A 57,671-nucleotide genomic window follows, 5' to 3' on the forward strand; every position below is an offset into this window, starting at 1 on the left:
TTAGTGAGGAACCTTCTCGTTCAAATGCTGCTCCTAAGGTAACTCCTTCAATTTGCGAAACAGCTTGGATAAGTTGCCGTCCCATTTTGCCACCTGCGCCGGCAATTGCGATACGAATCATATTTGTTGACATATAACTTTCCTTAATTTTTTATTAATATAAATAAATATTATAGCGGAAAATACATAACTTATACACGTTTGTTACAGGTAATATTTAGGACATTCTTGTTAGCCTGGAAGTAGCGCATTAAAAATAAAGAAAGAAACAAAATAAAAAAGTAACAAATTTTAATCAATACCATGATTCAATTTATTAACTATCCAAACCCTCAGTTTTTTCCCCTTTGATCTAGATGAAAAAACCCAATATCCTTTGTATTCTATGGGAACAGTGACTGATATAAAATATCGTTGAGATGGGGGAATATCGTTATGTAACAATACATCCTGATTGCAATCGAATTCAATATCTGAGTTTAATTTGTTAATAATCCAATTCGCTAATGTTAAGTTGTTTTTTTCTGCTTCTTTGCTCCACTTCGCCTTTGTTTTAAAAGTAACAGTAAATTTAACGATAGTAGTTTTCATAAAAATCTTCCTTATATTAAAAAAAATAACTATTTATAAATAATTCAGATTGATGACAACCCCCGAATTATATCGAGGTTTGGCATCAATCTGGCGTATATATACATTATGTATACGTTAGTTATTATAATGATTTTTTTTAAAGAGAGAATGAAAAGAGGAAAGCAATGTAATACTACAGATTTATAGTATTATCATGTTATAAAACTAAATATTTCGGATTGTACCACATCTTTTGGAATCACGTTAAACCATAGATCTATCCATAAGAAAAGGCTATATAAATTATATCATTAAGAAACAATTAAAATGGACACCAATTGCGTCCATTATGATTTATGATCTTTTAATCACTCTATAGCACTTTTAATAATTCAACATCAAAAATCAGTGCGCTATAAGGCGGAATTGATGCGCCAGCACCTTGAGCACCATAGGCTAATTCTTGAGGAATATATAAACGCCATTTTGAACCTTCAGGCATAAGTTGTAACGCTTCAACCCAGCCTTGAATTACGCCATTGACTGGAAATTCAGCAGGTTGCCCACGTTCAACAGAACTATCAAATACGGTACCATTAATTAGTTGCCCTGTATAATGAACTTGCACATGATCGGTTGCTTTTGGTAAAGCGCCATCACCTTGTTTGATGATTTCGTATTGTAAACCTGATTCAGTCGATTTAATGCTATCTTTTTTGATGTTTTCTGCTAGAAAATCTTTACCTGCTTGAGCAATTTTTTCTGCTTGTTTGGCCTTTTCTTTGGTCGCTTGTTCATGCACATGGCGCAATGCTTCATGTAATTCTTGCAAAGGTAGAGCCGGTTGATTACCAGCTAAAACATCTTCCATTGCTAGTTTTAATGCGTTGAGTTCTAAATTATTTAAGCCAGATTCTTTTAGTTGTTGTCCTATTTGCAAACCGATAGCATAACTTGCTTTTTGATCTATTGTTTCTAGTTTCATTTTGTACCTTTGATGTTTAAAAATAGCGTCTATTATGACAGTATTAAGTTGGTTGATACAAGAATAAAAGTCAAGTGATAATTCATATTAGGACTTGCTGATAACATAACTGTGGAAGAATTTATTAATTTGGCTAGCACTTATGAAAAATATCAGCGATAATATATATATCTTATTTTTTTGGATAAAGTTAAATGCTGTTTCGTAAATCTATCGCCTTTGCAATTATAACGAGTGTTTTATTAACAGGTTGTTCGGTTATTGAACGTTGGGTATATCGACCCGATATTAACCAAGGTAATTATGTGACGCAAGATGCTATTGATCTATTACAAGTTGGTCAAAATAAAGAACAGGTCGTATTTATTATGGGATCACCAATGCTAACTTCCATTTTTGGTGATAGCGTTTGGTATTATGTTTTCCGTCAACAACCTCAGCATGGCACTGTAAGCCAAAGGACGTATGCTGTTTATTTCGATGAAATGGGCATTGTAAAGGATATCAAAACCTCAGAGCTAGCTGGTTCTAAATCATTAGCAGAGATGAATAAACAAGGTATATCAGACCCAATTGATACTGAATCTGATGATGATAATTCTGAATCTTAACCAAAATATAACTAAGAAACTCGTAAAGAGATGAGTTTTTAGTTATATTTGCCCATTTATACGAAAAAATATTAAAATGATAATTGTTATTGGTAGCCATTACCACTGTAAGAGGCAAAAATTGAAATAATAATTGCAATGTATAAAATAACAAATACAATTAGAAAATATTTTCAATCGCCATGTAGATTTTCAATAGCAGCAACAATATATTCTTCTTTATGAAGATTTGCTGCTCAACTAAATGCACTTACCGATTTAAAAATCTTGACACCAGCAATAATTTGTGGAATGCCAATAATAGCAGTGATTATCCCCAGACATGTAAAAGCGCCTGCAATTATAAAAATAACATCAAAAATTTGTTGCATAGTAGCAATAAAATGCATATGTTTCTTTAATAATTCAGTTGTTTGAAAAGAAATGGTATTTGTCTTATTTTTATCCGTTTTTATTCCTTATGTTATTCCATTTGAAAGTGTCAAATAGAATAACATTTTTAATTAATGCCGAGGTGATTTTTTGCATAATAGTTCAAGTTTAAATCGTTTTTCTATTGCCCCCATGTTAGATTGGACAGATAAACATTGCCGTTATTTTCATCGAATTTTAACAAAAAAAGCATTGCTATATACCGAAATGGTGACTACAGGCGCAATTTTATTTGGGAAAGGTGATTATTTAGCTTTCAACAATGAAGAACATCCACTTAGCCTGCAACTAGGCGGTAGCGATCCTAACGCATTAGCACAATGTGCAAAATTAGCGCAAGAACGTGGTTATGACGAAATCAACTTAAATGTGGGATGTCCATCGGATCGCGTACAAAATGGTATGTTTGGTGCTTGTTTAATGGGAAATCCAAATTTGGTTGCCGATTGTATCGCTCAGATGCAAGATCAAGTTGATATTCCCGTCACGGTAAAAACAAGAATTGGTATTGATGATTGCGATAGCTATACTTTTTTGTGTCAATTTATTGAAAAGGTAATGCCTTACACCAAAACATTTATTGTACATGCGCGCAAAGCATGGTTATCAGGGTTAAGCCCAAAGGAAAATCGTGAAGTTCCGCCACTTGACTATGAACGTGTTTATAAATTGAAACAAGATTATCCTAATTTAACTATAGCCATCAATGGTGGCATAAAAACAATTGATGAAATAAAATGCCATTTACAGCATGTTGATGGTGTGATGGTTGGGCGAGAGGCATATCAAAATCCACTGTTACTTACTGAAATTGATACGCAAATTTTTGGCACAAATACCCCCATCATTGATCCCCTATCTGCTATTCAAGCACTTTACCCTTATATCGAACAACAGCTAATGCAAGGTGCGCAACTTAACCATATTATGCGGCATACTTTAGGTATATTTAATGGACGTAAAGGAGCAAGGCAATGGCGGCGCTATCTTAGCGAAAATGCGCATAAAAAAGGGGCAGGGGTCGAGGTTGTTGAACAGGCTTTAACATTCATCAAATAATATTTAACAAAATAGCAATTTTATTTGCTCAATAATGACGCTAATTGCGCGCTGCTAGTATATCGTTATATACTAGCTCACATTTTTCCTAATGGTTTTATTCTGTGCGTTTAAATTCAAGTCAACAAAAAACCGTTGAATATGTTTCAGGACCGTGCCTTGTTTTAGCTGGGGCAGGTTCTGGCAAAACTCGGGTTATCATTAACAAAATTTCCTATTTAATTCGTGTTAAAGAATATTTACCACGCCATATTGTTGCGGTTACCTTTACGAATAAAGCCGCACGCGAAATGAAAGAACGTATAGCCCAAGCTCTTAGTAAACAAGAAGTAAGAGGGCTTAAAATATCAACATTCCATACGCTAGGATTGGATATTATTCGCCGAGAGTATACTCATCTGGGAATTAAATCTAACTTCTCACTATTTGATGATCATGATCAAACAGCGCTACTTAAGGAACTAACTCATCAATGGTTAGAAGATGATAAGGATCTGATTAATCAATTACGCTCAACAATCTCAAATTGGAAAAATGATCTTGTTGATTCAACTATTGCGATGGCAAGAGCGCAGACGAATAAAGAGAAATTATTTGCTCACTGCTATCAATTGTATGAAAAACAATTAAAAGCTTGCAGTATATTAGATTTTGATGATCTTATATTATTGCCCACACTCTTATTAAAAACCAACGAAGAAGTTCGCGAAAAATGGCAAAACAAAGTTCGTTATTTGTTGGTTGATGAATATCAAGACACAAACACAAGTCAGTACGAATTTATCAAATTACTGGTTGGTAACCGAGCTAAATTTACTGTTGTTGGTGATGATGATCAGTCTATTTACTCTTGGCGTGGTGCACGACCACAAAATTTAGTATTACTTAAACAAGATTTTCCTAATTTAGAAGTGATAAAATTAGAACAAAATTACCGATCATCGGGTCGAATTTTAAAAGTGGCGAATATCTTAATCGAAAATAATCCACATATCTTTGAAAAAAAACTTTTCTCAGAACTGGGTTATGGTGAAACATTAAAAGTTATTTCAGCCGATAGCGAAGAGCATGAAGCCGAAAAAGTTATTAATCACCTTATTGGCCATCGCTTTGCGCATAACAGTCAATATGGTCAATACGCTATCTTATATCGTGGCAATCATCAGGCACGACTAATTGAAAAGATACTCATGCAATATCGGATACCGTATCGAATCTCTGGCGGTACATCATTTTTTGCTCGAATTGAAATTAAAGATTTAATGGCATATTTGCGATTATTAACTAATCCAGATGATGATAATGCGTTTATTCGTATTATCAACACACCAAAACGAGAAATTGGTCCAGCAACTATTCAAAAACTTGGCGAATGGGCTAATCATCGAGGTGTTAGTTTATATCAAGCAAGCCATGATATGGGGTTGACCCAATTGCTTTCAGGTAAACGTATGGAGTCATTACAAGAATTCATACAATGGTTTGATGCCCTTATTCAAAAATCTCATACTGAACCCATGGAAGCTATTTATGAACTTCTACACGGGATTCATTATGAGAGCTGGATTTATGAAACCTCATCATCTCCAACATCTGGGCAAATGCGCATGCGCAATGTAGAACAATTGGTCAGTTGGTTAAATGATATGTTGCAAGGTGATGATATTGATGAAGCAATGACACTTGAACAAGCTGTCGCGAGATTTACTTTGCGTGATATGTTAGAACGTAACGAGTCCGAAGAAGAACTCGACCAAGTACAACTTATGACACTACATGCATCTAAAGGATTAGAGTTTCCTTATGTCTACTTGATTGGCATGTCCGAAAGTTTATTACCTCATCAAACCAGCATTGATGAAGATAACATTGAAGAAGAGCGCCGTTTAGCTTATGTTGGTATTACTCGGGCGCAACGAGAACTGACTTTTTCTTTTAGCCGGCAACGTAAACAATTTGGCGAAACCCTTCAAGTTGAACCGAGTCGATTTTTATTAGAACTGCCACAAGACGACTTGGAGTGGCAAGATCAGCGTAACGAATTATCACCTGAAAAAAAAATGCAACAAGGGCAAAGTAGGCTAGCCATGCTAAAAGCGCAAATTGCCAAGGCTAAGTATTCAAATTTTGACTAGTATAAAATAAGGAATAACAAACGATGAAGTTAATAGGGGCTGTTGATCTTTGCTGTACATAAATTACTCAACAATACATTGGCAGCCACATTAACATAAATGCCAGTGATACCATACTGGCATAATTCCTTTCCAACTTATCGTATCTAGTTGATATTGAACGATATTACTTGATTCTAGCAAAGGCATTCTCGACTAAATGACGATAGCGATAAAGGCACCTATCCATACTGCTTTTATCTATATCCTTACCATAATTACGTTTAGTAATCACCGTTCGTCCGCCTTTTTGACGAACAAAGCACCGAAAAAGCTCGCTGTCATAACCTTTATCGGCTATTACTGTATTGACTTCATCGAGCTTTTCAACTAGGTTTTCTGCATAAGTGATATCATGTCGTTGTCCTTCAGAAAGCTCAAAACAAATAGGCAAACCACCACTATCAACCGCAAGATGAATTTTAGTTGAATTACCACCACAGCTCTGACCTATTTGCTCACAATGCTCCGTTGCAGCGCCTGTACTATGTTGATGAGCCCTGATAATCGAGCCATTTAGGAACACCCATTCAAAATCCGCTAGTTGTGATAAATATTTGAAAATATCAACTAATATTCCTTTTTTAGACCACAAATTAAATCGTCTATAGACGGTGCTCCATTCACCAAACTCTTCTGGCAAATCTCGCCAAGGAATACCGGTTCTCATTCGGAAAAGGATCCCTTCAAACGTCATCCGATGCTCAGATTTATTATAAACTCGGCCGGTATTTTTCATTATTTGTAGTAGCTTTTCCCACCGTTTATCTGTTAGCATTGTTCTTGGCATGATGAATCTAGTTATGGTTGTTTTTGCAGAATTATTATAACTCACATCATGCCGTCTAAAAAATAATCACGAAAGATCAACACGCCCCTAATAGATAATAGAATAAAAGTAATTAAAAAAATATCTGCATTGTAATGCAAATTAAATTAAGGATAAGATATACATTTATAACCAAAATTAAACTAATAAGAAATTAAATTGATGATATTTTATCAATCCAATGTGATAAACCATTAAAAATCATTGACGGATCGAAATAGCTTTATATAATACACAGTGGCTAAACAAAAAATCCTATCTAAGTCTCCTTAGCTCAGCTGGATAGAGCAACGGCCTTCTAAGCCGTAGGTCACAGGTTCGAATCCTGTAGGGGACGCCATTAAAGTCTAAAATAATCAATCAGTTATAGTGGGAAAATTCAGAGCTTGATGATATTTATTTCTATTTTGTGACCGCATTTGAAAAATGACTTAAATGTTCATCGTTCATATGAGCGTATTTTTTACCATTTCCAAGGTTTCCCAACCACCCAATTCTTGCTGTGTAAAAATTTGGATATTCCTGCTTGCTCGTGTGTACCCTTAAATTATGAAAATGGGAATTATCAGTTTTACAAATTTTCTTGGTGCAATTAAAGACTCCTCGATCAATATCTTTTAAAGGGTTATTATTCGCACTTACAAAAACATAGTTGCTGTTTTATGAACCTTTGTTTTTTATAGCTTAACAGCTTTATCATTTAATAATAAAGTTACTCATTGAACAAATCACATGGTATAACAAGTTGATTATATCCAACTGGCGAAAGGTTATATCGAACGATTTAATCGTACCTATCACATTGAAGTCTTCTTAACAAATAGATACTATTAATTCTTAATTAGCCACTAAACGGTATAGGATGCTGAATATTTTTTACAGAAAATTTAATTTAACAAGTTCTCAGTTTTGTAAATACCCATGGTGAGTTATGTACTTACTATGGGTATTTATACCATTATCTTAATAGTTACCTTTGTGGTCAATACTTTGTTTTAATTCATAAGCTGTAGGCCTATCCGGATGAAATGCTACACGTTCATACCAAGCGTTTACCTTTACTTAAAAATTAAACAAAACAACAAACCAGAGAATATTTATTTTGTCGACATTGATGATTTTTCACGTGAGCTCTATGCAGGTATTTACCCTGATAAATCCCAATTTAGCGTAGCACAGTTTCTGCAAAATGATATATTAGCCCAATGTCCGTATATCACTACATGTATTTATTCCGATAACGGACGTGAATATCAAAGTACAAGTGAACATCTATTTGTTAAAATGTTTAATAATTATCGTATCAATTAAAAATTCTTATTGTAAATACCTCACAGTTAGTACACAACTCACGTAACGAATTACACTACTTAGTATTTTATTTTCAATAGGCGTCATATTATTTAATGACTAATGGAGTTTTTTTGTGTTATGAGGTGTTATAAATAGAATGTTTCAGATAAAAGACTAAACTTTAAAAGTTTAAGCTAAAAAGGGTTACAATAACTTAAATTAATTGCTATTTAAGTTTGATTAAATAGCAATTAAAGGTAGGTAAACTACAAAAGGTAGAATCTTAATTATAAAACAGCTTAACCGCCATTAAAAACAGTGGTAAAGTGTGATAAAAATGAACGTTGCTCTTCTTTAGGCATGTTTTCAAGATTCGCTTGAATCAGCTGATCAACTTTTTGGGCTTCATCAACTAAGCCTAATTCATTATAAGCATTATGCATCAAAAGTAACGCTTCTTTAGTTGAATCGGTATCTGGGAACATAACCAGCATTTGCGTCACACGATTAATGACTGCTATATAAGCACCGCGTTTTGTATAGAACTGCGCAACTTTTAACTGGTAGCGAGCTAATCTATTTTTCAAAAATACAAGGCGTCTTTGCGCATCGGCTGCATATTGACTATTTGGGAAGCTTGACAGTAAATAAGTAAAGTCCTTAAACGCAGCAGAAGCGTAATCCGGATCGCGATCTGAACGATCAACATTAAACCAGCCTTGGAGCATATTGTCGTCTTGCGCCATATTTGAAATACCTCGCATATAAATAACCCAATCAATATTAGGATGCGTTGGATTTAATTTCAAAAAGCGGTCAATTGACGCAATTGCTAACGGTAAATCGGCTGATTTATAGTAAGCATAAATCAAATCAAGTTGGACTTGTTGGGAATACGGACCAAATGGATAATTCTTGTCCAAAGCCTCTAATATAGTAATACTGGATTTAATATTACCATTTTCAAGCTCTGACTTCGCTTTGTTATGAAGTTCAATTTCAGGTAAACGCTCAACATCGGGCTTGGAAGAAGTACAACCAATTAGCATGCCACTTAGAGCAATAGCTAACAAAGAGTGTAAACGCAATTTCATTCAGTTTTTGATCCAAATATAATTAAACATTAAAGGCGATGATTGGTATATAATACTCTAAAACATAACAGCTTAAAATAGATAAATTACATATGAATGAGTTAATATTATCAACCGAAATCGAACAAAGTCAACTAGGAATGCGTTTAGATCAAGCATTATCTGAGCTTTTTCCTGATTATTCACGCTCAAGGATAAAAGATTGGATTACTAATAATAAAGTTGCTGTCAACAATGTCATCGTTAATAAACCTAAAGAAAAAGTACTCGGTGGTGAAATAATAACTATTAATGCCGAAATTGAACAAGAAATTTATCATCAACCCGAAGATATAAAGCTTGATATTGTTTACGAGGATAGTGATATTTTAGTGATCAATAAACCTCGTGATTTAGTTGTGCATCCAGGAGCAGGTAATCCTGATGGTACGGTATTAAATGCATTATTGCATTATTATCCCGATATAGCACGCGTGCCACGCGCAGGTATTGTGCATCGCCTAGATAAAGATACAACAGGGCTAATGGTTGTAGCTAAAACCATTATGGCGCAAACACACTTGGTCGAATCACTTCAACTACGCGAAATTACACGCGAATATGAAGCTGTAGTTATGGGGATTATTACCGCAGGAGGGACAGTTGATCAGCCTATCACCCGTCATCCAACCAAACGTACTCATATGGCTGTATTCCCAACGGGTAAACCAGCGGTTACGCATTACAGAGTGATGGAAAAATATCGCTTACATACTCGTTTGCGGTTACGTTTAGAAACAGGGCGAACACATCAAATCCGTGTGCACATGGCACACATTGCTCACCCACTAATTGGTGACCCACTCTATGGTGGAAGACCAAGACCACCTAAGGGAGCTAGTGAATCTTTTATTCAAACCTTACGCGATTTTAATCGCCAAGCATTACACGCTACCATGTTGCGCTTATATCATCCTATAACAGGTGAACAAATGGAATGGCATGCGCCTATTCCTGAAGATATGCAAAAATTAATTAAATCTTTACAAGAAGATACCGAGTGGCACAGAGACGAACTAGATTGGTGACAAATATGATTAAATCGATTTACCCATATTGGACAGCCCCAAAAAAAATTCATGCCTTTACTACAACACGTACTGGTGGCGTCAGTTTAGCGCCATTTGCAAGTTTAAATATGGGAAATCGAACCGGTGATAATTCCGAGCATATTGCTGAAAACCTACGAAGAATTATTCAAGCCGAAAAAATACCAAGCGAACCGTATTGGTTAACGCAAACTCACAGTACAACAGTGCTTGATATATCACAAATTGCTTTACAACCCCCAACAGGTAACATCGATCCTTATCAAACTTTTGAAGCTGATGCATCATATACCAATCAACCTAAGCAAGTTAGCGTGGTACTAACCGCAGATTGCATGCCGGTGCTTTTTTGCACAACAAAAGGCGACGAAGTTGCAGCTGCCCATGCCGGTTGGCGGGGATTATGTAATGGTATATTAGAAGAAACGATCAAAAAATTCTCAAGCTCGCCATCAAAAATCATCGCGTGGATGGGACCAGCCATTAGTGTCAAAAAATTTGAGGTAGGTATTGAAGTCAAACAACAATTTGAAAAAGTTGATCCAAAAGCACAAGAAGCATTTAAATTGATCAACCCGACTGAACAAAAATACCTAGCCGACTTATATCTAATTGCCAAACAACGCTTACAAGCAGTAGGAGTAACGCAAATTTTTGGTGGTGATTATTGTACTTATATTGAACAGGATAAATTTTTTTCTTATAGGCGTGAAAATAAAACTGGCAGAATGGCATCAATGATCTGGTTCGAGTGATTTATTTTTTAAAATTAATAAGATGAATAAGAAATTAAAAGCACTTTATAGGGAAAGTAAGATGTCTATATTAGGCTAATATTTATAGCATATTTGCTTATAAGCCAATACTGTATTGTGGTAAATTTCATAAAATAACAAAAAATCATGTTAATCATCTAATTTTATTGAAAAAAATTAAAAATGAAACTTAAATGAAATTATGTCCTACCTGAGATTTTTTATAAAAAAACACCATATTTTATGACGTTCGAGGGTTATTATTGTCATTTATTTGATGCTCAAATATTCCTGTAACTGAGTATTGAAATTAATTTATAGATGGATTTGGTGGTGTTTATATTGACTTATTTTTGAGCATTTAGAATGGTGAAATAATTTTTGGTTGCAAGAATAAAATAAAAATAATTTAAAATCAACTTGATAAATTAATGTGTTTTTTGAGTCTTATTAAATTTATATCACTTTTGTTGTTTACAAGCCTCATGCTTACCTCTACACTAATCTATGTTCTCAACGGGGTGCCTGAAGAGCTGAGAATGTTAAATAGAATAACATAACCCGCCGAACCTGAACTGGATCATACCAGCGGAGGGATTTGAGTTATTTCACTTGCTCAAACCTTTTGTCTTTTATTTGCTATTTTGGAGGCAAAATGTTTTGTAAAAAATTGTTATTATCTTTGGTATTATTGGTACCTTTTATGGCAAATGCTGCCAACGTAAAACCAAGCCTAACTGTTTATAGCTATAATTCCTTTGTTTCAGAATGGGGGCCGGGAAAAGAAATTGAAAAGGGATTTGAAGCACTGTGTAACTGTGAAATTGAGATTGTTGCATTAGGTGATGGGGTGGCGATATTAAATCGAATGCGCCTTGAAGGTAATAGAAGTAATGCCGATGTGATCTTAGGATTAGACAATAATCTTTTGGAACAGGCCAAACAAGCCAAAATAGTTATACCTCATCAAATCACTAAACCAGATAATTTAAATACCGACTGGTGGGATAGTGATTTTATGCCTTATAATTTTGGTTATTTCGCTTTTATTTATGATCAACAAAAAATCAGTAATCCACCACGTAGCATGCATGAGCTAGTTGATAATAAAGCTAACTGGAAAATTATCTATCAAGACCCACGAACCAGTACCCCCGGGTTAGGTTTATTATTTTGGATGAAAAATATATATGGCAATGATGCCGCATCTGCATGGCAAAAAATAGCGAATAATACTGTGACAGTGACTAAAGGTTGGAGCGAAGCTTATGGTCTATTTTTAAAAAACGAAGCTGATTTTGTGCTTAGTTATAGCACTTCGCCAGTTGCACATATTATGAATGATAATGATCATCGTTATGCTGCTGCTATTTTTGACGAAGGGCATTATCGTCAAGTCGAAGTTGCGGGTATTACTAAGTATAGTCAGCATCCCGAATTGGCACGTGCTTTTTTACAATATTTATTAACGCCTGATGTACAACGTCAATTTGCTGAAAAAAATTTCATGTATCCGATTATTAATATAACGTTGCCTGAAGCTTTTCAGCAAATTAAACCAGTCAATAAAGCACTCGAGTTTGATGCTAAGCAAGTTAAAAATAATCAAAAGAGCTGGGTGCGTGAATGGAAATCCACCATTAGTAAATAGTTTTATTCAGTATAATGTTGAAATTAAGAACGTTAATCCCTGGCATTAGTGCTGCAAGCTTGATTTTAGTTGTATTAGGTTCAGCACTATTTGCGCTTTGTTTAGTTGCTTTTGAGTCTAATAATTTAACTGTCTATTTTGATAGTTATTTATTACATGTTATTTGGATAACAATATTTCAAGCAACGTTATCAACATTGCTATCTGTGTTATTGGCAATATTGATGGCTAAAGCCCTATCGATAGTCAATTTTTGGGGTAAAAATCTATTGCTACGCATTATGCCTATCACCTTTATATTTCCTACGTTGGTTGTGGTAACGGGGTTATTATCTGTTTATGGGCAACATGGTTTATTAGCGTCGTTTTGTCATTATTTAGGTTTGCCTTTTGTGATATCCATTTATGGTTTAAAAGGTATTTTATTGGCACATATATTTCTTAATTTCCCTTATGCTTGTTGCTTGTTTTATCAAACCTTAAATAGTGTACCAGTCGAACACAAACAATTAGCTGCTCAATTGAATTTTTCGAGTTTTACTTATTTTAAAGTGGTGGAATGGCCACTGTTGCGTCGACAGTTGCTACCTATGGCATCGCTAATCTTTATGCTTTGTTTTTCTAGTTTTGCTATTGTATTGGCTCTAGGTGGTGGACCTAAATATACCACACTTGAAGTTGCCATTTATCAATCCATCCGTGAATTTGATTTGATACAAGCCGTGCTTTTAGCATGTTTGCAGTTGGTTTGTTGTGCTTTTTTTATGGGGTTGATGCAAAAGTTTAATTATAGCTATAAATTTAACACTCAATATGTTAAGCAAAGTTATCGTTTACCTGTTTCGTTTAACTTAATTTTGTCGAGTTTTGTTATTATTGTTATTGGTGCATTATTTATTTTGCTACCCATCATAACTATATTAATAAAAGGTATTTATTTTTTTCAGTGGTCATTTTTTTCAGTGGCCTTTCAACGTGCAGTTATGTTTTCTTTACTAATTGCTTTTGGGTCAGCTAGTATTGCTATGCTACTAGCTTTATTATTACTCTATACAAACAGCCGATTATTGATTAATCAGCAAATAAAATGGAGTAATCGGTTAATGTTAATTGGATCGCTGATTTTAATTATTCCAAGCATGGTGCTGGCGTCAGGTCTGTTTTTATTGTTATTTCCATACGCTTATAGTTCTGTCTTTGTTTGTGTTTTGACGATGCTTTGTAACAGTTTAATGGCACTGCCATTTATATTAAAAAACCTCGCTGCACCAATGTATGATGTTACATCACGCTATTGGCACTTAAGCCAGTCACTTAATATTACTGGTTTTTGGCATTTTTATTTAATTGAATATAAAGCACTAAAAAAGTTAATTATCCAAAGTTTTGCCTTTTCAGCAATATTATCATTGGGTGATTTTGGTATTATTGCGTTATTTGGTGGACAGTCAGTCACAACATTACCTTATTATTTATATGAGCAAATATCGTATTATCATTATCATGAAAGTGCTGTAACTGCTGCATTATTGCTAATATTATCTTTTAGTTTACTGGTTGTGATAGATTATGATCGAACTGAATCAAATTAATTATCAATATGATAATTTTAAAATGCATTTTGATATCAAAATTACTGCAAAAGAAAAGGTGGTTATTGTTGGGCCAAGTGGTGCAGGTAAAAGCTCATTGTTAAGCTTGATTGCTGGGTTTATTTCACCAAACTATGGGCAAATTTTACTTAATCATCACAATATGACTCACACTCAACCAGGAAAGCGGCCTGTTTCGATTTTATTTCAACATAATAATTTATTTGATCATTTAAATGTTGAACAAAATATTGGCTTAGGTATAAAGCCTTGTTTAAAACTAAATACATCGGAACGCCAAACAATAGATGATATGTTAGCTAAAGTTGGTTTAACTGGTTTTAATAATCGTTATCCCGAACAACTTTCAGGTGGTCAGAGTCAACGTGTTGCGTTAGCTCGTTGTTTAATTCAACGCCGACCTATTTTATTGTTAGATGAGCCATTTTCAGCTCTCGATCAAGCATTACGCTTTGAGATGTTAGCATTAGTTGATCAAATTTGCGATGAGCTCGATTTGACATTAATGATGGTCTCACACAATCTTAATGATTCGCTTAGTTATTTTTCTCGTTGTTTGGTGGTGGATAATGGGCAGATCGTTTTTTATGGTTTACCAAACCAACTTATGCAACCTAAAAATAGTGTTTTTGCAAAATTAATTGGATTAAAGAATGATAAAAATAAATAAAGTAAATAAAATTCTGGTTGCTATTCTTTCTTAACAATTTAGTTATTAAAACATTTTTACAATGTTTTTTATTGGAAACTTAAATCAAGGTACATAGCAGTATATTGTAAATACCCTATCAATTATAAAAATAACTCGAGGAATACAAAAACACGTAGTATTATATTTTCCTTTAGCCTTTATATTCATCGAAAGAGGTATTTACATTTTTTATTAAAAATAAATCTAATCAAACATAATAATAAATTAATGCGATCGATAAATTTTTATAATTTTAAAAGTTCTAGATTGTTTCCCTACAAGATGGAGAACTTTTTCATCATTAACTCCTGCCCCAAGTAGCGTTTGTGCTAATGGGCGACTTTCATTGATAATCCCATTAGAAAAATCATCTTTTCCTTTAGTTATCTGTACGGTAATAATATCATTGGGTTTTGAAACATCAATATAATGAACTAAATCTCCAATTTCCACAATATCTGTTGCCTTTGGCTCTTTTGGGCTACATTTTTTTATTTGATCTGTGTTTATTGTTACATCGGTAACCTTACTGTTTTTCTTTTGAGTAGATAATGTGGTCACCTCCCTATATTCAGTATAAACGTTGCTAATTGGGGCACTAGTACTGTATGGATAAATATTATATTCAGTAAGCGTATTAATTAAATCCTTAATAACATCTTCTTTATAACGATTAAATGTTGATGCAAAACATCTCCAAAATTTCCAACCTGCTCGTTCCAAAATTCTTTGTCGATGCATATCTCTAGGCCATTGTTCTGGAGTGTGGTATTTATCACCATCGCACTCAATTGCAAGGCGGCTATCTGATTCACCTTCTACAACCATATCAATTCTATATGAACCAACACGAACTTGTGGAATTACACGGTAACCATGCGAAACCAAAATGTCAAACATTTCTCTCTCAAACTGGGATTCGCAAAGTTCACGGGAAATTTCTAATTTCTCTTCATTTTGGATGAACGGAGTTTGGAAATGTTGTATTAGTTTAGAGCGCAATAGATCCGCTTTGCTTAATTCATCAATCTTAATACTACGTACTAAATACATACGGTCTCGAGCTCGAGAAGCAGCCACGTTAAAACGTTGCGCAAACATATCTCTTGTTTGTGCTTGAACATGACCAGGCACAACAACCATTGATAAAAACATAATATCCCTTTCTTTTCCCTGAAAAGTACGCGCATCACCGCAAGTGATTTTGTATTGCATAATCACTTCTTCTTCTAATCTTTCATTAAGCATTTGCATGATTTTCAATGCTTGATCATTACCTAAAAGTGATACAACACCGATAGTTCGTCCTCTGAAATTAGGTGTTTCTACAATTTTTTGAATTTCATCAACTATAAATTGAGCCTCAGATAGGTTGACATTATTCTTACGATAACCGTCAGTCACATATACATCAATAAGTGGTGGGTCAATACGCTCTAAAGCTTTAGCAACACGTAAAGGTTTCAATTCATTATTGTAAAATTCACGTTTTGAGTATTCTATGATTGGTGCTACGCAACGAAAATGTTCTCTTAGCATTACAGAACTTTGAGCAAAGACCACCTTAAATAAATCGTATATGGATCGATCTGGTGTCATCATAGGACGGTAGGTTTCCACTTGTTTTGAGAGAAAGCGAGTTTTCAAATTTTTGATTTTCTCTTCTTCTAAACCAATACCTTCAGGAGAAACTTGTTTATCATCTCCAACTACTAATATTTTTTTTGCTCTTAAAATTGCAGGCAGAGCTATTAAGTCTGATTGAGAGGCTTCATCAATGATAACCAAATCAAATTCCTCAAAATTAGAAGGCAATGATTCACAAATGCGATAGTGTGGCATAATCCAACAAGGAATAGCATTATTGGCTTTTTCAGCAGCTGAACGTGCATCTTGACGATATCGAGCTGCACGAACACCAGTACCTTTTCCTATTTTATTGATTGCTGCTCTATATGCTTCTAATGCAGAGCGAACCTCTGGTGTGGCATTTTCTGCAATCTGCAGCCATGTACGTTTATTGATAGCATCTTTGTAAAAATTTACTAAATCAATTTCAAGCTCCGTTCGTAACTTTGATAGTCTTTTCAAATCTTTGCGGGCATCAATTTTATCGACGAAATTAGCTAAACGGCATAGACGCCATACTTTATGCCAATTGTTTGGAAGTAATTGATCATGAGTACCAATATGGGGTTCATTGCGTAACCTTTTCGCCCACTTTTTAGCCCCTGAAGCTTCAATCATCTGAGTTATGTTGGAAATTGTTTTGTAATGCTCTGAGAAAGAATGGATTTTGCGAAGTTTCTCCATCAATTGAGACCATTTGGCTTGAATGTCATTATTATTATATTTCGAATTACCTAGATACTTGCTTAGGAATTCTCTAATATGTTCGGTAATTTCACCTTCACAATCTATAATCGCGTTTAACAAAGATTCTTTTATCATCAAAGTTTCTGCTAGACGGTATTTTTGTAAATGATGTTGAAATACAATTTCAAAATAATTAATCATCTCGTAGGTATAAGGTATTTGAGATGCTTTAGTCCAAGAAGAAAAAAGATGATTCAATAATTTTTTTATTTGTGATTCATGATCAATAATCAAAGCAACTTTATCGTATAGTTTGATAATTTTTTCCGCTTCAATTAAATGTTCTGGGTTGAGAGGTAATCTTGGTATAGAAAGTTCATCGGCTAAAGCATTCCATCGAATAAGTAGGTTCTTACACGATTGTCTATATCTTAAAAATTTAAATATATATTTCCAGTCTTCAGTAGAAGAAGGCTTTGAACCAACAAGCATAATGTTGTTCAATATACGTTTTTGTTCTGTTTTTTTGAATATACCAATCAATCCAAATGGCTTCTTACCTTGGGATAAGTTGTTAACTGCTTCTACTAATTCAGTATTGGATTCAAAGTCTTCTGTTAATATTACTGGTCTATGTAAAAATTGCGTACGTACAACTAATACTGTAGAAATTTCATTTTTAAGCTCTAGAAACAAATCTAAAATTTTATTGTTAGAATTACAACGTAAATATTGTTGCAAATCGCTAGTCCATGTTTGCTGAGCATTATCAATTTCTTGAAGTAACTGCCTGAGACTTGATATCTTTTCAATTGCATCTGCTAATTTCATGTCTTCAGGAGTAGAGTGATCTATACTTGGCACAGCTCCACCAGATTCTTTAGCTTTTAATTCATTTAGGCGTAATAAATCTTGATGAACATGCAGTAAATTTTCTGATGTGGGAAAATTGTCAATTTTTGGAATATGTTTTCCTAGGTAAACTAAGTCGTCATTTACAGTTTGTCTCGCTTCACGTAATTTGGATATTTCGGTATTTCCAAATCGGGGTTTGTAAATAGGCTCAATGGTTATAATATCTGTGAACCATTTTATTGTATCTTGATTATCTGCAACTTCTTTGGCAATATCATTAGGTGTAATAGTTTCTTCATCTATTTGTACTTTATCGAGATTTAGACTTGCCCAATTTGCAATTTCTTTATCAATTTTGGAAATGCGAGCGTGTAGAGAATCAATTTGGTTGTCAATATCCTCAATTTTCTTTCGATAATCTCTTGGATCAATTAAAGATATTTCTGTGGAAATTTTATTTATCGCAAAATCAAATTGTTTCAAACCATCTGTTTCACTGGTCAGCAAGCTGATTGTCAGAGGTCGAATGGTTTCTGGTATTTTTTCTTGCAAAACGGCAAGTGCCGGATCTTTCATTGAAGTAACTAATACCCGTTTACCAGATGCAAGATAGTGACAAATTACGTTTGCAATAGTGTGTGTTTTTCCTGTTCCGGGGGGGCCTTGTACAACCACTCCGTTATAAACTTCTAACATTTGAATAATTTTAACTTGTTCATCATTATAGGGCATTGGAAAATATAGCTCTGATGTATGAACAATGTTTTGTTTATTGTAATCAATGCTACCGCTAACCATAGATAAACCACGAAATGATGGGAGATTTACCTCTTTTTTCTCTGAAGAAGGTTCTGTTACTAAAGATAATATAACATTTGATAGAGGCTCAGAATGATTTATACTCAATTTGTTTTCAAAACGTCCCAGATCATGAATCAGCATATTATTTGTGCGCGGGCGAGCCAGTAGAACCCAAGTATCAGTAATTATTAAATTATCTGTTAATTTTGGTAGTGAGCGATCATCTGAGCCGGTTCGTGATGGCCAATAGGTACCAGATGAATCTAAATGCATGGAGGCATACGTTAGTAATGGCTCAAAGGTATTTGAATCAAAAGGATTGAGAATACTACCTGTTGACTCAAAAAATTTTTTGCTTTCTTCTACAAGCTTAGTTATAGAGGGGTTATACAGTGATTCATATATATCAACTTCTAATTGTGGTTTTGATGAACTAGGTCTTATTTCTAAAGCCATTGTTTTTTTATTGAGTGAAATTTCGACTAATTGGGTCAATAGGGGATATGAAATATCTCCTGTAGGTAACTTCCACAAAGCAATACCTATTCCTAAAACCAATTCTAGTTGTGCATCAGCTAAATTACCTTGTATTTTTTGAGATAACATAAATAGTTCTGAGTACAGTTTTATGCTTTTTCTATTTTCTTTCTCTTTTGTCGCCCATGGTTTCCATTCTTCTTCAATGTACAACTCAAGTTGTTCTTTAACTAATTGTTTATCATGAAAGTCTTTAAATTTTATCAGAAGAGATTCATCAGTTTCTTCAACTATTTCACCATTTGTAATAGAATTAGTTGATGTAATGGTTAGTGCCCCTATATCTATAAGTGATTGGCGTATAATGTGAACTTTGATAGATGGTTCTTTGTTGGGATCTTCGGACAGATCGATCCATAGTTTAAGAAGTTCTTTTTCGGGAATTGGTGGAGTGGTTTCCCGTAATCTATCTATGCAGATCCAAATTTCATCAAATTCGACTTTATGGCAATTAAAAGTTATTCCTGGAAGCCCCCTAATTTCTTCTTCAAGACGACAGAATTCCTTTTTGTGCTTAGAAATACTCTTTACAGGTGATTTATTTAATAAGGCTGTTTGTTTGGTAAACTCAATCAGAGAAGAAATGCGTTCATATTGAATATTCATTGTTTTCATATTAGGTTTTTCCGCGTTGTTTACTTTTTCAAATAAATTTTAAATGGTTCATAAAATGTTATCGAATTACAAAATAAAATCTTAATCTAACTTTATGTTAAGTGTTTTATCCAAATTAAAATAAGAAATCTGTATAGATATAATAAATTCTCAAATCACTTATAATACATTAATAGTATTTTTTATAAGTGGAAAACAGTTGATAAATGCTCGGTATGGAATTTTATTTAATTTATTTTATCTTAGTAACTATTGTTAATAAACTTTGTTTTTTAATCTGTTTAGGTTCAAATTTAAACAAACTTAATTGTAGTGAATGATTTTATGATATTGTTGAATTTGAATACAATATCTGAAATATAATTAATAAATTTTAAAAACTTAATTTAATAGAACTTTATATATTGAACTTCATGAAAATATTAAACAGTCGTTACCTCTATAAATACGTTTTACACTTAAGGTTTTATTAATCTACCAAGCATATATTGCAATTTATGATCAATAACAAAGCAAATTAAATATCTATGCTAAACATAAAAGCAACCAACAAATTTAGCTGGTCAGCACTTATCTTTAATATTTTATTTTTTACTTATTTTTCTAGTGCATTACAGTTATATATTTTTCTTTCGGGGCATTCCAATGCAATTGGACTTCGCGATTCAATTATCTATAGTTTGATTTGGCTTATTCCTGTTTTGATTTTTCCTAATTATACAAGAAAGATTGCGACTATATTTGGTCTTATTATCGGCTTTTTGTCTTTGGTTTCAGTCGGTTATTTTGTGATTTATCGACAAGAATTTTCGCAAAGTGTATTTTTTGTTATGGCAGAATCAAATTATAGTGAATCGAGCGAATTTGTTCAGCAGTATTTTAGTATTAAATTAGTTGTGGTATTGATTATTTATAGTTTAGTGGGTGTTTATCTTTGGAGCAAAGTCAGACCTGTTTATATTAAAACTTCTACTAAATGGATTGTATCACTATTAATAGCTATTTATGCCATAATGCCTGTGTTTATTAGTGTGATAATAAAAAAATCATCTATTGAAAAAGCCGGAACTCATTTACTAACGCGTATGGAAACAACTGTGCCATGGCAACTTATTAATAGCTATTTAGCTTATCGATCTCAACTTAAAAATATGGAAGATATTTTAAATCATTTAGACACTTTACCTCCTGTTGAAAATTTAAAAGATGCTAACGGTAATACGCCTAGGACGTTGGTGTTAGTCATTGGTGAATCAACAACACGTAATAGGATGAGTATTTATGGTTATGGGCGAAATACCACACCTCAAATTGAGCAGTTTAAAAAAGATAATGCTGATTTTGTTGTATTTAACGATGTGGTTTCATCAAGACCTTATACTATCGAAATTTTGCAACAAGCGTTAACTTTTGCTGATGAGAAGCATCCCGATTTATACCTTAAAACTCCTTCATTAATAAATCTTATGAAGCAAGCAGGGTATAAAACATTTTGGATCACTAACCAGCAGACCATGACCAAGCGTAATACTATGTTGACTATGTTTTCTAAACAAGCCGATGAACAGTTTTATATGAATAACGATCGTAATCAAAGTTCAAGACAATATGATGAATCGGTATTTGATCCTTTCAAAAAAGTGCTAGCTGACAACGCTGAAAAGAAATTTATTGTTATCCATCTGCTTGGTACGCATATGAAATACGAGTTCCGCTATCCAAAAGACGGTAAGTATGACCTTTTTAAAGATAAGGAAAGTATTCCATATCTTCTCGATGACGATAAAGTAAATGTATATAATAGTTATGATAATGCAATAAGTTATAACGATTATGTCACAACAACACTGTTTAATATCTTCAAAAACAGTAAAGAAAATGGTTTTATGTTATATTTTTCAGATCATGGTGAAGATGTTTATCAAACGCCACCGCATAATGTGTTAGGGCGAAACGAGAAGGCACCAACTAAAACTATGTATACTGTGCCATTTATGCTTTGGCAATCGCCAACATGGGTGGCAACGCATCCTAATAACTATCAAGCTTATGTAGATCGAAAATTTAGTACTCAAGATTTGATTCATACTTGGTCTGATTTAGCAGGGTTAAGTTATAACTTATATGTTCCTGAAAAAAGTATTGTTAATCCTAATTTTCATGAATCGATTCGTTGGATTGGCGATCCTTATGACAAGAATGGTCTAATTGATTTTGATAAATTAACTAAGTAATTCCCTTAGGTTGTTTACACAAATATTTAAGGTATAATATTGTATATTTATACAGTTATATTTGAGTATTGTGAAACCCTCTATGCGAAAAATTATTCATGTCGATATGGATTGTTTTTATGCCGCCGTCGAAATGAGAGACAATCCCCGTTATCGCAATATGCCTATTGCGGTAGGGGGGGATCCTCGTAAGCGTGGCGTGGTTGCGACTGCCAATTATTTAGCTCGTCAGTATGGTATACACAGTGCTATGTCAATGGCTCAAGCCATAAAACTTTGTCCTAACCTTAAAATTATAGCGGGTAGGCATGCAGTTTATAAAGAAGTCTCCAAACAGATCCACCAAATATTTAAACGATATACTGAATCTATTGAGGCTTTATCACTCGACGAAGCTTACCTTGATGTAACTGATTGCAAACTTTGTTATGGTTCAGCGACTTTAATTGCTCAAGATATCCGTCAGGCAATTTACAAGGAACTTGAGTTAACTGCATCGGCAGGTGTTGCTCCACTTAAGTTTCTTGCCAAAATAGCCTCTGATATGAATAAACCTAATGGCCAATATGTAATAACACCAGATAACGTTGATAGTTTTATAGAGCAGTTACCGTTAAAAAAAATCCCAGGTGTGGGTAAGGTCACGGAAAAAAAATTAGCCCAATTGGGACTATTTACATGCAATGATATTATTAATTATGATGTAACTAAATTAATTACCCAATTCGGTAAATTTGGAAGAATACTATATGAGCGATGTCAAGGTATTGATGATCGTGAAGTGTGTAATGACAGGCAACGTAAATCGGTAGGGGTAGAGCGTACTTTAACTGATGATATTCATAGTTGGGAAGAGTGTTTATTGCAGTTCGATCCATTATTTGATGAAATGGAAAAACGGTTAAGCAAAGTTCGTGCTGATTTATCGATTGCTCGGCAAGGTGTAAAATTTAAGTTTGACGATTTTCAGCTAACTACACAAGAACATGTTTGGTCTAAATTGGATAAAACTGATTTAATTGAGCAAGCGCATAAAGTTTGGTTAGAACGGCGTAATGGGCGTGGAGTTCGGTTAATTGGTTTTCATGTAACGTTAATCGATCCGCAAGTTGAAAAGCAGTTGATTTTTCAGTTTTAGCCCTTTTAACCATAAAAATGAGGATGCAGGCAAAGCCTTCAAACATCCTCATAACAAATGATAGCTAAGCTAATAATGATTATTTCAAACTTGCACCATTAGTACTAATGACTTCTTTGTACCATTCAAAAGAGTCTTTTTTATAGCGTTTCATACTACCGTTACCTTCATTATCACGGTCAACATAAATTACGCCATAACGTTTTTTCATTTCGCCAGTAGTGAATGATACAACATCAATAATTCCCCAAGCAGTGTAACCCATTACATCAACACCATCATAATCTATAGCGGTTTGCATGGCTTTGATATGGGCACCTAAATATTCAATACGTGGTTTATCGTGTATTTGATTACCGTTTTCGAGTTCATCAATTGCACCAAAACCATTTTCGACAATAAATAGCGGTAATTGGTATCGATCATACAGACGATTAAGTGTATAACGTAAACCTTCAGGATCAATTGGCCAACCCCAATCGCTGCTTTTTATATAAGGATTTTCAACCGCATTAGGTAGTGCACCGTTAACTATGTTGTCACGATTATCATTTTTGGCATCAGCTTTAACGACAGTAGACATATAATAGCTAAAGCCAATGTAATCAACCGTACCTTTTTTCAAATAACCTAAATCTTCTTCGGTAATATCGAGTTTATATCCTTCACGCTCAAATTCTTTTAATGCATAAGCTGGATAGTAGCCGCGAACGTGAACATCAGGGAAGAAGAATCGTTGATGCATGGCAATTTCTGAAGCCATCATATCTTCAGGATTACAAGAATATGGATAAATTGGCACATGCGATACCATACAACCAATTTGAAAATCAGGATTAATTTTTTTACCTGCTATTACTGCTTTAGCACTGGCTAACAGTTCATAATGTGCAACTTGGTACAGAACTTCTTGCGGATTTTCATCAGGTTTAACTTGTACGCCAGAGTTAGTCCAAAAGAAGATAGGATTACTAGTATCCATTTGATTATTGATTTCGTTAAATGTCATCCAGTATTTAACTTTATTTTTATAACGTTCAAAACATGCAGTAGCAAAGCGCTCAAAAAATTCAACTGTCTTACGGTTTCTAAAACCACCATAATGACGAGCAATATGTAAAGGCATTTCAAAATGGGATAATGTGATAACTGGTTCAATGCCGTGAGCTATTAGTTCATCAAAAACATCATCATAAAAGCGAAGACCTTCTTCATTTGGTTCAAGTTCATCACCCTTTGGAAAAATTCGAGTCCACGCGATCGAGGTGCGTAGACATTTAAGACCTAATTCGGCAAAAAGCTTGATATCGTCTTTATAATGATGATAAAAATCAATTGCAGTATGATTTGGATAAAATTTACCTGCTTCGATATCTTGAGTGATTTGTCTTGCAACGCCATGAGCACCTGCGGTCATAACATCAACAACACTTGGGCCTTTACCGCCTTCATTCCAACCGCCTTCAAATTGGTGAGCGGCTAAAGCACCGCCCCATAAAAATGGTTTTTTAGTCATTTTTTATTCCTTGTTATTGCTTAATGTTAAATATGATATCATCAACTGTTATTTGGGTTTTATCGGTTAATGAAATTTGTTGATACTGATCGGTATTAACAATAATAATTGGGGTAATTAATGGATAACCTGCTTGCTTAATTGCCTCAGGATTGAAGCTGATTAGCAAATCACCTTTTTTTACTTTTTGATGTAATTCAACATAATATTCAAACTCATTGTTAGTTAAATTAACTGTATCAATACCCACGTGAATTAACAATTCGACGCCATTATCTAATGTTAACCCAATGGCATGTTTAGAATTTTCAAATACTGCAGTTACCTCGCCATCAAAAGGTGCATAAACATGATTATCAGTAGGTTCAATTGCAATCCCTTCTCCCATGAGTTTTTGTGAAAAAGCAGGATCGGGCACTTCGCTTAGTGGTAAAGCATGACCTGTCATCGGGCTTGTGATGTCAACTTCATCAAGAAGAATCTTAGGATTATCATCTTCAATATTGATATTTTCTTGACTATTAACTGTATCTTGTATGGTTTCGCCAGTTCCCAAAATTTGGATCAAAACTACTGGTCCTAAAAGAGCAATAAGTGCACCAATCAAGACGCCAATAAATGAACCAGGATTATTTGGGCTAATAGCATTAACGATAGTTAGTGGACCTGGTAAACCAGCGTAAGCAACATAGTGAGGAGCAAAAAATCCTGCCACAATACCACCACAAGATGCAGAAATACAACCATAAATAAATGGTTTTTTAAAGCGTAAGTTAACACCATAAATAGCAGGTTCGGTTATACCAAATAAGCCAGTGATAAAAGCAGATAATGAAATACCTTTCATCTCTTGGGTTTTGGTTTTTAAATAAAAACCTAATGCTGCACCGACTTGACCAATAACGGCAATGGTTTGGAAAGCTTGGAAAGAATCTTGACCATACTGCTTAAAGTTTTCGACGATAACAGGTGTGATCCCCCAATGTACACCAAAAATAACAAAGACTTGCCAAACGGCTCCAATAATCCCACCAGCTATTGAAGGTGCTAGACTGACAAACCAATTATAGCCGTTGGCAATGTATTGTGCACCATTTGCGGTTAATGGACCAACAACAAGTAATGTTAAAGGTACCATAATGACAAGACTAAATAATGGCAATAAAACGGGTTTTATAATGCTATGCAGTCTAGGCTCTAAAAATCGTTCTAAATAAGAAAGTAACCAAACTAAAAAGAGTGGTGGTAAAACGGTTGAAGCATAAGTGGTTTGTGATAGTGCAATACCAAATAGATCAATTTCTTGTCCTTCGCTAATTAGTTTTGCAAACTCTGTCCATGTCGGTGATAACAGCGCAGCACAACAAGCAACAGCGATATATAAGTTACAACGAAAATGCTGAGAAGCTGTAATGGCAATAAAGATAGGTAAAAAGAAAAAAGGTGCCCAAGAGATGAAATTGAATACCTCAAAAGTCCCCGTTTTTTCTAGCTCTGGGCAAGCTAATTTAAGTAAAATCAAGATACCTTGCAAAATTCCTGATGCGGCTAAAATATAGACAAACGGGGCAAATACAGCCGACATTGTCGCAATGATGCGATTTAATATGTTGCTATCATTTCCTGCTTCAATTTTGTTATCAGTATTAACTAGCTGAGTAAAAGCGTTATAGACTTTATCAACATTCGTACCAATAACCACTTGGATTTGACCGCCTTTTTCAACAACGGTAATCACACCTGGCAATTTAGCAATGTTTTCTTTTGCATGATCTGGTGTATGTTGGGTAACAAGGCGAAGGCGTGTTGCACAGCGAGAAACGGTAACAATATTTTTCTCACCACCTAGCTCATTTAAAATATCAACAGCTAACTTGTTATAATCTCTAATTTTTGATGACATCCATAAACTCCTTAAAAGCAATTCAGTAAGATTATTTTATAGACAATTTCAAAATTGTTAATTAACAATTATATTGTTTGTGATCTAGATCGAGTTTTTATATTATTTAATTTAAAACTAAAAATAAGCTGTATAAAATACTACTTCAATTATTGATTAAATTAATAATATAAACAAATGATTAAATATCAAGAAGTTGCAAAAAAAATCAAACAGATGATTTATCAAAAAAAACTATCCAAAGGCACTCAGCTTGCTAATATTGACGGGTTAATTAATCAATATCAGGTCAGTCGTAGTACAATTGTTAAAGCGCTTAATTGTCTTGAGCGGCAGGGCGTTATTTATCAAGTGCAAGGTAGTGGTATTTTTGTTCGTGAACGTAAAAAAAGAGGCTATCTCAATTTTTTGCAAAGTCATGGTTTTACTGTCGATCTAGAAGATGTTTATGGTTCTTCGACAGTACTTAATGTTGATATCATCAAGCCCAGTGCAAAAGTTAAAGAAAATCTACAATGTGATGATAACGAAGAAGTCTATTTTGTTAAAAGATTGCGCTATGTTGAAGATAAATTATATGGCTTAGAACAGTCATATTACCGTAAAAAGTTAATTTGTTATTTAAATAAAGAAATTGTAGAAAACTCAATTTTTAATTACATTCAGGAAAATTATAATATTAATATTGGTTTTTCTGATAAATATTTACAGGTAATAAAACTTGATGAAAAAATGGCTCCCTATTTAGGACTGCAACCTGGCGAACCTGCACTTTGTGTTGAAGAAATATTTTACACCTCATCTGGTGAACCATTTGATTTTTCAAAAATCATTTATCATTATGAGCATGCAAGATTTTGTATACAAAATCACTCAAAGTAAGTTTGAATGATGAATTATTAGGAAGATGAATAAGAAATCGATCATTCAACTTCCTTTAATTATTAGCGAATTTAACTATTAATAATTAAATTTCACCACCAACACCCTTAAACTTTTCAACCAATGCGGCGATCTTTTCAAAGACTCGGTTCTTTTTAATTAAATATTGGGGATTCAGCGGACTCATTTTTGGCAAAATCTCATTCAACTCTGTGCCGTTTTCGGTTGCATATTTTCGCTTTAATGATGATGCAATATAGCGTTTTGTTGCTGCTTCATTTAAATTTTCATCTTCAATTAAGGAATTAAGCTCTACCTGTAACTCTTGCTGTGCATACAAGAAAAACGCATCAATAATCGAGGCTTTATCTGGAATAGTATCAAGATCAGTTTGTTTTATAAACTCAACAACTAGCTCTTCTTTAGCTCGATTTTCTAAGCTTGATCGAATTAATCGCTTAGCATCTTCGACAATGTCCTGTTTGGTTTTTTCTTGTTTATTTTGTTCATAAATTAACTCAAGAATATAATCCAGATTGATCTCTTGCGATTTTAATAGATCAATTTCGAAAACCACATCATCCCAGTCAAATCTTTGATGATCTTGTTGATTGGCTTCTTTTTCTCGGCGTAGCCAATCACGAATATCATTATAAGTTGAACGATAATTTTGAATTGTGCGGTCAGTCGGTAGTTTAACGGCTTGCATTTTTTGCAGATCTTCATCAGTCACATAATGCTTGTTTTTAAACGCTAAAATCGCTTGCTCATCAGTCATATCTAATTGTTGGAAATCTTTTAATGCAACAAATTCATCATAATTTTGCAACACATTGTCAGCACGCAAGTATTCGCCAAATAATTTAACAAATGCTTTTTTATCTTTGTCAGTAATAATTTCGTCAGGATGTGGGAATTTGTCTTGCAATTCGGCAACGATAGCTAAATAGCCATGGTGCAATTCACCTGAACTTTTATCAGTAAACCCTTCCATGTATTCCTTAAAGCTTTTTTCTAACACCACTTCACGAGTATTACTTTTACCAAATGTTTTTATCGCATCAATGGTGGCTTGTTCTAAATCACGGAACGCCACAATATTGCCAAAGGTTTTAGTGGCATTATAGATACGATTGGTGCGTGAAAAGGCTTGAATTAATCCATGATATCGCAGGTTTTTATCGACAAATAACGTATTGAGCGTTGGCGCATCAAAGCCAGTTAAGAACATGCCAACGACAATTAGTAGATCGACTTCTTGATTTTTTACTTTTAAAGACAGATCACGATAATAGTTTTGAAATTGATCGCTACTGACATCAAAGTTAGTTTTAAACATCTGATTATAATCTGATATCGCAGAAGCCAAAAACTCTTTAGCACTTTGATTTAAGGCATCTATTTCAAAACTTTCATCGGCAAAATTACCTTGCGCATCTTGTTCTTCATTAGCAGAATAAGAAAATATCGTGGCTATTTTTAACGGTTGATTTGCACCTTCTTGTAATTTTTTGAATGACTCATAATAGAGTTTAGCCGCATCGACACTACTCACTGCAAACATGGCATTGAACCCTTTACTTTTGCCCATTAATCGGTGGGTTTTTTGTTTAAAATTATTCAGAATATATTGTGTGATTTGCTCAATACGGTTTGGGTGGAGCAATGCTTTTTTATTTTCAGCAGCGCTGAGTTTTTCGAGATTTTGTTCTTGCTCTATCGATTTAAAATTAGGACGCACATCATTATAGTCAACTTTAAATTTTAGTACCTTTTCGTCACGAATTGCATCGGTTAACACATAAGCGTGCAGTTCACGACCAAAAACATCCGCTGTGGTTTGCGTTCCGATTGCGTTAGTATGCATAATCGGCGTACCAGTAAAACCAAATTGGTAATATTTTTTAAATTTACGCTTTAAGTTTTTTTGAGCTTCGCCAAACTGGGAGCGGTGTGCTTCGTCAAAAATAAATACAACGTGTTTATCATAGATCGCTAAGTTATCGTCGCTTTTGATCAAGTTATTAAGTTTTTGAATGGTAGTAACAATAATTTTATTATCGGTTTTCTCAATATTGCGCTTAAGCCCTGCGGTACTATTTGAACCATTCACACTATCTTTTGAAAATTTTTGATACTCTTTCATGGTTTGATAATCCAGATCTTTACGATCCACCACAAAAAAAACTTTATCAATAAATTCTAATTCGGTTGCAAGGCGTGCCGTTTTAAAACTGGTTAATGTTTTGCCAGAACCTGTTGTGTGCCAAATAAAACCACCACTTTGTAAGCTACTCCACTTTTTGGCATGATAAGCGCTAATGATTTTCCATAATATACGCTCGGTGGCGGCGATTTGGTAAGGGCGCATAATTAACAATGTGTCATTCACATCGAGCACCGAATAAGTCAATAACACATTTAACAGCGTTCGGCTGGCAAAAAAGGTTGCGGTAAAGTCTTTTAGATCTTTTATCGGCTCGTTTTTAACATTCGCCCAATTCATTGTAAAATCAAAGCTATTTTTGTCACGTTTAGTCGTGTTAGCAAAATAACGTGTATCGGTACCATTTGATATAACAAACAGTTGTAAATATTTAAATAGTGAATTGTCTTGATTAAAGCTCTCTTTACTATAGCGATGCACTTGATTAAAGGCTTCACGAATAGCAATACCACGCTTTTTTAGTTCAACTTGAACAAGTGGCAAGCCATTAACTAAAATAGTCACATCATAACGATTTGCATAATTACCTGTTTGCTGAAATTGATGGATAACTTGTAATTTATTATTAGTAACCTCTTTTTTATCTAACAACTTGATATTTTGAATATGGCCGTCATCAAAAACAAAATCGTAAATATGATCGTGGTGGATTTTGCGACTTTTATCGATCATCGATTCATTGGGTTTATCCAAATACTCTAATACAAAACGTTGCCATTCATCATCCGTAAATTGCATTTTGTTTAGTGTTTGCAACTGCTCACGAATATTGGCTAATAACTTTTCATGCGTATTTAAATTCGGTAAGTATTCATAACCTTGTCGAGCTAAATCATGAATAAATTCATTTTCTAAATCCGTTTCAGTCTGATAAACAGCAGCTGATTCTTCAAGTTTGTTGTAGTTATCTAAAATAATATAGCTATTGGTTTCGGCAATTGGTTTTGTATAAGTCGTCATAGTCTATTCCAGCTATTTAAAATTATAATTTTTGAGTAAATGATTAAGCAAAAATGCAACAGTTTGCTTTTCAGGTTCAGAAGGTTCGGAAACCATTTCATTAGATAAGGTTGAATGGCTGGTAAAATTGATAATCCGTGTTAAGTAAAGTTTTTTATCGCCAGGCAATAAGTCTGACCATTGCGGATAGCCTAAAAAACTGGCGGTTTTTTCATATAAGTTACGTAATAGGGTAAAATGATATTTTTCAATTTTATTTTCCTTAACCGCTTCTTGCAGCAACTGTTTTAAATAAAGATGATAGGAAAAACTACGGTTTGAATCGCCTTTTTTCTCTTCTAATGCAAATTTGCCGTCCTCAAATCGTCTTAAAATATAACTATCTTTTGAAGTTAATTCATTATAAAGCACATTATAAAACAGCGGGTTATGGGTCGTAATAATAAATTTAATGTCAGATTCACAGGATGTGATTAATTGGGCAATATCTACCGCCAATTGGATAAGGTGATTTTCGTCCAACGAACTGACGGGATCATCAATAAAAATATAGCGTAATTGGTCAAACCCATTAGTGGAACGCTCGCTTTTTTCCGCAATATTGCGCTCGGCAATCACTAAGTTAATGAGCGTAAAAAAAATACTCCAAATTAAATTGTTTTCCTCGCCTTTGGAGATTTTAATATTATCCATACGCTGCTCATTATCTCCTGCCAGCGAAAAAGTAATAGCGGAAAAATCCTCATTGAAATGCGGCAGTAATCTTTGGTGAGTATAGGATTGAAAGTAACGAACAATATTTTGGTCTTGTCCTTGGTCTTTCAAAATCCAGTCAGTAAATGAGTTCGGTTGTATGGTTAATTGATGTTCACCCTCTTGGTGTTTATCATTATCCCAAACAAATAAATCCTCAGTAAAAGCGTTATAATAAAGGATTTTATGCCTTGTTAAGGCGGCATGATCCTCTTGATTGCCTTTGGGTTGCGAAATAATTAAATTTTTAAAGGTTTGAGATAAACGTGTTTTACCGGTACCGTTAAAGGCATAGATTAATTGGACTTTTCTATTGTTTTTATCCAGCTTTTCAGCAATATTCCTTAATGGGCTATTCATCTTTTTATAACTCTACCTTATGATTCTTGCACTTTGGGAAAGTCTAATAATAAATTCCGATAATACTCATATTGTTTTTGACGTAAGGCAATCTCACGCAGTAACCCCTCGGTGATTGAGTTGGTAAGCGCATCGAATTTGTCTAATATTTCGACAATTTGAGTTAATCTTGTCAACGGAAGAATAGGGATTTTTATGCTACTCAAATTTTTTTGATTTAATTTTGGCTGTGCAGCACCTGAAATATAAGGTGTTAAATCTATATTATTTAAAAAATACTCAATGAACTTACGTTCACCATAAGTCTTAAATTTCAATACGTGAGCGTGATTATTTACCCAAGTCTTACCTGTAATACTAAATGCTATAGGAGTATTTCTTGCTAATAAATTTGCACCATCTTCTGATACAAGCAATAAATCTTCTTCAAAAAGATAGTCTTTGACATAATCAACAATACCAGATGCTCCATAATATGGTATGCCACCTGACTTTCTTAAACCACTTGTTACAGGTTTTCTCATATAGTCAAGATTTTCTGCTATTTCACCTAAAGTCTTCCACTCAACCTCATCTTCTTTAAAGGTCAACAATTTATCTAGATAATAGTTGTATTGTTTTTTCCGTGCAGTAAGCTCTGCTGTGAGCTCTGCTGTGAGCTCTGCTGTGAGAGCTGTGAATGTGTCTAAAATACGGACGATTTCGGTTTGAATACTAATAGGTGGGATTGGTATTAGTAAATCTAATACTTGTGCCATATTAGGATGTTTTATACCAGAACCACGATAAAATGAATTTAATAGCTCTTTTTTTGCTAATAAAAAATAATAGAGGTACTTATTACTGAGTAAATCGGGATTATTTGAGGTTGCTATCCGATTATCAGCTGTAAGAAATTTACCTTTATAATATTGAACATTAGCATTTCCTCCCCAAGGAATGGCAACAATTTCACCTTCACTAACTCTTTTACCTGCAAGTTTCTCAGTTGTCCAAAGATCAGAAGTATTGGTTGTCAATAATTTAACATTTCCATTATTTGAGATAAGTACTTTCAGTTCATTAGCTAGTAAATAATTGTACTTAATAATGTGTTTTTGTTTGTGATTGTCTACAGAATTGAACTTTTTATCCCATGTGGTTACTTTCCATAAAGGTAAAAATTCTACTTTAACACCTTTCAGCAACTCAGTTATATTATTACGCTTAATCATCCCTCAATCTCCGCCACAATTGCATCAATTTGAGAACGTAAGCTATCAATTTTAGCAACAGTTGCTTTTATTTCAGCATTAAGCTGGGTGATATCAATCACTTCACGGGTATCTTCGGCTTCAACATACGAACTGACTGATAGATTATAGTCATTTTGCGCAATGGTTTGATTATCGACCGATTTAGCAAAATATTCGATATCTTGCTTGCTAGCAAATACTTGCATAATTTCTTGAATATGTTCATCAGTGAGCACATTATTATTGGTCTCTTTCTTAAACAGTTTGCTGGCATCAATAAATTGTGTGGTTTTGACGGTTTTATTTTTAGCAAGCACCAGAATATTAACCGCAATCGAGGTGCCATAAAATAAGTTGGGTGCGAGTGAGATTACGGTTTCAACAAAATCATTATCGACCAAATATTTACGAATTTTTTGTTCTGCACCACCACGATAAAATATCCCCGGAAAGGTAACAATTGCCGCTCGCCCACACTCGGACAAATAACTTAATGCATGCATAATAAAAGCAAAATCAGCTTTGGATTTTGGCGCAAGCACGCCAGCAGGTGCATAGCGGTCATCATTGATTAAGGTTGGATCATCACTACCAATCCATTTAATTGAATAAGGTGGATTAGAAACGATTGCATCAAATGGCTTTTCGTCGCCAAATTTTGGATTAAGTAGCGTGTCCCCTAAAGCAATTTCAAATTTATCATAGTTGATATTGTGTAAAAACATATTCATTCGAGCAAGGTTATAGGTAGTATGATTGATTTCTTGACCGAAGAACCCATCCTCAATAATATGATCCTCAAACTGTTTTTTAGCTTGTAACAATAAAGAGCCTGATCCTGCCGCTGGATCATAGATTTTATTGACCTTTTTTTGATTATGTAAGGCTAATTGCGAGATCAGCTTGGACACATTCGGTGGCGTAAAAAACTCGCCTCCTGATTTACCAGCATTCGAGGCATAATTAGAAATCAAATACTCATAAGCATCGCCAAACAGATCGATTTGATTGTCTGCAAAATCACCAAAATCCAGTTCGGCCACACCATTAAGTACTGCCGCTAACCGTTTGTTTTTATCGGCAACTGTATTACCTAATCGGTTACTGGTAGTATCAAAATCGGCAAATAATCCTTTAATATCGCTTTCTGAAGGGTAACCAATGGCTGAGCTTTCAATCGCATTAAAAATATTTGCCAAGTCAGTATTTAAACTTGGATTGGTATTAGCTTCAGCTACAATTTTACAAAATAATTGGCTAGGATAAATAAAATAGCCTTTGGTTTTTATTGCATCTTTTTTAACTTCATCGTTAATGACATCGTCGGATAATGTGCTGTAATCAATACTCTCATCGCCACCTTCAATATAATTGGCAAAATTCTCACTAATAAAGCGATAAAACAAAGAACCAAGTACATACTGTTTAAAATCCCAACCATCGACAGCACCTCGGACTTCGTCGGCAATTTTCCAAATTTGTCGTTGTAGTTGATCGCGTTGTTGCGTTTCGGTAATTGATTTAGCGTTACTAGATGTCATATTTTTCAAAATTCCTAAATAAAAAATAGGTGCTGCATAATTAGAAAGTAACTGATTTTTACTTTCATATTAGTCATTTTATAGCTACCTGTTATAGGTGTTATAGCATAGCTGATTTGTTGTTATTTTTCCATCTGGGGCGTTTATTAAAAACTCAGCCAATGGGTATTTTGAACTTTAAGGCTGGAAAATCTTAAAAAATAACAAAGCAACAAAATCTAAAAACAAAACCCTTTTTTTAGCTATATTTTAAAAGTTAATAAAATCAATAAATTAAATTTATCTCTAAAAAAAGGGTTTTTAAAACCTAAATACCTATTTGCCTTTTTACATACTATATTGATAGTATATTAGCTTCTAGTTCACTGCCGTGTAGGCAGTTTAGAAAATCAATCAAAGAAATCAACGAAAAAAGTGACTGTTCACTGCCGTGTAGGCAGTTTAGAAATGAAAGTCATCACACGTATTTACCAGATTTCTGTTCACTGCCGTGTAGGCAGTTTAGAAAACAAAGGTTATGGATTGGTTAAAAAGTCTTGTGTTCACTGCCGTGTAGGCAGTTTAGAAATCATCAAAGTTTAGCTTACTTGCTTCGTATAAGTTCACTGCCGTGTAGGCAGTTTAGAAATTTCAAGGTTTTTATTTATCTAAATCAATAACGTTCACTGCCGTGTAGGCAGTTTAGAAAAACGATAATCGCAGGAACGATATTAACAATAAGTTCACTGCCGTGTAGGCAGTTTAGAAATCAAGATTGAATGATATATTTAAACCGTCTTGGTTCACTGCCGTGTAGGCAGTTTAGAAAGCCTACGAGACGTAATTCTAAATTAGAAGAAAGTTCACTGCCGTGTAGGCAGTTTAGAAATCGGATAAACTCACCGCGAAGATCAGGTAATTGTTCACTGCCGTGTAGGCAGTTTAGAAATTGGTAGTAGTCTAGGCGTATAATATGATTGTTCACAGTCGTTTAAATAGTATTTCTTAACAACATAATATTGGTATTTTTTACCGCTTAAGTACGGTTGATTGAGCTAATTGGCTGTAATTAAGTCAGGACATATAAATGCGGTATTTTTTTAGGTTCGCAAAGGGGGAATTTGCATTAATTTACCCCCCTTTTTTTATTGTTTTAAAAAAGGGTTTTTATATTAAGAATTACCATAATCAACGAGCTTTCCTGTTTTTTCGTCACGCACACCCCATTCTAAACGGCTATCTAATATGGCTTGTTGTACCTTAGGAGGATAGTCCGATAAGGTGGTTTTTTTAGGGATCGGTTTGTCCACTTTACCGGTTTAGCGTATAACTTTTGTCCATCGCGGTTGCCAGCACAGGCATTCCGAAATAAAGTAGCCGATAGTGTAAAACGGTAATAAAATTAAAAATACAGGAATAAGCAGTAAATATACCCATTCCGTTGGTGCATTTTTAGCAGCATGAATCATGGGTTATGCCCCTCAAAACCATGAAAGGGCATGGGCAAATGGGTGCTTAGGCGTGGTTTTGGCAAGTTTTCGGGGCAGTGCTCCATATAACGGCGGATAAATTCCCATTCGTCTTTATAGTCTTGAGGGTTATAGATGTTTTTGCCAATGCCGACTGATTGAGCAACTGGGAAGCCGGTTTTATAAGGATGAAAGGTCATTAGGTTAACCATATTGGTGCCTCCATGCTGAGCCGGTTTCGCCAAAGTTAGCGGGCACAATATGTTCCCACTTAAATACCACTGTGCCACCACTATATTTAGGGTGTTGAATATACACTTGCCTTGTGACTCGATTAAACCTTACCCCTTAAAAAAGTTGTATGATTTAGTGTAGCCGATCCAGTTTATTTCAATTATCAATAGTTTTAACCAAATTGAGTGCAAAAATTACACGTTCTTTCTGTGGTTTGCAATATTTAATTTAATATCGTGGTTTAGTTGTAAGCATTATTTACATTGTTTACACCTTATGATTAAAATAATCTCCTAATAACGATAAGGCGTTTTGCTAAAAATCATTTTATGCGGTTTTACTGTATGATAAAAGTGAATAAATCGTTTTTAATCTTTTGAACCACTAACTATTTATTGTTTCTGCCAAATTTTCGTAAAATATCTATCGCTTTGGAGCTTTTTCTATTTGCTTGAGGATAGGAAATTTTGTCAATTTTAATTAATACAATGGTTATCATACGTTTTAACAAATAAGATACTCTAAATTTTAATTCATCACGAAACGGTATAGAATCCTGAATATTTTTTACAAAAATATAGCCTAAAACGTGACAGTTGTGTAACTACTTTATAATGAGCATACAACTTAGTAAAAATTATGCTGCTTGTTTTTGTGTTGTATATGCAATGGGCATCATGTTAGTTAATACTTAATTAGGTTTTTGGGTGTTATCAATGGTTGGATGACTGACCATAATACGTTTAGCCAAATCAATGGCGGTTATTTTTTCTAGGGTATTATCGCCATAGCACTTGTTGATGATATGGCGATAATTTTGTTTTATGAATATTCATTACAGTCGTTTTTTTAACTACTGTAACCGACGTGAGTGAGTTTTATCATTAAATTAATAGAGTATTTTTAATATCTTCAATTGTTTTTGTGCCAGCTAATTGCATGGTGATAGACAGCTCTTTGTTTAGATGATCAAAGACTGATTTTACTCCTTCAGCGCCACCTAAATTCAGGCCATAAAGAATAGGGCGTCCAATAGCAACAAGATCAGCGCCACTTGCCAATGCTTTAAATACATGCTCACCACGTCGTACACCGCTGTCAAAAATGATTGGAACACGTTTGGCAACAGTAGCTGCAATATTAGGCAATACCTCAAATGAAGCGGGAGCGCCATCTAATTGTCGCCCACCATGATTTGATATCCAAATCGCATCAGCTCCGGCAGATATTGCAATTGATGCATCTTCAGGTGATTGAATTCCTTTTACAATAACAGGTAAATTTGCCATGGCTTTAATTTTTTGAATATCAGAAGGAACGATACCTTGTTTTGCCGCGGCATAAATTTCGCTAATGCCTTTACCTGAACCATCGCCATTGCCGTTTGATTGACTGTAAGCACTGAGATTTTTCATAGGGAGTGGAAATTGAAATTTATTAACGATATCCTCTTCGCGATAACCGCCTAACGTTGAATCAACTGTTAGAATGATTGCTTTTGCGCCTGCTTTAACGGCTTTATCGATAATAAAACGGTTAAAATCATCATCTTTACTCATATAGAGTTGAAAAAAATACGGTACATTGGGCGCGGCATTTGCGGCATCTTCAATAGAGGTATTGGCATAAGTACTAATACAGAAAATAGATCCCGCAGCAGCGACACCTTTAGCAGTGTCCTTTTCGCCTTGTTCATGAGCCAATCCTTGGGCTGCTGACGGTGCTTGAATAATGGGTGTTTTTAATGAGATATCCCACAATTTTGTTGATAAATCTGCGTGATCAATACCTTGTAATACTCGAGGAATAATTTTTTTTCGATTAAACGATAAGGTATTTTCTCGCATTGTCCATTCGTCTTCCGCACCACCGCGGATATAACCGAAAGCACCCGCTTCCATTCTTGCTTTAACTAATGCTTCTAATGAAGCAATATTAACGATCTCTATAGCGTGTTCTTCATTACTTGTATGGTATGACATGATTCGCTCCTAATTATGAAAGTTAATACAACAGTAGGGTTATATCACAGCTATTTTTTATTTAAAATTAAATAAAAATCATTTTTGACAAAATAGCACTTTTTATATTCATCTTTGTAGAAACTTTTTTAAGTACAGATCACAGCCTGAGATATAAAGAAAATAGTAATGCAGTTATTTGGAGTTTTTTAGCCTGCTGTGAAGAGATTCAATAAAAAGCTTATTTGTTGCTAAACAAAAAAATAAACCTCGATATTATTCGAGGTTTTCCAATAATTATATATTGCTATTTTATATTCAAATATTAATAGCTTATTTTATCCCATACTCAGACCGATAAGCTTCAACTTGCGTTACTTGACCTTTTCGAGCTGGATCTTTATAGAGGTACTGGATTAAATCATCAAGCGTAATAATTGAAATTACATTGCAATGATAAGTTTGTTTAATTTCTTGAATTGCTGACAGTTCACCACGACCTTTTTCTTGGCGATCTAGACAAATCAGTACGCCAGCAAGTTTAGATTGGTTATCTGTTAATATTTTCATCGATTCACGAATAGCAGTTCCGGCAGTAATAACATCATCGACCAACATAACACGCTGTTGATAGATCGAACTACCTACTAAATTACCGCCTTCGCCATGATCTTTTGCTTCTTTACGGTTAAAGCAGTAAGGAATGTCAACATTATGATGTTCAGATAGTGCAACAACGGTTGATGAAACAATAGGGATACCTTTATAGGCTGGACCAAAAATGACATCGTACTCTAAATTAGCATCCATCAGTGCGGCTGCATAAAAACGACCTAATAAAGCCAGATCTTTACCTGTATTAAATAATCCTGCATTAAAGAAATAGGGACTTTTGCGTCCCGATTTCAAGGTGAATTCACCAAACTTTAATGCTTGCCTATTTAATGCAAATTCAATAAATTCACTTTTATATGATTTCATCGATCCTCTCCAATTAATCTTTTAAGGCCTGTTTTTGTGCATCAATAATAGTTTTGATGCCATTTTTTGCTAGCTCTAACAGTTTTAATAATTCGTCATGACTAAAAGGTTCGCCTTCAGCAGTGCCTTGCACTTCAATCATACGACCATCGTCAGTCATAACAACATTCATATCGGTTTCAGCGTTTGAATCTTCTATGTATTCTAAGTCACACACTGCTTGTCCATCGACAATACCGACAGAAACAGCAGCAACTAATGATTTAATTGGATTTTGCTTAATTTTACCATCTGCAACCATTTTGTTGATTGCATCATTTAGTGCTACACAAGCACCAGTAATTGACGCAGTTCGGGTACCACCATCTGCTTGAATAACATCGCAATCTAACGTGATAGTATATTCACCTAATAATTTAAGGTCGATCATTGCACGTAGTGAACGGGCAATAAGGCGTTGAATCTCCATAGTGCGGCCGGTTTGCTTACCTTTAGCCGATTCGCGTTGAGTTCGTGAATGGGTTGCACGAGGTAGCATTCCATACTCAGCAGTTACCCAACCTTGGTTTTGCCCCTTTAAAAAACGGGGCACACCTTCATCAATAGTGGCATTACAAAGTACTTTAGTTTCACCAAACTCAACTAATACAGAACCTTCTGCATGCTTAGTATAATGACGGGTTATTTTGATAGGGCGGACTTGTTCCGCAGATCGACCTGACGGGCGCATGCAATTCTCCAGATGTTACAATTAAAAAATATCTTTTTTGAGCTAATTATTTAGGGGGACATCAACAAGATAAGGTTGATGTTTAGCCTAAGCTAAGAGCATATTATACAGAATATGTGGTACAATGCCCAGCAAGTTTTTTACAAATTTAGGAAGCAATTATGATTTCCAGTATGACCGCCTATGCCAGAAAGGAGTTAAATCAATCGTGGGGAACCGCCTCATGGGAACTCCGATCAGTTAATCAACGTTATTTAGAAACCTATATCCGCTTACCAGAACAGTTTCGTTCACTTGAACCGATGATACGTGAACGACTCCGTAATCGTCTAACTCGTGGTAAAGTCGAATGTAATTTACGTTTTGAATTAGATCCTGCAGCGCAAAATCAAGAACTTTCGTTAAATAAAGATCTTGCTAAGCAAATTTTAAATGCCGCTAATTGGGTTCAAACAGAGCATCAATCAGGACAAGTTAACCCAATTGATGTACTTCGTTGGCCAGGCGTATTGTCGGCAAAAGAACAAAATCTTGACAGCATATCACAAGAAATCCTAGCGTTACTTGATACAGCTATCGACGAGTTTAAAGCTGTTCGAGAACGTGAAGGTAAAGCGCTTAGTGATTTAATTGTTAAACGTTTAGAAGCCATTACCGTAGAAGTGGATAAGATTCGTAATTGGATGCCGCAAATACTTGAATGGCAAAAAGAACGTTTAAAAAGTAAATTGGCTGAAGCTAATATTGAACTGGATCATTCTCGCCTAGAGCAAGAAATAGTGATGGTTGCCCAGCGAATTGATGTTGCCGAAGAGCTTGATCGCCTAATGACACATGTTAAAGAAACTTATTCGATCTTAAAGAAAAACGAAGCGATAGGTCGTAGATTGGATTTTATGATGCAAGAGTTTAATCGAGAAACTAACACTATTGCCTCTAAATCAATTAATGCTGAAGTGACCGCCAGTGCAATTGAATTGAAGGTACTTATAGAACAAATTCGTGAGCAAGTACAAAATATTGAGTAATTTTATTATGTTAACACTTGCTTATTAGTATATTCTTCCAATATAAATGTAATTTTCTTTGCATTTATATTGGAATTATCATTATCTTTTTATTTAATTGATCAGTTTAAAAGCTGTGTTAATTACAATAATTTCTTGCTTTGAGTGATTTAAAATACCAATAAAGCACAAGGCAAGCTGTACCTGTTGATAACAGATCGGCCGTTGGCGCAGCAGCCCAAACACCATCAAAACCCAAAAATAATGGTAAAATATAAAGTGCTGGTAACAAAATCAAAATTTGCCTTGAAAGACTTAATAAAATCGAAATTTTTGCCATACCAATACATTGGAAAAAGCTAGTGGTAACCATTTGAAAGCCAACAAAAATAAAAGAGAGTGTAGTAAATCGTAATGCAATAGCCGAAAGTTGCACTAAATCTTCCTCGGAACTAAAAGCTCGCACCAACATATCTGGAATAAAAAATCCTAACACAAAACCGAGCGAAGTTACAACCGTTGCTACTTTAACAGCATAAAAGAAAGTCTTTTTAACGCGATCATAATTTTTAGCACCATAATTATAACCAATAATAGGTTGCATACCTTGGTTGATACCAATGACAATCATAATCACTAAAGTAATAAGCCGGTTAGCATTAGAAAAAGCAGCAATTGAATCATCGCCCGACACATTAGCAAGTGGAGCATAACGATTAAGTTGCCAGTTAATAAACACAACAACAATTGATGCCGCCATTTGCATTGAAAAAGGCGATAAACCGATTGATATAACCGATTTTGCAATTGAAAGGTCCAACTTAAAATTACGACGATAAAGCTTGATATTACTGTTTTTATTTAAAAAATGTTGCATAACAAATGCAAAGCTAATCATCATTGAAAACGTCGTTGCAAGTGCTGCCCCACGCATTCCCCAACCTAAACCAATAATGAAAACTGGTGCCAAAATAATGTTGGCAATCACACTGACAAACATAGTTACCATGGCTTTAAAAGGGTAACCACTTGCACGCATCATATTGTTGTAGTTAAAAGTGAGGGTTAAAAAGATACTACCAGGTAGAAAAATCTCTAAAAACTCTCTAGCATAAACATGGTTAACAGGACTTGAACCTACAAAGTGTAACACCGGATCAACAAAATAGAGCAGTGTAGAAAGTGTAATTCCGCTTAACACAGCCGTTAACATAAACGATGTTCCGGCGACTTTTTCGGCCTTGTCGTTTTCACCACGACCTAAAAAAATTGAAATCCGACTGGCCGAACCAATTCCAACTAACATACCAATTGCTGCTGCTAAATTCATCACAGGTAAAATAAGACCAGCGGCACTTAACGCCTCGCGTCCGATCCAATGGCCAATAAAAATGCCATCAATAATATTATAAAGTGTATTAACAATCGTTCCAATCACTGCTGGTAGCGCATATTGCCAAAATAGTGCACTGATTTTTTTATTTTTAAAATCATTATAAACATCAATAGAGTGAGCCATTGCTTTTAATTTTCCGTTGATAAATATTGTAAAGAAGTTTCAGGTAACTATACGTTTCAGTATAAAAAGCATAATCATTATTTTACATTGATAATGATACCCCCAAATTGCTTGTTAGGTATATTAGCAAAATAATAAATTCAGTTTTCGATTTTTACTTATTTCTTAATTTTAATGATTATAACTGATAGCGATTATCTAAACCTTGCTATCGCGACTGGCTTACGTGTAGTTAAATCTTGTCAAAAAGTTTCAGGTAACTATACGTTTCAGTATAGATTTTATGCAATTTAACGGTGCTAGTTTAACAGACTGGCAAATTGTTAATAGCACTTTTTCAGCGCTTTGATAAAATAATGTCCTTAATGATTATAGCGATCCAATAGGAACCTCACCAATGAGCGTACAAATAGAAAAGATCATACTGCATAAATTAATTAGAAAAAGCGACACTGAAATTGAATTACAACTTCGTGACTCAATGCTCAACAACGAGCAAGCGGTTGTTAATCTAATTGAAGATATCAATCGCATCTATAATAACAAAAGCAAAGCCTATGGATTATTTAATAGCGAAAGCTTATTTGAACAATCACTAAAAGAACTACGGCTAGGCAATCAAGATTTTTTACATTTTAGCCAAGAATCAACCAAACAACTACGCAACGAACTTGCCAAATATCCTTTTGCAGAAGGAGGAACGGTGGTGTTTTGCCAATATCGTTATTTGGCGGTTGAATACTTAATTATTGCGGTGTTAAATAGTTGTTTAAGTATGTTAGTTAATGAAGACTTAGATATTAGCGAAACGCAATATCTAGACATTGACCATGCCGATATTATTGCCCGTATAGACATGACCGAATGGGAAACCCAAGCCGACTCAAAACGATATTTAACCTTTTTAAAAGGAAGAGTAGGGCGAAAAGTATCTGACTTTTTTATGGACTACCTAGGTGCTAATGAAGGATTAGATGCGAAAGCACAAAACAAAACACTGGTTAAAGCGGTAGATGATTACTGCCAAGAAATGCAATTTGACAAACAAGACAAAACCAACGCACGTGAAAGTGTCTACAATTACTGTCAAGCTCAATTACAAGCTGGTGAAGAAATTGAACTAAAAAATCTAGCCAACGAACTTCCAACAAGTGACGATAACAACTTTATTGAATTTGTCAAAAATAGTGAATACGATTTAGAAGATACTTTCCCCGTTGATCGTAGTGCTTTGCGCCAACTTAAAAAATTCTCGGGCAGCGGTGGGGGATTAACCTTAAGTTTCGATTCAAATTTGTTAGGTGAACGTATAAAATGGGATCCACAGACTGACTCACTGATTATTAAAGGTGTACCGCCTAATTTGCGTGATCAGCTACAACGTAATAGCGGCTCAAACTAATTATCCGCTAATCATAAACTAACAACGTTATTAGGACAAAAAATGAAATACATTGGTGCACATGTAAGTGCAGCAGGTGGGGTAGATAACGCCCCGATAAATGCCTATCAAATTGGCGCAACCGCATTTGCGTTATTCACCAAAAATCAACGACAATGGCACGCCAAACCGCTTGAAACAGCCACCATCGACAGCTTTAAAAAACGCTGCGAAAAATATGGCTTTACCAGCAAACAAATTTTGCCACACGATAGTTACCTTATTAATTTAGGACACCCCAATAGTGAACAGCTTGAAAAATCACGTACTGCTTTTTTAGACGAAATGCAACGTTGTGAACAATTAGGTTTAATATTACTCAATTTTCACCCCGGAAGTGATCTAAAACAAATATCGGTTGATGAATGCCTAGCACGAATTGCCGAATCGATTAACATTACGCTCGACAAAACACAAAATGTGGTTGCTGTTATCGAAAATACGGCTGGACAAGGCTCTAACTTAGGCTATAAATTTGAACATCTTGCGCAAATCATTGACCAAGTCGAAGACAAAAGCCGAGTTGGAGTTTGCATTGACACTTGCCACGCTTTTGCCGCTGGTTACGATTTACGTACCGAACAAGCTTGTCAAGAAACTTTTGCTGAGTTCGAAAAAATAGTCGGTTTTCAATACTTACGAGGTATGCACTTAAACGATGCTAAAAGCGAATTTGCTAGCCATGTCGATCGCCATCACAGTTTAGGCAAAGGCAATATTGGTGAAGTAGCATTTAAATATATTATGCAAGATCCAAGAATTGACGAAATTCCTCTTATCTTAGAAACCATTGATCCCGATATTTGGGCACAAGAAATAAGCTGGTTAAAGGAGAAGGTAACTGCATAAAATTATTATTTTTTTTATTTGGCTATAAACAAAGTGGGTAATGTTTACCCACAAACTAGGTTAAACATTGCATAAATGTTTAAACATGTTTCATTATTCCAATTGCGCAGCAAGTTCAATTATTTCCGGCAAAATATCCAAAATCAAAGCCAATTGTTGCATAACTAACAGATCATTATTCGTTTTATCATCATCAATTGAAACAGCCGAAATTGTTTCGATATAATCGGTAACGGATTTTTTAATAGCTTGGTATTCACCGTCGATCTTTTTAACGTTTAAAAGATTAATAATGTAGACCGACAAATCATCAAATAATTCAAACATCTGTTTAGAAATAGGTTTATCTCGGTGTGCACCTAAAGTCGAAAGATAACTAATCAACGTATGATTAAGCGTTAACAACCGAAATCCCTGATCGATAACAACTGGATTCATATGCGGCTCTTTAGTCATTAAACTAATTAATGACGATAAATCCGCATTACTATCATGCGCCGCATGCCTTGCTAAACGATACATTACATCATTAGATTTGCCTGTTAAATATTGACGACCTATTAAAGCTAAGTAATGACTATCGTCATGGCAAACACGATCCACTAATTTAGGTAGATTTCTAAACTTCCAGTCAGGCCAAATAAAGCTCACAGCAAACCATGCAATAAAACAACCAATTAATGTCGCAATAATGCGCGCGACCGCAACTTCAATACTACTTTCGCCAATTAGACTGAAACTAAAAAACACCAATAACGTAATAAACGCAGTAGCATAAGCATATTGTGAATTCTTAAATAGAAAAAACAGCCAACCAGTGATAATAATCAACACCAACTGCTCAGGAACACTTGGAAATAAAAACGTCAACGGAACACCCACAATAATCCCTAGAATGGTACCGATTACCCGTAATTTTAACCGATATTTTGTAGTTGAATAGTTAGGTTGGCACACAAACAAACTGGTTAAAATAATCCAATATCCATGTTGCAAATCAGAAAAATGAATCACCATATAACCAACAAAAAATACCACACACATGCGAATTGCATGACGAAATAGTGCTGATTTTATGGTTAAATTATTTCTAATCTTGGCAAAAATAGCATAAAAACTGGTTAGTTCTTCATCGATTAACTGATTATCTTCTTCTGCTTTTGGCAAATGTTGCTCGGTATCAATATTAGCAAGTAATAGATCGATAGAAAGCAAATTCTGATGTAAACTCCTAAGCGCTTTAATCATCAGCATATCGCTTTTATGACTAGCATGATATTGATTAATAGCTTCTTCAAGATACGAAAAATAACGTGAAAACAGCGGATCATGTTGATAAGTTTGATTTAACTTAATTGTCATTGCCAATTGCGCACAAGCTTTCGCTTGCAAATTTAAAATACGAGCAAATCTAAATAAAATATCACTATGTTTAAAATGCACACTAAGCGCTTGATAATGCCCATGCGCTGAACTTGCTCGTTCATGAATATCTTGCGCGACAAAATAATAGCTTAGTAACTTTCTAATATAAGCTTGTCCACGATAGCTTTTTAAACGATTAAATAGTGAACGTTTTGTATTATTAAAAGCACTAATGAGTTGATTATTACTATTGTTTAATTGCAAAGTTTGTTTTTTAAACCCGTCAGACTCATCGGGATCAAACATCGCTGCCTTAGCGTCAAGATATTGTGCTAAATCAATAAAACACTGTGAAAGCGATTGTTGGGTTGTGCGAATGGGTTGGATGATCGATTCAATTAACGAAACAACATTATACCAAAGCGCACCTAACAGCAAAAAACAGGGTAAGGTGTAATTATCGATAAACAAATTATGCCCAAGCATAGTATAGGCAGCAATTAAAAGTGATCCAAACGCAATCACACCGTAACGTTGGCCAAGCGAACCAAGCATGGTAAAAATAAATGTTGAAGAAACCAAACCAATAATAAAAAATGCAGGATAATCAAATAACAACTCGACTGAAAAAGTGGCAATAGTAAAACAAATCAATGTAAGAATTAAATTAATACAACGGCTTAATAGACGAGTATCGATTTCGGTCAAGCCTGCTGCCACAACACCAAGCGTAAGAGGAATAACTAGCGAAGTATACCCAAAATACCACGGAACCAAAGTCGAACCAGTTAAACTAATTAACATCCGAAGACTAAAAAGAAGATTACTGCTGTAAAAGACTTTACGTAAAGACAAAATAAATGCGTTCACGGTGTATTGGATTTTGTGTGAGTTCAAATGATGGTTATTAGAATACTATATTGTATGAATTTGGGGAAGAGATTGAGAATGTTGTTTATTTTTTAAGAATAAAATCAATGTAATATATAAAGAATTTTTATGGGAAAATAAGCTTCGATAACACTGTAAGGTTAATATGTTTGCTTTTTTATGGTGTCAGAATGTACTAATATTTAAGTGAAGTTAGCACGTAAATAAGGATACTTGGCGAGGTGAAGGGAGAAATTTTGTATAAAAAACAGCAACCATGGGGTCGCCGTTTTTGTGGCCTTTTACTTGTTTATTTAATCGCTTTTGCCACAATTTCTTGGGCTTCTTGTTGGAGTGTATTTAAATGTTCGTTGCTTATAAAGCTTTCTGCATAAATTTTGTAAGCATCTTCTGTTCCTGATGGGCGAGCAGCAAACCAGCCGTTTTTGGTTATTACTTTAAGCCCACCAATTGCAGCATTGTTAGCTGGTGCAGTGGTTAAACATTGAGTGATTTTTTCACCTGCTAAGTTGTCGGTGGTTAGTTGGCTGGCATCAAGTTTGGCTAGTTTTTGTTTTTCACTAAACGAGGCTGGCGCTTGGATTCGTCCATAATAAGAAATACCAAATTTATCTTCAAGTTCTTGGTACTGTTCTTGTGGATTTTTGTCTAGTTTAGCCGTCATTTCGGCAGCAAGCAGACATAAAATAATGCCATCTTTGTCGGTAGACCATACTTTACCGTTCGTTCTTAAAAACGATGCGCCTGCGCTCTCTTCGCCAGCAAATCCAAGTTTACCATTGTAAAGCCCATCGGCATACCATTTAAAACCAACTGGGTATTCTAAGTACTGTTTGTTTAAGCTATTTGCAACTCGGTCGATCATTGAGCTTGTGACTAATGTTTTACCAATAGCAATATCTTTGTGCCATTGTGGACGGTTTTGGAACAAGTAATTAACACAGGTTGAAAGGTAGGCATTTGGGTTCATTAGCCCTTTTGGTGTCACAATGCCATGACGATCAAAGTCGGTATCATTACCAAAGGCTAAATCAAATTGGTCTTTTAATTTTAATAACCCAGCCATAGCCCAACGGCTTGAGCAGTCCATACGAATAACTTCGTCATGATCTAGATGCATAAAGCTGAAAGTTGGATCGACTTTGTTATTAACAATATTAAGATTGATGCCATACTTTTCGGCAATGCGTGACCAATAGGTAATACCAGCACCACCCAATGGGTCAACACCGATTTTGAGCGATGATGATTTGATAAGGGAGAGATCTAAAATGTTTTCAAGATCGTTGATATAGTCGGTTTCGTATTCTTTGGTGTGGATGTAATTTGAATTTAGAGCCTTGTCTAAGGTGACACGTTTTACACCATTGAGTTTGTTTTTTAGTAATTCATTGGCGCGGTTTTCAATTTGTTTGGTGATGTCAGTATCCGCAGGTCCTCCATTGGTTGGGTTGTATTTTATTCCTCCATCTTCTGGTGGATTATGCGATGGAGTGATAACAATGCCGTCTGATAGCTGTGATTGTTTATTTTGATTGTAAGTTAAAATGGCATGCGAAATGACTGGCGTTGGCGTATAGCCCCAATCACGAGCCATAACCACAGTTTGCTCATTGGCGACAAAAACTTCAAGCACTGATTTTAAGGCAAGTTCTGATAAAGCATGTGTGTCTTGACCAATAAAGCAAGGGCCTGCAATGTTATTAGCTTTACGGTATTCGGCAATCGCTTGAGCAACGGCTAATATATGTGCTTCATTAAATGTGCCTTTGTTTGAGTTTCCGCGATGACCTGATGTACCAAAAATGACTAATTGGCTAGCATTATCCGTATCAGGTTGGATTTGGTAATAATTATTGCGTAGTGTTTCAACGTTGATAAGATCCGATGATTGAGCTAACATTCCTGCGCGGGTTTGCTTGGCCATTTTTTACTCCTCTTTCATAACGTAATATTTTATATCACTAAAAACGTGAGCCAGTTAAGTTAATATCACGTTTTTAACTTTATTATTATTTAACCCATTAAGGTAAAAAAGCATTGGTAACTTGGTTTATCATGGTTTCGGATATGCCCATGTCACTCATTATTGATTCTATAATGTATAATTTTCTAGCGGTATTAGTGTTGCTGATAACCCAATAAGGTGTGCCAATGATTTCGCGGGGTTTAGTGTTTTTGCCTGATGTTTCTAGTAATTGTTTATCTTTGGCTAAATATTTTCGTTTGCTCCCATGTAAGGATGTTGCGGCAATGGCAAATAGTGCTGGATTATAGTTATATAGCGCACTAAGCAGTAATATAAAGCGACTAATAATGGATTTTTCGTTGGTAAAAGCGTCGCTAGTTAATAAGTCATTAAAAAGAGGATAATGATTCTCTTTTTGTGTAATAGTCTGTTTTTTTATCAACGTAGACTGGCTTATATTCAATAAACGTCGTAATATACTCGATGCATCTTCACCAATATGCTTAGTTTGACCAGCAAGAAATTGGTATAATTCTTCGTCGATTTCGATAGTTTTCATTATGTTACATGTGCCTATTAAATTATTTCACGGGACATCCTAAAACAGGAGTTTTGCCTAAATGCGAATCATGAGCTGGTTTGTTATCAAAACAATCATTCGATGACTGTTCAAAGACAGTATTATCGATTGTTTTAGGTGCTTGATTTGCATCATGACAGGCTGTTATCATAACTGATAATATTAATTGAAAAAATAACCGTTTCATATATTTATTGGATGCTTGATAAATTTTTGTGCTGAGTATAACTCAACTTAAGCATAAATTGTATCAACTATTAATAAAATAATGAAAATGGTGTTGTCGTTTTTTTTAAATGATACTATTCTAAATAGTGTATAAAAAGCTTATGCGATATATTATATGGGGAATAAATTATGAAAAAAATCGTCACATTAACTGTTTTAGCTACCATTCTATCAGGATGTAGCAATAGTGATCTTTATTCTGGCAATGTCTATACAGCAGATCAAGCAAAACAAGTTCAGCAAGTAAGTTATGGTACCGTTGTTTCAGTACGCTCTGTTAAAATTCAAGCTAATGCGTCAAATGGTAAAAGCGAAAATGTAGCAGGTAGCCTAGGCGGTGCTGTTATAGGTGGAGTTTTGGGGAATACTATTGGTAACGGTACAGGTCGTGTGTTAGCCGTTGCAACTGGTGCAATTGGTGGCGCGATTTTAGGCGATGCTATTCAAGATAAAACTAGTCAGGCCAGTGCTGTTGAGCTAGAAATTAAGCAAGAAAATGGCTCTAATATTGTTCTTGTACAAAAAGGTTCGGTTAATGATTTCTATGTTGGTCAACCTGTTCGTTTAGTCACTAATGGTAAGCAGATTAATGCATCACCACGTTATAGTAACGCTGTTAGAAAATAATACTTAATTTTAGTTTGGGTGTATTGTTGTTACTATTTATTATTAATTTTCGCTCATCTCAATGGTGAGCGGATTATTTTAGCAAATAACTTGATTAAATTAATTATTGTTTTTTATCTAATCAATGAATCTTTCACAGAAGTTTGCCTGTCTGAATGCTAACATATAAGCTCAAACAAATTATTAATCGTATAAGGAACAACAAAGTAATGCGTATATTACATACTATGATTCGAGTTGGCGATTTACAGCGTTCAATCGATTTTTATACTCGTGTAATGGGAATGCGAGTGTTAAGAATTAGTGAAAACTCTGAATATAAATATTCACTAGCATTTGTTGGTTATGGTGATGAAACAACCAGCTCAGTTATTGAGTTAACTTATAATTGGGGTACTGATAAATACGATCATGGTTCGGCGTTTGGTCATATCGCTATTGGTGTTGATGATGTTGCTAAAATGTGTAATGACGTCAAACAAGCTGGAGGCAAGGTAACGCGTGAAGCAGGGCCTGTAAAAGGTGGCTCAACCATTATTGCTTTTGTTGAAGATCCTGATGGCTATAAATTAGAGTTGATTCAAAACGATCAGGCTGATAAAGCGTTAGGTAATTAATTTATTCCATAAAAAATATCGCCGTTTTTAGGCGATATTTTTTGTATCTTATTTCGAACTATTCCTCTAGCAAATCTACTAATAATTGCTTATTGGTAATAGCTTGTTTTGATTGCTCAAGGCTGGCAGTGGTAATAATAGCACTTAAGGCGTTTAATGAGATGTCAAAATCATCGTTAATAATAACATAATCATATTCGTTATAATGCGAAATTTCAGCTCGGGCTTTTTGCATTCTTTTGGCAATCACATGGTTGTCGTCTTGCCCACGTTTAACTAGGCGGTTTTCAAGCTCTTTGAGCGAAGGTGGTAGTATAAATATGCTTTTTGCTTTTGGCATTTTTTCGCGTACATGTCTTGCGCCTTGCCAATCAATATCTAGAAAAACATTAATTCCTTGCGATAGGCTTTGTTCTATTTCGGCTTTAGATGTGCCGTAATAGTGGTCAAATACGTTGGCATATTCGACAAATGCTTGCTGATCAATTAAGGATTCAAAGTGTTTGTGATCCACAAAGTAATAATGTTCACCATATTCTTCTCCTGGGCGGGGATCGCGCGTAGTATGCGAAATTGATACTTTAGCTTGATGTTGGTTTTTTTGAGCTAGATAAGCTTGGATCAGGCTTGATTTGCCTGCACCACTTGGTGCAGAAATGATAAATAGAGTTCCTGTATACATAGATATATTTGTCACGTTAATTGTTATTAAGTTATTTTGATTGTCATCAATATTAGTTAAGCGATATTATAGCAAAATTCGGCAATATATTGTGGCTTATTGCAAATTAAGTTATTTAAATTGGTGTTTGGTTTTTAGTCAAAATAGATTTAAATAGTCAGTTTTAATATGTATTTGCAATATAGGCAATATTAATCTATAGCATATTGTTATTATTAAGGAATATCTATGCCATTATCATTTAAAGATGGAGTTTATGCTTGTATCCCAACACTATTGGGGTATATCGGTATTGGTATTGCTGCTGGTGTTGTGGGTAAATCGGCAAATTTATCGGTACTCGAAATTACATTACTGGCTATTATTGTTTATGCAGGCGCTGCGCAGTTTATTATTGCTGGATTAATGATAGTAGCTACACCTATTTCGGCTATTATTTTTACCGTTTTTTTAGTTAATTCACGTCATTTTTTGATGGGTATGGCAACCGCACCCACTTTTCGAAAAATTTCGTTGTTAAATAATATTGGTATCGGTAGCTTATTGACCGACGAGAGTTTTGCTGTGGCAATAAATGCGATTACAAATAAAGTGCCAGTTAATGCTGCTTGGATGCATGGCCTTAATTTAACGGCTTATATTACTTGGATTTTGTCTTGTTTTATTGGTGCTTTAATCGGAGAGTGGTTGCCTGATCCTACACAATTTGGTCTAGATTATGCTCTAGTCGCCATGTTTATTGGTTTGCTCTATTTGCAATTGATTAGCGATAATAGCAAAAGTCTTAAAAATCGGCTTTTAGCCATGTTAACCGTTACTGTTTTGTTAATTTTCTTAATGCGTTTTGTGTCACCTGAAATGGCTATTTTAATCAGTACGTTTGGCGGTTGTTTTATGGGTATAGCAATGGAGAAAAAGCATGACAACTTATAGTTTATTAATTATTTTAGGTTGCGGGTTAGTAACTTGGTTGCCAAGAGTGATTCCATTTATATTAGTTCGCAAATTTCAGTTACCTAATGTTGTGACTCAATTCTTGTCATATGTACCTTTATGTATTTTAACAGCGCTATTTGTGCAAAATTTATTTGTGGCAAAGGAGGGACATTTTCCAAATTTTAATATGGAATATTGCTTAGCGACAATTCCAACCGTAATTGTTGCCTTTTTGACTAAGAATCTGATGTGTGTTGTGGTTACTGGTATGTGCTTTATGGCGTTAATTCGCTATTTTATGATTTGATTTGTATCAATCAATAACTGAATTTTAATCATTATTGTTAATGGCTGGCTAATTGGTTGATAATCATTATTGTGAGTTCAAACAAAAACAGGGCAATTACCCTGTTTTTCTTGTTATATTCTTTTTTATGTTCTTTCTTTTTGTTCAAGTTTACTAATCGATTTTAATATCTTTTCAGCTTCGCTGTCTTGTCCTAGTTGAGTTAGATAATTGACCATCGCTTTTTGATAAGCCATATTATTTAAAATGGCTCTTGGTTGTTCATTCCACCATCTTACTAGTGTTTGTGCATCACTATTAGTCGATAATTGCTTAATTCGACCAATATAGGCTGCTTGTTTAAATTGATCTAGTTGTGACTCGCTGTACACTTTAGCTTTGTACATTGCAGGCAATAGGTCAATAATCGCTTGATAATCATCCATTTCATAATGAAGTTGATCTGCTAATCTAAGTACTTCAGCATTGCGAGGCTTTTCGTTTAGTAGCTGGTCTAATGTGATGCGTGCAGTTGTGTATTCGTGGTTTTTTAGTTGCAATCTAATTTGTACTAGCTGAAAGGCAAATAATTCGTTAGGTTGGCAACTTTTAGCAGCTTGTTCTAGCGACTGATTAGCAGGGAGTAATTCATCATTATCAATTTGAGCTTGTGCCGCAAGTAAATACGATAAAGTAGTATTTTTTGCCCCTTTGGCACTTTTTATAAATAGTTTAGCAGCTTGCTTATAATCACCTTCAAGCAATAACATTTGCGCTTGTTCAATACGTTTTATCGATTTTTTTGGTGACTTTAAGCGTAGCCAATTGCCTAATGCTGTTTTAGAATTGAAAATTTTATTTAATAAACAATAGATTAAATAAAGGCACAGTAGACCAATTAATTCAAGGATCATAAATGAATTAAACGACATGCTGACTCGATATTTGGCAAATTCAAATACTGCTGAACCTTGGTGTCCTTGTAATAATGGTCCTAAAAAGAATCCACCCACTAGCACTAAGAAAATAATTAGTATTTTTATCATTATTATTCTCCTATTTTGTCAACATTGAGCGAACGCGGGTTTGCATTAGTTTTTCAAGTTCGCCAATACTAGTTAGGTTTTCAGGCACATTTTGATTGCTGATTGATTGATTTTGTAAATTCTCAAGTTCATTAATAAATGCTTTAACACTTGGTGCATTACCATCAAAATATGCATTAATCCAAATTGCGGTATCGTTTAACGCACGTTGATAAATAAGTTCTTGGTGCCTCGGTATAGCTTGCGCTGCAATCAATAATCGGAATCGGATGTTTTCGCGCAAGTAAAGTGACTGTTCTAAACTCAGTGGTGCTTTTAATATTTGGCATTTGACAATTTGTTTTTCGTCTTTGCCCGCTTGTTCTAAGCAAGCTTTAAAGTTGGTATCTTTATCATCAAGTTTTTCAATGGTGATAAATTTATCCATAAAAGTTTTGGCGCTACTTAATAAATTAGCAGACCAATTGTTAACCGATGATGATACATTACTATTAGTGCCATTAGTTGTATTGCTAATATTTGTTTGTGGATTGTTTGTTGCGTTAGCGTCTTCTATTTGAGCATCATTGGTATCTGCTGAATTTGTAGCATCTTCGGCATATTGGGTCATGCCAAGATCGATGTCTTTATAATTACCCACTAAAGGTAATTCAGTAAGCGATTCAGATAAACCAATTAAATTTATTATAATGCCATCGGTATCTGTAAAGCTCACTTGAGCAAGTGAATTAATATCCTTACTAATTGCCTGTCTTGCTGGTAGTAGGCTAGGGTCATTAGCTTGGGCTAGGCTTTCGTCGGCACTTTTTAGTAGTAATCGTGCAGATGTGTAATCTTGGTCATTCCAAATTTTGCGACCAGCTAAATGTACTAAGTAATTTGCTTGCGAAATTAACCAAATATTGTGATCGCTTGTTGACATTGCTGCTAAACGTTCATTGATATTTTGTAAGCTTTGTTCTGTCAATTTTTGTGAATCATTAATTTGAGTTGTTAATTGTTGCTGTAGTTGTTGTTGATCACTCAGTTTACGATCAATACGCTGTTCTAATGAATTGAATTGCTGGTTTTGTTTATTAACTGCGTCGGTAATACTACTTTGTAAATCGTTTGTTATACTCTGCTTGGTTGTTTGTTTTAAATTGGCCAGTTCAGTTTGTAATATTGAGATGGTTTTTTTTTGGTTTTTAATTTCCTGTTGGCCATAATAAAAACCTAAACCACCTAAGCAAACGGTCAATGCTATAGCAATTATTGATAGTTTTGAAACAGGTGATTTGCTTGTGGTATTGGTGTTACCGTTATTACTGTTTTTAGGTTGAGCTTTAGATTCCACTGTTGGATTAGGTTGAGTGCTTTTTTGATTTTTTTTATCTTCTTTCATAGTGTTATTCGCTTCATTTTGAACCGTTGTTATCGTTGTTTGACTAAACGAAGTTGTGTTTATTGTTGAAAGTGTTGCATTGGCACCGTAATATTTTGGTGGCATAAATAACCTCATTTAGATTTCTAGAAATTTATGTTGCATTATGACATAGAGTTAACATTGTTTTAAATAAATTTTAATTATTGTCTTAATCAGCAACTATCATCGGTTATCTATATTATCGGTTATAGCATAATTTATGGTTACAGCGTTAAAAATTTTTTGATTATTCGCACTATTCACTAGTTGAACTTTTTGCCAATTAAGTTGTTTCGCTTTTGTAAAAATTCGTTGGCTTGTTACTATAAGATTAGCATGCATTTTATGTTTAAGATTACTATATAATTCAAGTTGGATTAAGTGTTCTAGACTAGTAATAATGATGATTTGATTTTCAATATTACTAGATAATATCTTTGGCGGATAGGTGATTGGCTCACGGCAGTAACACGTTATTGATTTTACTTTGGCTTTTCGATTTGTTAGTGTTTGAGCTAATAATTGCCGGCCTGAATTACCGCATAAAATTAAAACAGTATGATTTTGTACAGATTCTTGCTGTAGCTTTATCAATAATCCTTCGCTGTCTTCTTGTTCTGGATAATTGACTTTAGTTGTGGTGAGTTGGTTAAATAGTTGTGCTGACTTTTTTCCTATTGCGTAATATCGAACATTAGTTGGTAATATTAGATTGCCAATATAGGCTTTAATAACGTGTGTAACTTGTGGTGAAACAACGATCACAATATCGTTAGGTAAAAGTTTATTCAGTTGTTGTTGTAAATTTAGTAGGTCATTGCCTTGTGAAATAGTAAAAAAAGGGAGATGTTGTACAGGCAAGTTTGCTTGAGCAAATAGTTGGGTAAGGATTTCACCCTCCGGAGAGGGTCTAGTTACATAAATCATCCGCCATTTAATTCCTTTAATATTGTTTTCGCACCTTGATCTAATAAGCGTTTTGCTAATTCTTGTCCTAACTTTTCGGCTTCAGTTATACTGCCTTCTAATGCCACTTTGATTATTTTAGAACCGTCAATGCGTCCAACAAGCCCTTGTAATGACAAAATATTGTTATTTAATTGGCTATAACAAGCAATAGGTACTTGACATCCACCTTGTAAAGCTTTATTCATTGCTCTTTCTGCTTCAATACAAACTCGGCTATGTTTGTCATCAAGCACTGAAAGAATCTCTAATATTTGCTTATCATCTGATCGAGTTTCAATACCAATAGCACCTTGTCCGACAGCAGGTAAAATTAAGTTTGTATCAATATATTGTTTGATTCTGTCTTCTAATGCTAAACGTTTTAAACCCGCTGAGGCTAGTATGATGGCATCGTATTGTTGATTATCCAATTTAGCTAAACGAGTGCCAACATTGCCACGAAGATCTTTAATTTGTAAATGGGGATATTTTGCTCGTAATTGACATTGACGTCGTAAACTTGATGTACCAATTATCGCACCATTGGGTAGCTCATCTATATTTGAATATTTATTTGAAATAAAGCTATCACGTACATCATCTCGCTTGCAAATTGTGGCTAATGTTAATCCTTCAGGAAACTCAGCAGGGATGTCTTTTATTGAATGGACAGCAATATCCGCTTCGTTATTTAATATTGCTTGTTCTAGTTGTTTTACAAAAAGACCTTTACCGCCAATTTTCGATAAAGGGCTGTCAAGCAATACATCACCTTTAGTTACCATGGGAATCAATTCCACTGTCAAATTTGGGTGATGAGCTAAAATTTGTTGTTTAACAAAATTTGCTTGCCATAACGCTAATGGGCTTTTACGAGTTGCAATGCGAATGTTCAATTCATTTCCCTATTTTTGGTTTAGGTGATTTATATTTAATGCGTAACTTGTACGTTGGTGTGATTAATGTGATCACCATAGAGTCAATATTGCCTGATATAGTGTGACCTGTATCAGGCTATTTGAATTTAAGTTTTATTCTAAATTGTCAACAAAACTAACGGCATAACCTATATAGTTTGCTGGTGTTAACTGTTTTAACCGTGTTTTTTCACTTTCGGGTAGATCTAATGAGTCAATAAATTCTTGCATGCCTTTTGCATCAACTCGCTTGCCTCGAGTTAATTCTTTTAATTTTTCGTAA

Annotated in this window: 46 protein-coding genes, 1 tRNA gene, 2 pseudogenes, 1 CRISPR repeat array and 1 riboswitch (2 of these 51 cut by a window edge); of the genes and pseudogenes, 20 read left to right on the forward strand and 29 right to left on the reverse strand. The window is 34.6% G+C overall.

Annotated features, from left to right (window positions below; all coding sequences use genetic code 11):
• The 3 genes from dapB to ACGH49_RS06145 form a co-directional block, all read right to left on the reverse strand.
• Positions 1 to 133, reverse strand: partial view of a 4-hydroxy-tetrahydrodipicolinate reductase gene (gene dapB, locus ACGH49_RS06135; protein ID WP_411588638.1) — the 5' end (the start) only. Its footprint begins 689 nt before the window's first position; 133 of the gene's 822 nt are visible here — the first part of the coding sequence; it begins with the start codon at positions 131 to 133; its stop codon lies off the left edge, out of view.
• A gap of 158 nt (positions 134 to 291) precedes the next feature.
• Complete coding sequence (locus tag ACGH49_RS06140) at positions 292 to 591, reverse strand: hypothetical protein (protein ID WP_411588639.1); 300 nt, start codon at positions 589 to 591, stop codon at positions 292 to 294.
• A gap of 355 nt (positions 592 to 946) precedes the next feature.
• A complete protein-coding gene (locus ACGH49_RS06145; protein ID WP_411588641.1) occupies positions 947 to 1,558 on the reverse strand; it encodes an FKBP-type peptidyl-prolyl cis-trans isomerase in 612 nt (203 codons plus the stop codon).
• A gap of 194 nt (positions 1,559 to 1,752) precedes the next feature.
• On the opposite strand from ACGH49_RS06145, the gene bamE reads away from it, so the two are divergent.
• Positions 1,753 to 2,169 carry an outer membrane protein assembly factor BamE gene (gene bamE / locus ACGH49_RS06150; RefSeq protein ID WP_411588642.1) on the forward strand — a complete coding sequence of 139 codons (417 nt, stop codon included), beginning with the start codon at positions 1,753 to 1,755 and terminating at the stop codon, positions 2,167 to 2,169.
• Between the two features lie 236 nt (positions 2,170 to 2,405).
• Here the strand turns inward: bamE and ACGH49_RS06155 are convergent, their stop codons facing one another.
• Positions 2,406 to 2,558 (reverse strand): DUF5362 family protein, encoded by a 153-nt coding sequence (locus ACGH49_RS06155; protein WP_411588643.1) that lies wholly within the window; start codon positions 2,556 to 2,558, stop codon positions 2,406 to 2,408.
• A 175-nt stretch (positions 2,559 to 2,733) separates the two neighbouring features.
• On the opposite strand from ACGH49_RS06155, the gene dusA reads away from it, so the two are divergent.
• Together dusA and rep are read left to right on the forward strand one after the other, a co-directional pair.
• Positions 2,734 to 3,660 (forward strand): tRNA dihydrouridine(20/20a) synthase DusA, encoded by a 927-nt coding sequence (dusA, locus tag ACGH49_RS06160; RefSeq protein ID WP_085165494.1) that lies wholly within the window; start codon positions 2,734 to 2,736, stop codon positions 3,658 to 3,660.
• A gap of 104 nt (positions 3,661 to 3,764) precedes the next feature.
• Positions 3,765 to 5,795: a DNA helicase Rep gene (gene rep, locus ACGH49_RS06165; protein ID WP_411588644.1), complete on the forward strand. Its 2,031-nt coding sequence runs from the start codon at positions 3,765 to 3,767 to the stop codon at positions 5,793 to 5,795.
• 67 nt (positions 5,796 to 5,862) lie between these two features.
• Here the strand turns inward: rep and ACGH49_RS06170 are convergent.
• Positions 5,863 to 6,624 (reverse strand): annotated as a pseudogene (locus ACGH49_RS06170) (IS5 family transposase).
• A 302-nt stretch (positions 6,625 to 6,926) separates the two neighbouring features.
• Here ACGH49_RS06170 and ACGH49_RS06175 point away from each other — a divergent pair.
• Both ACGH49_RS06175 and ACGH49_RS06180 read left to right on the forward strand, forming a co-directional pair.
• Positions 6,927 to 7,003, forward strand: a tRNA-Arg gene (locus tag ACGH49_RS06175).
• Between the two features lie 683 nt (positions 7,004 to 7,686).
• Positions 7,687 to 7,974 (forward strand): hypothetical protein, encoded by a 288-nt coding sequence (locus ACGH49_RS06180; protein ID WP_411588646.1) that lies wholly within the window; start codon positions 7,687 to 7,689, stop codon positions 7,972 to 7,974.
• A 353-nt stretch (positions 7,975 to 8,327) separates the two neighbouring features.
• On the opposite strand, the pseudogene bamD reads toward ACGH49_RS06180, so the two are convergent.
• Positions 8,328 to 9,050 (reverse strand): annotated as a pseudogene (gene bamD, locus ACGH49_RS06185) (outer membrane protein assembly factor BamD); the annotation flags it as partial.
• 92 nt (positions 9,051 to 9,142) lie between these two features.
• Between bamD and rluD the strand changes: the two are divergent.
• The 5 genes from rluD to thiQ all read left to right on the forward strand — a co-directional run bounded on the left by rluD (position 9,143) and on the right by thiQ (position 14,827).
• Positions 9,143 to 10,117, forward strand: coding sequence for a 23S rRNA pseudouridine(1911/1915/1917) synthase RluD (gene rluD / locus ACGH49_RS06190; RefSeq protein ID WP_411588648.1), 975 nt, complete (start codon positions 9,143 to 9,145; stop codon positions 10,115 to 10,117).
• A gap of 5 nt (positions 10,118 to 10,122) precedes the next feature.
• Entirely contained in the window at positions 10,123 to 10,893 is a 771-nt protein-coding gene (gene pgeF / locus ACGH49_RS06195) for a peptidoglycan editing factor PgeF (RefSeq protein ID WP_411588649.1), read from the forward strand.
• Between the two features lie 507 nt (positions 10,894 to 11,400).
• Positions 11,401 to 11,508: riboswitch (TPP riboswitch) on the forward strand.
• Positions 11,509 to 11,548: 40 nt separating this feature from the next.
• The gene (thiB, locus tag ACGH49_RS06200; RefSeq protein WP_411588650.1) at positions 11,549 to 12,544 is read left to right on the forward strand and encodes a thiamine ABC transporter substrate binding subunit; all 996 of its coding nucleotides are present in this window, start codon (positions 11,549 to 11,551) and stop codon (positions 12,542 to 12,544) included.
• Positions 12,545 to 12,558: 14 nt separating this feature from the next.
• The gene (gene thiP / locus ACGH49_RS06205; RefSeq protein WP_411588651.1) at positions 12,559 to 14,136 is read left to right on the forward strand and encodes a thiamine/thiamine pyrophosphate ABC transporter permease; all 1,578 of its coding nucleotides are present in this window, start codon (positions 12,559 to 12,561) and stop codon (positions 14,134 to 14,136) included.
• A complete protein-coding gene (gene thiQ / locus ACGH49_RS06210; RefSeq protein ID WP_411588652.1) occupies positions 14,114 to 14,827 on the forward strand; it encodes a thiamine ABC transporter ATP-binding protein ThiQ in 714 nt (237 codons plus the stop codon). The genes thiP and thiQ overlap by 23 nt, the downstream gene beginning before the upstream one ends.
• 246 nt (positions 14,828 to 15,073) lie before the next feature.
• Here thiQ and ACGH49_RS06215 read toward each other — a convergent pair whose 3' ends face one another.
• A complete protein-coding gene (locus tag ACGH49_RS06215) occupies positions 15,074 to 19,972 on the reverse strand; it encodes an AAA domain-containing protein (protein ID WP_411588653.1) in 4,899 nt (1,632 codons plus the stop codon).
• A gap of 527 nt (positions 19,973 to 20,499) precedes the next feature.
• Between ACGH49_RS06215 and cptA the strand changes: the two genes are divergently transcribed.
• Both cptA and dinB read left to right on the forward strand, forming a co-directional pair.
• The gene (gene cptA / locus ACGH49_RS06220; RefSeq protein ID WP_065561502.1) at positions 20,500 to 22,206 is read left to right on the forward strand and encodes a phosphoethanolamine transferase CptA; all 1,707 of its coding nucleotides are present in this window, start codon (positions 20,500 to 20,502) and stop codon (positions 22,204 to 22,206) included.
• 82 nt (positions 22,207 to 22,288) lie between these two features.
• On the forward strand, positions 22,289 to 23,344 hold the full coding sequence (dinB, locus tag ACGH49_RS06225; protein WP_297225437.1) for a DNA polymerase IV: 1,056 nt from the start codon (positions 22,289 to 22,291) through the stop codon (positions 23,342 to 23,344).
• Positions 23,345 to 23,423: 79 nt separating this feature from the next.
• Here the strand turns inward: dinB and ACGH49_RS06230 are convergent, their stop codons facing one another.
• Positions 23,424 to 24,860, reverse strand: a complete 1,437-nt coding sequence (locus tag ACGH49_RS06230) for a 6-phospho-beta-glucosidase (protein WP_296300603.1) — start codon at positions 24,858 to 24,860, stop codon at positions 23,424 to 23,426.
• A 13-nt stretch (positions 24,861 to 24,873) separates the two neighbouring features.
• On the reverse strand, positions 24,874 to 26,763 hold the full coding sequence (locus tag ACGH49_RS06235) for a beta-glucoside-specific PTS transporter subunit IIABC (protein ID WP_411588654.1): 1,890 nt from the start codon (positions 26,761 to 26,763) through the stop codon (positions 24,874 to 24,876).
• Positions 26,764 to 26,940: 177 nt separating this feature from the next.
• On the opposite strand from ACGH49_RS06235, the gene ACGH49_RS06240 reads away from it, so the two are divergent.
• On the forward strand, positions 26,941 to 27,645 hold the full coding sequence (locus ACGH49_RS06240; protein ID WP_411588655.1) for a GntR family transcriptional regulator: 705 nt from the start codon (positions 26,941 to 26,943) through the stop codon (positions 27,643 to 27,645).
• An 85-nt stretch (positions 27,646 to 27,730) separates the two neighbouring features.
• On the opposite strand, the gene ACGH49_RS06245 is transcribed toward ACGH49_RS06240, so the two are convergent.
• From ACGH49_RS06245 to rph, 9 genes are all read right to left on the reverse strand, one after another.
• On the reverse strand, positions 27,731 to 30,832 hold the full coding sequence (locus tag ACGH49_RS06245; protein WP_411588656.1) for a type I restriction endonuclease subunit R: 3,102 nt from the start codon (positions 30,830 to 30,832) through the stop codon (positions 27,731 to 27,733).
• A gap of 12 nt (positions 30,833 to 30,844) precedes the next feature.
• Positions 30,845 to 31,945, reverse strand: a complete 1,101-nt coding sequence (locus tag ACGH49_RS06250; RefSeq protein WP_411588657.1) for an AAA family ATPase — start codon at positions 31,943 to 31,945, stop codon at positions 30,845 to 30,847.
• Between the two features lie 17 nt (positions 31,946 to 31,962).
• On the reverse strand, positions 31,963 to 33,159 hold the full coding sequence (locus tag ACGH49_RS06255; protein ID WP_411588658.1) for a restriction endonuclease subunit S: 1,197 nt from the start codon (positions 33,157 to 33,159) through the stop codon (positions 31,963 to 31,965).
• A complete protein-coding gene (locus ACGH49_RS06260) occupies positions 33,156 to 34,721 on the reverse strand; it encodes a type I restriction-modification system subunit M (RefSeq protein WP_411588659.1) in 1,566 nt (521 codons plus the stop codon). Before ACGH49_RS06260 ends, ACGH49_RS06255 begins: the two co-directional genes overlap by 4 nt.
• 360 nt (positions 34,722 to 35,081) lie before the next feature.
• A CRISPR array of direct repeats spans positions 35,082 to 35,649; the repeat unit is 28 nt; unit sequence GTTCACTGCCGTGTAGGCAGTTTAGAAA.
• Positions 35,650 to 35,872: 223 nt separating this feature from the next.
• Positions 35,873 to 36,010 carry a hypothetical protein gene (locus ACGH49_RS06265; protein WP_296210031.1) on the reverse strand — a complete coding sequence of 46 codons (138 nt, stop codon included), beginning with the start codon at positions 36,008 to 36,010 and terminating at the stop codon, positions 35,873 to 35,875.
• A 155-nt stretch (positions 36,011 to 36,165) separates the two neighbouring features.
• Positions 36,166 to 36,381, reverse strand: coding sequence for a hypothetical protein (locus ACGH49_RS06270; RefSeq protein WP_296210034.1), 216 nt, complete (start codon positions 36,379 to 36,381; stop codon positions 36,166 to 36,168).
• A gap of 906 nt (positions 36,382 to 37,287) precedes the next feature.
• Positions 37,288 to 38,385, reverse strand: coding sequence for a lactate oxidase (locus ACGH49_RS06275; RefSeq protein ID WP_411588660.1), 1,098 nt, complete (start codon positions 38,383 to 38,385; stop codon positions 37,288 to 37,290).
• Positions 38,386 to 38,697: 312 nt separating this feature from the next.
• Entirely contained in the window at positions 38,698 to 39,345 is a 648-nt protein-coding gene (gene pyrE, locus ACGH49_RS06280; protein ID WP_411588661.1) for an orotate phosphoribosyltransferase, read from the reverse strand.
• A 13-nt stretch (positions 39,346 to 39,358) separates the two neighbouring features.
• Entirely contained in the window at positions 39,359 to 40,075 is a 717-nt protein-coding gene (gene rph, locus ACGH49_RS06285) for a ribonuclease PH (RefSeq protein ID WP_411588662.1), read from the reverse strand.
• A 161-nt stretch (positions 40,076 to 40,236) separates the two neighbouring features.
• Between rph and ACGH49_RS06290 the strand changes: the two genes are divergently transcribed.
• Entirely contained in the window at positions 40,237 to 41,103 is an 867-nt protein-coding gene (locus ACGH49_RS06290; protein ID WP_296210042.1) for a YicC/YloC family endoribonuclease, read from the forward strand.
• Between the two features lie 118 nt (positions 41,104 to 41,221).
• Here the strand turns inward: ACGH49_RS06290 and ACGH49_RS06295 are convergent, their stop codons facing one another.
• Entirely contained in the window at positions 41,222 to 42,601 is a 1,380-nt protein-coding gene (locus tag ACGH49_RS06295; protein ID WP_411588664.1) for an MATE family efflux transporter, read from the reverse strand.
• 397 nt (positions 42,602 to 42,998) lie between these two features.
• On the opposite strand from ACGH49_RS06295, the gene yejK reads away from it, so the two are divergent.
• Both yejK and nfo read left to right on the forward strand, forming a co-directional pair.
• On the forward strand, positions 42,999 to 44,003 hold the full coding sequence (yejK, locus tag ACGH49_RS06300; RefSeq protein ID WP_411588665.1) for a nucleoid-associated protein YejK: 1,005 nt from the start codon (positions 42,999 to 43,001) through the stop codon (positions 44,001 to 44,003).
• Positions 44,004 to 44,045: 42 nt separating this feature from the next.
• Positions 44,046 to 44,891, forward strand: a complete 846-nt coding sequence (gene nfo / locus ACGH49_RS06305; RefSeq protein WP_411588666.1) for a deoxyribonuclease IV — start codon at positions 44,046 to 44,048, stop codon at positions 44,889 to 44,891.
• 93 nt (positions 44,892 to 44,984) lie between these two features.
• On the opposite strand, the gene yccS is transcribed toward nfo, so the two are convergent.
• The 4 genes from yccS to ACGH49_RS06325 form a co-directional block, all read right to left on the reverse strand.
• Positions 44,985 to 47,126, reverse strand: coding sequence for a YccS family putative transporter (yccS, locus tag ACGH49_RS06310; RefSeq protein WP_411588667.1), 2,142 nt, complete (start codon positions 47,124 to 47,126; stop codon positions 44,985 to 44,987).
• Positions 47,127 to 47,436: 310 nt separating this feature from the next.
• Positions 47,437 to 49,074, reverse strand: coding sequence for a phosphoglucomutase (alpha-D-glucose-1,6-bisphosphate-dependent) (gene pgm / locus ACGH49_RS06315; protein WP_411588668.1), 1,638 nt, complete (start codon positions 49,072 to 49,074; stop codon positions 47,437 to 47,439).
• A gap of 97 nt (positions 49,075 to 49,171) precedes the next feature.
• On the reverse strand, positions 49,172 to 49,675 hold the full coding sequence (locus tag ACGH49_RS06320) for a hypothetical protein (RefSeq protein WP_065608234.1): 504 nt from the start codon (positions 49,673 to 49,675) through the stop codon (positions 49,172 to 49,174).
• A 22-nt stretch (positions 49,676 to 49,697) separates the two neighbouring features.
• Complete coding sequence (locus tag ACGH49_RS06325) at positions 49,698 to 49,883, reverse strand: hypothetical protein (protein WP_411588670.1); 186 nt, start codon at positions 49,881 to 49,883, stop codon at positions 49,698 to 49,700.
• 170 nt (positions 49,884 to 50,053) lie between these two features.
• Between ACGH49_RS06325 and ACGH49_RS06330 the strand changes: the two genes are divergently transcribed.
• Positions 50,054 to 50,551, forward strand: a complete 498-nt coding sequence (locus ACGH49_RS06330) for a glycine zipper 2TM domain-containing protein (protein WP_218058648.1) — start codon at positions 50,054 to 50,056, stop codon at positions 50,549 to 50,551.
• A 209-nt stretch (positions 50,552 to 50,760) separates the two neighbouring features.
• Complete coding sequence (gene gloA, locus ACGH49_RS06335) at positions 50,761 to 51,168, forward strand: lactoylglutathione lyase (protein ID WP_411588671.1); 408 nt, start codon at positions 50,761 to 50,763, stop codon at positions 51,166 to 51,168.
• A gap of 58 nt (positions 51,169 to 51,226) precedes the next feature.
• Here the strand turns inward: gloA and gmk are convergent, their stop codons facing one another.
• Positions 51,227 to 51,850: a guanylate kinase gene (gene gmk / locus ACGH49_RS06340; protein WP_411588672.1), complete on the reverse strand. Its 624-nt coding sequence runs from the start codon at positions 51,848 to 51,850 to the stop codon at positions 51,227 to 51,229.
• Positions 51,851 to 52,078: 228 nt separating this feature from the next.
• Here gmk and ACGH49_RS06345 point away from each other — a divergent pair, with 228 nt between their 5' ends.
• Both ACGH49_RS06345 and ACGH49_RS06350 read left to right on the forward strand, forming a co-directional pair.
• Entirely contained in the window at positions 52,079 to 52,783 is a 705-nt protein-coding gene (locus ACGH49_RS06345) for an AzlC family ABC transporter permease (protein ID WP_411588673.1), read from the forward strand.
• Positions 52,770 to 53,093, forward strand: coding sequence for an AzlD domain-containing protein (locus ACGH49_RS06350; RefSeq protein WP_065608222.1), 324 nt, complete (start codon positions 52,770 to 52,772; stop codon positions 53,091 to 53,093). The genes ACGH49_RS06345 and ACGH49_RS06350 overlap by 14 nt, the downstream gene beginning before the upstream one ends.
• Before the next feature lie 125 nt (positions 53,094 to 53,218).
• On the opposite strand, the gene ACGH49_RS06355 is transcribed toward ACGH49_RS06350, so the two are convergent.
• The 5 genes from ACGH49_RS06355 to purB all read right to left on the reverse strand — a co-directional run.
• Positions 53,219 to 54,118 carry a heme biosynthesis HemY N-terminal domain-containing protein gene (locus ACGH49_RS06355; protein WP_411588674.1) on the reverse strand — a complete coding sequence of 300 codons (900 nt, stop codon included), beginning with the start codon at positions 54,116 to 54,118 and terminating at the stop codon, positions 53,219 to 53,221.
• A gap of 10 nt (positions 54,119 to 54,128) precedes the next feature.
• Positions 54,129 to 55,607 (reverse strand): uroporphyrinogen-III C-methyltransferase, encoded by a 1,479-nt coding sequence (locus ACGH49_RS06360; protein ID WP_411588676.1) that lies wholly within the window; start codon positions 55,605 to 55,607, stop codon positions 54,129 to 54,131.
• Positions 55,608 to 55,706: 99 nt separating this feature from the next.
• Complete coding sequence (locus ACGH49_RS06365; protein WP_411588677.1) at positions 55,707 to 56,450, reverse strand: uroporphyrinogen-III synthase; 744 nt, start codon at positions 56,448 to 56,450, stop codon at positions 55,707 to 55,709.
• Positions 56,447 to 57,367 (reverse strand): hydroxymethylbilane synthase, encoded by a 921-nt coding sequence (hemC, locus tag ACGH49_RS06370; RefSeq protein WP_411588678.1) that lies wholly within the window; start codon positions 57,365 to 57,367, stop codon positions 56,447 to 56,449. The genes ACGH49_RS06365 and hemC overlap by 4 nt, the downstream gene beginning before the upstream one ends.
• A gap of 135 nt (positions 57,368 to 57,502) precedes the next feature.
• On the reverse strand, positions 57,503 to 57,671 hold the final stretch of the coding sequence (gene purB, locus ACGH49_RS06375; protein WP_411588680.1) for an adenylosuccinate lyase. It continues 1,202 nt past the right edge of the window; the window shows 169 of its 1,371 coding nt (coding positions 1,203–1,371); the start codon falls outside the window, past its right edge; it ends in the stop codon at positions 57,503 to 57,505.

Source organism: Gilliamella sp. BG7 (assembly GCF_046635565.1).
GTDB classification, from domain to species: domain Bacteria; phylum Pseudomonadota; class Gammaproteobacteria; order Enterobacterales; family Orbaceae; genus Gilliamella; species Gilliamella apicola_P.

What these genes read in the sequence shown, in the direction of transcription:
- ACGH49_RS06245 (WP_411588656.1), bottom strand. Translation starts at nt 30,832, where the DNA reads ATGACGACTTATACAAAACCAATTGCCGAAACCAATAGCTATATTATT.
- ACGH49_RS06290 (WP_296210042.1), top strand. Translation starts at nt 40,237, where the DNA reads ATGATTTCCAGTATGACCGCCTATGCCAGAAAGGAGTTAAATCAATCG.
- ACGH49_RS06215 (WP_411588653.1), bottom strand. Translation starts at nt 19,972, where the DNA reads ATGAAAACAATGAATATTCAATATGAACGCATTTCTTCTCTGATTGAG.
- ACGH49_RS06320 (WP_065608234.1), bottom strand. Translation starts at nt 49,675, where the DNA reads ATGAAAACTATCGAAATCGACGAAGAATTATACCAATTTCTTGCTGGT.
- ACGH49_RS06255 (WP_411588658.1), bottom strand. Translation starts at nt 33,159, where the DNA reads ATGATTAAGCGTAATAATATAACTGAGTTGCTGAAAGGTGTTAAAGTA.
- pgm (WP_411588668.1), bottom strand. Translation starts at nt 49,074, where the DNA reads ATGGCCAAGCAAACCCGCGCAGGAATGTTAGCTCAATCATCGGATCTT.
- pgeF (WP_411588649.1), top strand. Translation starts at nt 10,123, where the DNA reads ATGATTAAATCGATTTACCCATATTGGACAGCCCCAAAAAAAATTCAT.
- dinB (WP_297225437.1), top strand. Translation starts at nt 22,289, where the DNA reads ATGCGAAAAATTATTCATGTCGATATGGATTGTTTTTATGCCGCCGTC.
- ACGH49_RS06345 (WP_411588673.1), top strand. Translation starts at nt 52,079, where the DNA reads ATGCCATTATCATTTAAAGATGGAGTTTATGCTTGTATCCCAACACTA.
- ACGH49_RS06270 (WP_296210034.1), bottom strand. Translation starts at nt 36,381, where the DNA reads ATGGTTAACCTAATGACCTTTCATCCTTATAAAACCGGCTTCCCAGTT.
- nfo (WP_411588666.1), top strand. Translation starts at nt 44,046, where the DNA reads ATGAAATACATTGGTGCACATGTAAGTGCAGCAGGTGGGGTAGATAAC.
- ACGH49_RS06295 (WP_411588664.1), bottom strand. Translation starts at nt 42,601, where the DNA reads ATGGCTCACTCTATTGATGTTTATAATGATTTTAAAAATAAAAAAATC.
- ACGH49_RS06260 (WP_411588659.1), bottom strand. Translation starts at nt 34,721, where the DNA reads ATGACATCTAGTAACGCTAAATCAATTACCGAAACGCAACAACGCGAT.
- rph (WP_411588662.1), bottom strand. Translation starts at nt 40,075, where the DNA reads ATGCGCCCGTCAGGTCGATCTGCGGAACAAGTCCGCCCTATCAAAATA.
- ACGH49_RS06180 (WP_411588646.1), top strand. Translation starts at nt 7,687, where the DNA reads ATGAAATGCTACACGTTCATACCAAGCGTTTACCTTTACTTAAAAATT.
- ACGH49_RS06140 (WP_411588639.1), bottom strand. Translation starts at nt 591, where the DNA reads ATGAAAACTACTATCGTTAAATTTACTGTTACTTTTAAAACAAAGGCG.
- thiP (WP_411588651.1), top strand. Translation starts at nt 12,559, where the DNA reads ATGTTGAAATTAAGAACGTTAATCCCTGGCATTAGTGCTGCAAGCTTG.
- yejK (WP_411588665.1), top strand. Translation starts at nt 42,999, where the DNA reads ATGAGCGTACAAATAGAAAAGATCATACTGCATAAATTAATTAGAAAA.
- ACGH49_RS06155 (WP_411588643.1), bottom strand. Translation starts at nt 2,558, where the DNA reads ATGCATTTTATTGCTACTATGCAACAAATTTTTGATGTTATTTTTATA.
- pyrE (WP_411588661.1), bottom strand. Translation starts at nt 39,345, where the DNA reads ATGAAATCATATAAAAGTGAATTTATTGAATTTGCATTAAATAGGCAA.
- ACGH49_RS06275 (WP_411588660.1), bottom strand. Translation starts at nt 38,385, where the DNA reads ATGTCATACCATACAAGTAATGAAGAACACGCTATAGAGATCGTTAAT.
- cptA (WP_065561502.1), top strand. Translation starts at nt 20,500, where the DNA reads ATGCTAAACATAAAAGCAACCAACAAATTTAGCTGGTCAGCACTTATC.
- ACGH49_RS06250 (WP_411588657.1), bottom strand. Translation starts at nt 31,945, where the DNA reads ATGAATAGCCCATTAAGGAATATTGCTGAAAAGCTGGATAAAAACAAT.
- ACGH49_RS06235 (WP_411588654.1), bottom strand. Translation starts at nt 26,763, where the DNA reads ATGTCATCAAAAATTAGAGATTATAACAAGTTAGCTGTTGATATTTTA.
- dusA (WP_085165494.1), top strand. Translation starts at nt 2,734, where the DNA reads ATGTTAGATTGGACAGATAAACATTGCCGTTATTTTCATCGAATTTTA.
- rluD (WP_411588648.1), top strand. Translation starts at nt 9,143, where the DNA reads ATGAATGAGTTAATATTATCAACCGAAATCGAACAAAGTCAACTAGGA.
- ACGH49_RS06230 (WP_296300603.1), bottom strand. Translation starts at nt 24,860, where the DNA reads ATGACTAAAAAACCATTTTTATGGGGCGGTGCTTTAGCCGCTCACCAA.
- ACGH49_RS06325 (WP_411588670.1), bottom strand. Translation starts at nt 49,883, where the DNA reads ATGAAACGGTTATTTTTTCAATTAATATTATCAGTTATGATAACAGCC.
- bamE (WP_411588642.1), top strand. Translation starts at nt 1,753, where the DNA reads ATGCTGTTTCGTAAATCTATCGCCTTTGCAATTATAACGAGTGTTTTA.
- ACGH49_RS06350 (WP_065608222.1), top strand. Translation starts at nt 52,770, where the DNA reads ATGACAACTTATAGTTTATTAATTATTTTAGGTTGCGGGTTAGTAACT.
- ACGH49_RS06365 (WP_411588677.1), bottom strand. Translation starts at nt 56,450, where the DNA reads ATGATTTATGTAACTAGACCCTCTCCGGAGGGTGAAATCCTTACCCAA.
- ACGH49_RS06330 (WP_218058648.1), top strand. Translation starts at nt 50,054, where the DNA reads ATGAAAAAAATCGTCACATTAACTGTTTTAGCTACCATTCTATCAGGA.
- gloA (WP_411588671.1), top strand. Translation starts at nt 50,761, where the DNA reads ATGCGTATATTACATACTATGATTCGAGTTGGCGATTTACAGCGTTCA.
- gmk (WP_411588672.1), bottom strand. Translation starts at nt 51,850, where the DNA reads ATGTATACAGGAACTCTATTTATCATTTCTGCACCAAGTGGTGCAGGC.
- ACGH49_RS06360 (WP_411588676.1), bottom strand. Translation starts at nt 55,607, where the DNA reads ATGCCACCAAAATATTACGGTGCCAATGCAACACTTTCAACAATAAAC.
- ACGH49_RS06240 (WP_411588655.1), top strand. Translation starts at nt 26,941, where the DNA reads ATGATTAAATATCAAGAAGTTGCAAAAAAAATCAAACAGATGATTTAT.
- ACGH49_RS06145 (WP_411588641.1), bottom strand. Translation starts at nt 1,558, where the DNA reads ATGAAACTAGAAACAATAGATCAAAAAGCAAGTTATGCTATCGGTTTG.
- ACGH49_RS06355 (WP_411588674.1), bottom strand. Translation starts at nt 54,118, where the DNA reads ATGATAAAAATACTAATTATTTTCTTAGTGCTAGTGGGTGGATTCTTT.
- thiB (WP_411588650.1), top strand. Translation starts at nt 11,549, where the DNA reads ATGTTTTGTAAAAAATTGTTATTATCTTTGGTATTATTGGTACCTTTT.
- thiQ (WP_411588652.1), top strand. Translation starts at nt 14,114, where the DNA reads ATGATCGAACTGAATCAAATTAATTATCAATATGATAATTTTAAAATG.